The organism is Corynebacterium flavescens, from assembly GCF_008693105.1.
GTDB lineage: Bacteria > Actinomycetota > Actinomycetes > Mycobacteriales > Mycobacteriaceae > Corynebacterium > Corynebacterium flavescens.
Map to the genome: position 1 here is coordinate 1 of NZ_VXKK01000039.1, position 57,671 is coordinate 57,671.

Annotated in this window: 48 protein-coding genes, 1 tRNA gene and 2 pseudogenes (1 of these 51 running past the window's edge); 18 read left to right on the forward strand and 33 right to left on the reverse strand. The window is 60.1% G+C overall.

From position 1 onward, the window contains the following. Positions 1-314 precede the first annotated feature (314 nt). Positions 315-1,322 (reverse strand): HNH endonuclease signature motif containing protein, encoded by a 1,008-nt coding sequence (locus F4V60_RS09705; protein WP_075731283.1) that lies wholly within the window; start codon positions 1,320-1,322, stop codon positions 315-317. A gap of 509 nt (positions 1,323-1,831) precedes the next feature. On the opposite strand from F4V60_RS09705, the gene F4V60_RS12995 reads away from it, so the two are divergent. Together F4V60_RS12995 and F4V60_RS09715 are read left to right on the forward strand one after the other, a co-directional pair. Beyond that, positions 1,832-2,059, forward strand: coding sequence for a GNAT family N-acetyltransferase (locus F4V60_RS12995; RefSeq protein WP_373862512.1), 228 nt, complete (start codon positions 1,832-1,834; stop codon positions 2,057-2,059). A gap of 442 nt (positions 2,060-2,501) precedes the next feature. Then, positions 2,502-3,074 (forward strand): GNAT family N-acetyltransferase, encoded by a 573-nt coding sequence (locus F4V60_RS09715; protein ID WP_075730402.1) that lies wholly within the window; start codon positions 2,502-2,504, stop codon positions 3,072-3,074. Between the two features lie 41 nt (positions 3,075-3,115). Here F4V60_RS09715 and F4V60_RS12620 read toward each other — a convergent pair whose 3' ends face one another. Both F4V60_RS12620 and F4V60_RS12625 read right to left on the reverse strand, forming a co-directional pair. After that, on the reverse strand, positions 3,116-3,835 hold the full coding sequence (locus tag F4V60_RS12620) for an MFS transporter (protein ID WP_198154402.1): 720 nt from the start codon (positions 3,833-3,835) through the stop codon (positions 3,116-3,118). A 123-nt stretch (positions 3,836-3,958) separates the two neighbouring features. Beyond that, positions 3,959-4,471, reverse strand: coding sequence for an MFS transporter (locus F4V60_RS12625; protein WP_198154403.1), 513 nt, complete (start codon positions 4,469-4,471; stop codon positions 3,959-3,961). A 116-nt stretch (positions 4,472-4,587) separates the two neighbouring features. Between F4V60_RS12625 and F4V60_RS09725 the strand changes: the two genes are divergently transcribed. Beyond that, a complete protein-coding gene (locus tag F4V60_RS09725; protein WP_075730403.1) occupies positions 4,588-4,956 on the forward strand; it encodes an ArsR/SmtB family transcription factor in 369 nt (122 codons plus the stop codon). Between the two features lie 3 nt (positions 4,957-4,959). After that, positions 4,960-5,319 carry a hypothetical protein gene (locus tag F4V60_RS09730; RefSeq protein ID WP_141255872.1) on the forward strand — a complete coding sequence of 120 codons (360 nt, stop codon included), beginning with the start codon at positions 4,960-4,962 and terminating at the stop codon, positions 5,317-5,319. On the opposite strand, the gene F4V60_RS09735 is transcribed toward F4V60_RS09730, so the two are convergent. After that, complete coding sequence (locus tag F4V60_RS09735; protein ID WP_075730404.1) at positions 5,257-5,835, reverse strand: helix-turn-helix domain-containing protein; 579 nt, start codon at positions 5,833-5,835, stop codon at positions 5,257-5,259. The two genes, F4V60_RS09730 and F4V60_RS09735, sit on opposite strands and share 63 nt — an antisense overlap. A gap of 94 nt (positions 5,836-5,929) precedes the next feature. Between F4V60_RS09735 and F4V60_RS09740 the strand changes: the two genes are divergently transcribed. Further along, a complete protein-coding gene (locus tag F4V60_RS09740) occupies positions 5,930-6,916 on the forward strand; it encodes an NAD(P)/FAD-dependent oxidoreductase (RefSeq protein WP_075730405.1) in 987 nt (328 codons plus the stop codon). Between the two features lie 24 nt (positions 6,917-6,940). Here F4V60_RS09740 and F4V60_RS09745 read toward each other — a convergent pair whose 3' ends face one another. After that, positions 6,941-7,219 carry a DUF3618 domain-containing protein gene (locus tag F4V60_RS09745; protein ID WP_075730406.1) on the reverse strand — a complete coding sequence of 93 codons (279 nt, stop codon included), beginning with the start codon at positions 7,217-7,219 and terminating at the stop codon, positions 6,941-6,943. Between the two features lie 144 nt (positions 7,220-7,363). Between F4V60_RS09745 and bcp the strand changes: the two genes are divergently transcribed. Together bcp and F4V60_RS09755 are read left to right on the forward strand one after the other, a co-directional pair. Further along, positions 7,364-7,834 carry a thioredoxin-dependent thiol peroxidase gene (gene bcp, locus F4V60_RS09750; protein ID WP_075730407.1) on the forward strand — a complete coding sequence of 157 codons (471 nt, stop codon included), beginning with the start codon at positions 7,364-7,366 and terminating at the stop codon, positions 7,832-7,834. Positions 7,835-7,837: 3 nt separating this feature from the next. Further along, positions 7,838-8,479 (forward strand): TetR/AcrR family transcriptional regulator, encoded by a 642-nt coding sequence (locus F4V60_RS09755; RefSeq protein ID WP_075730408.1) that lies wholly within the window; start codon positions 7,838-7,840, stop codon positions 8,477-8,479. Here the strand turns inward: F4V60_RS09755 and acpS are convergent. Then, positions 8,476-8,886, reverse strand: a complete 411-nt coding sequence (gene acpS, locus F4V60_RS09760) for a holo-ACP synthase AcpS (RefSeq protein WP_075730409.1) — start codon at positions 8,884-8,886, stop codon at positions 8,476-8,478. The genes F4V60_RS09755 and acpS overlap by 4 nt on opposite strands. A 52-nt stretch (positions 8,887-8,938) precedes the next feature. Beyond that, positions 8,939-17,902 carry a type I polyketide synthase gene (locus tag F4V60_RS09765; RefSeq protein WP_232315918.1) on the reverse strand — a complete coding sequence of 2,988 codons (8,964 nt, stop codon included), beginning with the start codon at positions 17,900-17,902 and terminating at the stop codon, positions 8,939-8,941. A 277-nt stretch (positions 17,903-18,179) separates the two neighbouring features. On the opposite strand from F4V60_RS09765, the gene F4V60_RS09770 reads away from it, so the two are divergent. Continuing rightward, positions 18,180-19,025, forward strand: coding sequence for an HNH endonuclease family protein (locus tag F4V60_RS09770; RefSeq protein ID WP_075730410.1), 846 nt, complete (start codon positions 18,180-18,182; stop codon positions 19,023-19,025). Positions 19,026-19,070: 45 nt separating this feature from the next. On the opposite strand, the gene F4V60_RS09775 is transcribed toward F4V60_RS09770, so the two are convergent. From F4V60_RS09775 to pflB, 5 genes are all read right to left on the reverse strand, one after another. Beyond that, on the reverse strand, positions 19,071-20,219 hold the full coding sequence (locus F4V60_RS09775; RefSeq protein WP_075730411.1) for an SPFH domain-containing protein: 1,149 nt from the start codon (positions 20,217-20,219) through the stop codon (positions 19,071-19,073). A gap of 168 nt (positions 20,220-20,387) precedes the next feature. Then, positions 20,388-21,659: an alpha/beta fold hydrolase gene (locus tag F4V60_RS09780; protein ID WP_075730412.1), complete on the reverse strand. Its 1,272-nt coding sequence runs from the start codon at positions 21,657-21,659 to the stop codon at positions 20,388-20,390. A gap of 65 nt (positions 21,660-21,724) precedes the next feature. Continuing rightward, entirely contained in the window at positions 21,725-22,594 is an 870-nt protein-coding gene (gene pflA / locus F4V60_RS09785) for a pyruvate formate-lyase-activating protein (protein WP_075730413.1), read from the reverse strand. A 2-nt stretch (positions 22,595-22,596) separates the two neighbouring features. Continuing rightward, the gene (gene grcA2, locus F4V60_RS09790) at positions 22,597-22,848 is read right to left on the reverse strand and encodes an autonomous glycyl radical cofactor GrcA2 (protein WP_075730414.1); all 252 of its coding nucleotides are present in this window, start codon (positions 22,846-22,848) and stop codon (positions 22,597-22,599) included. A gap of 138 nt (positions 22,849-22,986) precedes the next feature. Next, positions 22,987-25,074: a formate C-acetyltransferase gene (gene pflB / locus F4V60_RS09795; RefSeq protein WP_075730415.1), complete on the reverse strand. Its 2,088-nt coding sequence runs from the start codon at positions 25,072-25,074 to the stop codon at positions 22,987-22,989. Between the two features lie 392 nt (positions 25,075-25,466). Here pflB and F4V60_RS09800 point away from each other — a divergent pair. Continuing rightward, a pseudogene (locus tag F4V60_RS09800) lies at positions 25,467-27,419 on the forward strand (solute carrier family 23 protein). Positions 27,420-27,431: 12 nt separating this feature from the next. On the opposite strand, the gene F4V60_RS09805 reads toward F4V60_RS09800, so the two are convergent. Both F4V60_RS09805 and F4V60_RS09810 read right to left on the reverse strand, forming a co-directional pair. Next, positions 27,432-28,022: a hypothetical protein gene (locus tag F4V60_RS09805; protein ID WP_075730416.1), complete on the reverse strand. Its 591-nt coding sequence runs from the start codon at positions 28,020-28,022 to the stop codon at positions 27,432-27,434. 436 nt (positions 28,023-28,458) lie between these two features. Beyond that, positions 28,459-30,096 carry an L-lactate permease gene (locus tag F4V60_RS09810; protein WP_075730417.1) on the reverse strand — a complete coding sequence of 546 codons (1,638 nt, stop codon included), beginning with the start codon at positions 30,094-30,096 and terminating at the stop codon, positions 28,459-28,461. A 537-nt stretch (positions 30,097-30,633) separates the two neighbouring features. Here F4V60_RS09810 and F4V60_RS09815 point away from each other — a divergent pair. Beyond that, a complete protein-coding gene (locus tag F4V60_RS09815; RefSeq protein ID WP_075730418.1) occupies positions 30,634-32,457 on the forward strand; it encodes an N-6 DNA methylase in 1,824 nt (607 codons plus the stop codon). A gap of 31 nt (positions 32,458-32,488) precedes the next feature. Here the strand turns inward: F4V60_RS09815 and F4V60_RS09820 are convergent, their stop codons facing one another. Continuing rightward, positions 32,489-33,025 carry a DUF6308 family protein gene (locus tag F4V60_RS09820; RefSeq protein ID WP_075730419.1) on the reverse strand — a complete coding sequence of 179 codons (537 nt, stop codon included), beginning with the start codon at positions 33,023-33,025 and terminating at the stop codon, positions 32,489-32,491. 564 nt (positions 33,026-33,589) lie between these two features. Here F4V60_RS09820 and F4V60_RS13000 point away from each other — a divergent pair. Next, positions 33,590-34,042, forward strand: coding sequence for a TIGR02391 family protein (locus tag F4V60_RS13000; protein ID WP_218024724.1), 453 nt, complete (start codon positions 33,590-33,592; stop codon positions 34,040-34,042). A 16-nt stretch (positions 34,043-34,058) separates the two neighbouring features. Here the strand turns inward: F4V60_RS13000 and F4V60_RS12800 are convergent, their stop codons facing one another. The 8 genes and pseudogenes from F4V60_RS12800 to F4V60_RS09860 all read right to left on the reverse strand — a co-directional run bounded on the left by F4V60_RS12800 (position 34,059) and on the right by F4V60_RS09860 (position 42,062). Beyond that, complete coding sequence (locus F4V60_RS12800) at positions 34,059-34,508, reverse strand: nucleotide-binding domain-containing protein (RefSeq protein ID WP_232315919.1); 450 nt, start codon at positions 34,506-34,508, stop codon at positions 34,059-34,061. Then, positions 34,505-35,383: pseudogene (locus F4V60_RS12805) on the reverse strand (SMODS domain-containing nucleotidyltransferase). Before F4V60_RS12805 ends, F4V60_RS12800 begins: the two are co-directional and overlap by 4 nt. Beyond that, positions 35,367-35,960, reverse strand: a complete 594-nt coding sequence (locus tag F4V60_RS09835) for an SLATT domain-containing protein (RefSeq protein ID WP_075730421.1) — start codon at positions 35,958-35,960, stop codon at positions 35,367-35,369. The pseudogene F4V60_RS12805 and the gene F4V60_RS09835 overlap by 17 nt, the downstream one beginning before the upstream one ends. Positions 35,961-36,165: 205 nt before the next feature. Continuing rightward, positions 36,166-37,491 carry an ATP-dependent nuclease gene (locus tag F4V60_RS09840; protein WP_157105737.1) on the reverse strand — a complete coding sequence of 442 codons (1,326 nt, stop codon included), beginning with the start codon at positions 37,489-37,491 and terminating at the stop codon, positions 36,166-36,168. Next, complete coding sequence (locus tag F4V60_RS09845) at positions 37,478-38,650, reverse strand: DUF262 domain-containing protein (RefSeq protein ID WP_075730423.1); 1,173 nt, start codon at positions 38,648-38,650, stop codon at positions 37,478-37,480. The genes F4V60_RS09840 and F4V60_RS09845 overlap by 14 nt, the downstream gene beginning before the upstream one ends. After that, the gene (locus F4V60_RS09850) at positions 38,647-39,711 is read right to left on the reverse strand and encodes a hypothetical protein (RefSeq protein WP_141255875.1); all 1,065 of its coding nucleotides are present in this window, start codon (positions 39,709-39,711) and stop codon (positions 38,647-38,649) included. The genes F4V60_RS09845 and F4V60_RS09850 overlap by 4 nt, the downstream gene beginning before the upstream one ends. After that, positions 39,701-41,356, reverse strand: coding sequence for an HsdM family class I SAM-dependent methyltransferase (locus tag F4V60_RS09855; protein ID WP_075730425.1), 1,656 nt, complete (start codon positions 41,354-41,356; stop codon positions 39,701-39,703). Before F4V60_RS09855 ends, F4V60_RS09850 begins: the two co-directional genes overlap by 11 nt. Before the next feature lie 624 nt (positions 41,357-41,980). Beyond that, positions 41,981-42,062, reverse strand: a tRNA-Leu gene (locus tag F4V60_RS09860). Positions 42,063-42,266: 204 nt separating this feature from the next. Between F4V60_RS09860 and F4V60_RS09865 the strand changes: the two genes are divergently transcribed. Together F4V60_RS09865 and F4V60_RS09870 are read left to right on the forward strand one after the other, a co-directional pair. Continuing rightward, a complete protein-coding gene (locus F4V60_RS09865; RefSeq protein ID WP_075731287.1) occupies positions 42,267-42,695 on the forward strand; it encodes a hypothetical protein in 429 nt (142 codons plus the stop codon). Further along, positions 42,692-43,036, forward strand: coding sequence for a DUF3817 domain-containing protein (locus F4V60_RS09870; protein ID WP_075730426.1), 345 nt, complete (start codon positions 42,692-42,694; stop codon positions 43,034-43,036). The genes F4V60_RS09865 and F4V60_RS09870 overlap by 4 nt, the downstream gene beginning before the upstream one ends. A 49-nt stretch (positions 43,037-43,085) precedes the next feature. Here the strand turns inward: F4V60_RS09870 and rdgB are convergent, their stop codons facing one another. From rdgB to clpS, 8 genes are all read right to left on the reverse strand, one after another. Next, positions 43,086-43,697 carry an RdgB/HAM1 family non-canonical purine NTP pyrophosphatase gene (rdgB, locus tag F4V60_RS09875; protein ID WP_075730427.1) on the reverse strand — a complete coding sequence of 204 codons (612 nt, stop codon included), beginning with the start codon at positions 43,695-43,697 and terminating at the stop codon, positions 43,086-43,088. Next, positions 43,697-44,428: a ribonuclease PH gene (gene rph, locus F4V60_RS09880; protein WP_075730428.1), complete on the reverse strand. Its 732-nt coding sequence runs from the start codon at positions 44,426-44,428 to the stop codon at positions 43,697-43,699. The genes rdgB and rph overlap by 1 nt, the downstream gene beginning before the upstream one ends. Before the next feature lie 21 nt (positions 44,429-44,449). Beyond that, entirely contained in the window at positions 44,450-45,217 is a 768-nt protein-coding gene (locus tag F4V60_RS09885; protein ID WP_075730429.1) for an MBL fold metallo-hydrolase, read from the reverse strand. Positions 45,218-45,342: 125 nt separating this feature from the next. Beyond that, positions 45,343-46,122, reverse strand: a complete 780-nt coding sequence (gene murI / locus F4V60_RS09890; RefSeq protein ID WP_075730430.1) for a glutamate racemase — start codon at positions 46,120-46,122, stop codon at positions 45,343-45,345. Then, positions 46,122-46,787, reverse strand: a complete 666-nt coding sequence (locus F4V60_RS09895; RefSeq protein WP_075730431.1) for a rhomboid family intramembrane serine protease — start codon at positions 46,785-46,787, stop codon at positions 46,122-46,124. Before F4V60_RS09895 ends, murI begins: the two co-directional genes overlap by 1 nt. Positions 46,788-46,799: 12 nt before the next feature. Next, complete coding sequence (locus F4V60_RS09900) at positions 46,800-47,726, reverse strand: P1 family peptidase (RefSeq protein ID WP_075730432.1); 927 nt, start codon at positions 47,724-47,726, stop codon at positions 46,800-46,802. Next, entirely contained in the window at positions 47,726-48,262 is a 537-nt protein-coding gene (locus F4V60_RS09905) for a DUF2017 domain-containing protein (protein WP_075730433.1), read from the reverse strand. The genes F4V60_RS09900 and F4V60_RS09905 overlap by 1 nt, the downstream gene beginning before the upstream one ends. Positions 48,263-48,276: 14 nt before the next feature. Next, entirely contained in the window at positions 48,277-48,603 is a 327-nt protein-coding gene (clpS, locus tag F4V60_RS09910; protein ID WP_232315920.1) for an ATP-dependent Clp protease adapter ClpS, read from the reverse strand. 123 nt (positions 48,604-48,726) lie between these two features. Between clpS and F4V60_RS09915 the strand changes: the two genes are divergently transcribed. Next, complete coding sequence (locus tag F4V60_RS09915; RefSeq protein WP_075731290.1) at positions 48,727-50,064, forward strand: nicotinate phosphoribosyltransferase; 1,338 nt, start codon at positions 48,727-48,729, stop codon at positions 50,062-50,064. A gap of 72 nt (positions 50,065-50,136) precedes the next feature. Here F4V60_RS09915 and F4V60_RS09920 read toward each other — a convergent pair whose 3' ends face one another. Next, positions 50,137-51,600 (reverse strand): APC family permease, encoded by a 1,464-nt coding sequence (locus F4V60_RS09920; RefSeq protein WP_084559194.1) that lies wholly within the window; start codon positions 51,598-51,600, stop codon positions 50,137-50,139. A 420-nt stretch (positions 51,601-52,020) separates the two neighbouring features. Between F4V60_RS09920 and F4V60_RS09925 the strand changes: the two genes are divergently transcribed. From F4V60_RS09925 to F4V60_RS09940, 4 genes are all read left to right on the forward strand, one after another. Then, positions 52,021-53,241 carry a tyramine oxidase subunit B gene (locus tag F4V60_RS09925; RefSeq protein ID WP_084559195.1) on the forward strand — a complete coding sequence of 407 codons (1,221 nt, stop codon included), beginning with the start codon at positions 52,021-52,023 and terminating at the stop codon, positions 53,239-53,241. A 12-nt stretch (positions 53,242-53,253) separates the two neighbouring features. Beyond that, entirely contained in the window at positions 53,254-54,453 is a 1,200-nt protein-coding gene (gene solA / locus F4V60_RS09930) for an N-methyl-L-tryptophan oxidase (protein WP_075730435.1), read from the forward strand. Between the two features lie 98 nt (positions 54,454-54,551). Further along, positions 54,552-56,528 (forward strand): ATP-dependent DNA helicase, encoded by a 1,977-nt coding sequence (locus F4V60_RS09935; protein ID WP_075730436.1) that lies wholly within the window; start codon positions 54,552-54,554, stop codon positions 56,526-56,528. Then, positions 56,525-57,037, forward strand: coding sequence for a GNAT family N-acetyltransferase (locus F4V60_RS09940; RefSeq protein ID WP_075730437.1), 513 nt, complete (start codon positions 56,525-56,527; stop codon positions 57,035-57,037). Before F4V60_RS09935 ends, F4V60_RS09940 begins: the two co-directional genes overlap by 4 nt. Here the strand turns inward: F4V60_RS09940 and F4V60_RS09945 are convergent. Then, positions 57,020-57,671 carry the 3' portion of an aminoacyl-tRNA hydrolase gene (locus tag F4V60_RS09945; protein ID WP_075730438.1) on the reverse strand. It continues 89 nt past the right edge of the window, so only the last 652 of its 741 coding nucleotides appear in the window; the start codon falls outside the window, past its right edge; it ends in the stop codon at positions 57,020-57,022. The genes F4V60_RS09940 and F4V60_RS09945 overlap by 18 nt on opposite strands.

The following is a 57,671-nucleotide window of genomic DNA, read 5'->3' on the forward strand; positions in this document are numbered from 1 at the left end:
GGCTCCACCAAAGCCTGGGATACCGAACCCCAGCCGAGGTGGAAACCGAATTTTGGAAGCAGAACTTGCCACAGGCAATAATGGAAATCAAGGCAAATGCCTAGGAACAAAACCCGGGGCACTTCAAAAGGGCCTTTAAGGGCTCTTCTGGGTTTTAGAGTGCGTGGTGGGAGTGGCGGGCAAAAAGCGGGTCCCTTGGCGGCATTTTCCTCGATAATCTCCACCACACAGTCACAGTCTTGACCATTGTCGGTGCTTGCCCGCCGGGGTTTGTTTTGGGGTGCTGGAATTCGCCGTTAGGTTCCTGTGTGGGCCTAACGGCTGGTGTGCGGGGGCTGCCAGACTATTGTCCCGCCTTGGCGGGTCAGGCGCCCGCGCCGTGGTGGCGCATTCGGATCATCCTCATTAACCCCGTTGTGATAACTACACAAGGTCACCAGGTTGGCAACGTTAGTCTCCCCACCGTGCTTCCACGGCGTGAGATGATGAAACTGTCCTCTTTCTGCCGGGATCCTACAGCCTGGCCACGCACAGGTGGGGTGCTCTGCTGCCAGCATTGTGCGCTGCTTGACCGATGCGAATCGCTCAAAGCGGTACAAGTCCACCGGCCCCAGCGTACGGCTTATCACCGTAATAAGACCCTCGTTGGCACAAGCACGCTCTACAAGCTGCGCACCGGTGATAACAGCCCCACTAGTGGTGCGCACCAGCACATCACCACCCTCGCGGCGTACAAGCTTCCCGTAGTCTTCCAACTGGAGGACTGCCATGGTCGTCACACGAGTACGCCCAGCCGGGGCCCCGTCTGCTTTGCCGAGCATGCGGGCGATAAAACTTGCCCCTGGCCGCTTGTGGTCAATGGTCCGGAAAGCATCTGCCATATCCAGCCCATTGCCGGTCACTGTCAGCGTGGCTAGCCCGTTGGGGTGCTGGCGCAACATCGCGCGCTCGCAATACGTGCGGGGAACACGCATCTCACGCAACCGGCGCCTGGCGACCGCAGTAACCTGCTCGCTTGGCGTGGCGCATAGCTCTACGCGTAGGTTCCACGCCGCTAGGCGCGCTTTAACGCGGCGGGTAAAAGATTCGATCTGGCGCAGGGTGCTCAGAGTGTGCCCGTTGCGCCTGGCCGCATTAACGGCTAAGCGCTGCTTGCCGCTGTAGGGAGTGGGGCCGAAGTAGATGGCGTGCAGGCTTATAAGCTCGGCGGCATCCTGCGCGCTGGCCCCCATCTTTTCAAGGTCTGGGGCAGACAGCCCTGAGCACTCGGCTACGAGGTCAACACCCCGGCTAAGTTGTGCGAAATACTCCTGCAAACCCATGACCGCCACGCTAAGGCACCACCCACCGCCGCGACAATCCCCAACCCGCACCAAGGCGGAGAACTGTGGATAACCCGCCCGCGCCGGACGCAGTTATCCACAGCCGGGCCGCCTAACCAGAACTTGGCAGTGCGGTAGCAAAGCCATCCGGCCTATCCTGAAGGATTGGGCCCATGCGGAATCAAAATCATTGCACCCTAAAACTGGAAGAGCCGGTTTACTGCCGCGCATGTCATCAAAGTGTCGTGCCCTAAAACAACGAAAAGGCCCCAGCAGGTATTGAATCCTACGGGGTCTCTAGCCGTAACTGCACCGGACTCAATCTCCTCAAGCTGCGACATCGCGCATGGTAGCATTCCGCTCAAAACGGACAACCATCAAAGGGCAAGGCGATGACAAACTGGCTAGTTGAGCAAGTGACCTGGGACCATCCTGGCGCTAAACGTCTGCGGGAGCAGCAGCGAGCGGAACTCGACGCCAGGTAGGGCAACGACGACCACGAGCCCGGGATCCACCCCTCGGCGGCAGACGTTTTTGCCTTCTTCGTTGCACGAGATGCATCCGGCGAGGATATGGCCTGCGGCGGACTACGCATGGTCGACGAGAACTCGCTCGGACCGGGAGTAGCGGAAATCAAGCGCATGTACGCCGATCCAAAAGGGCGCGGAAATGGTGCTGCTGCAGCAATCCTAAATGCACTCGAATCTCATGCTGCTGCTCATGGCGCTAAAAGCTAGTTCTAGAAACCGGAACGATCCAACCCGATGGCTCACGCTTCTACGAGAAGCACGGCTACACACCCATACCGCTCTTCGGCGACTACATCGGATCACAGGTTTCTCTCTGCTACGCACGCAGCCTCCGTTAAAACACGGCCCCCAGCAGCACTTCTCACTACTTAGTCGAAAAGAGCCCCACTGGGTTCGAGTGAACTTCTCCCTGAAAGTTGGACTGAGTAACAAGACACCAAATTTTGGGGAGTTTTCTATGCGCACTTTCATCCTCTCGTGCACCTTGCTATTTGCAGCTGGGCAGGGTTGTGAGCTCTGGTGTTAAGGCGAGATAATGCGGATTAAGGCGCTTTATTACTTGGCATGTCGCGACGACGTCGCGGAAGCTGGGCCATCAAATCTACAAGGTCCCCGCTTCATCAATTGTCAGTTTTGATAGCCTGCTTCCATGCAGAAATTCAGAGTGGCGACTGAGGAAGATATAGAGCCTTTATCTGAAACCTTAAGCGAAGCTTTCCGCGACTACCCATGGACTAATTGGACAGTTGCGCCAGATAATCATCAGTCGAGGCTTGCGCAAATACAGGAGCTTTGTCTTAGGGAAATCGCCCTACCCTACGGGATAGTTGTCACCAATGACAATCATTCGGCAGCACTCGCTGCCAATGCGCCTAACGCCGAATCGAAAGTAGCTTCTCAGACGTGGAAGCGCTTGACATCGCTCTTGGGGAGCTCCCAAACAAGTGATTTAGTCGTCGAACTTCCGCAAGCTGCTGTTTCCAATAGCTGGGAGTTGTCAACTGTCGGTGTCAGACCTGAATACCAAGGGCGAGGACTCGGTGCAGGAATTATCGAGTATTTGATAGATTCTCTTGATTCTCAAGTGAACTCTCGCATTCCTGTACACCTCGAGACGTCAGATCCCAGGAATGTCAGACTCTATGAAAAGCTCGAGTTCCAAGTCTATTCGTTGACGCAGATACCCAGTGGTCCCCCAGTCTGGTCTATGCAACGTGAATGAAGATCTTTGAGGATTCCGGAACGACTCCACCATCGCATGTTTCAGTGCTTGAGCAGCGCGACCACAGCGCATAGCCCAATTGCAGCTGCAAAAGCCACACTGGCACCTAAACCAACGCTATGGAAGCCGTGCAGAAACTCATCGCCGGCAACGAGGGAACCCAAGAGAGCCACGCCAAGCAGGCTTCCGATCTGCCGCAGGCAATTTACTACGCCTGAGGCGCTGCCCGCATAGTCAGCAGGTGCGGCATGCACGGCCATTGATGTGGCTGCCGGCATGGCGAAGGCCATTCCGAACCCGCCCAAGAAGGTGCTCAAGGCTATGAGGATGTAGGGCGTCGAGGGTTGGAAGAATGCGAGTCCGGCAAAACCAATGGCACCTGCCACAAGACCCATGACAATGACCCTCACCTCCCCTATCCGTGCTGAGTAACGTCCGCCGAGAGGAGCGGCCACGATAGCGCTGCACGCTTGGGGCGCTAGCGCTAGGCCAGCCTTCCACGCTTCAAATCCAAGATAGTTCTGGAAGAATAAGGACAGCGCAAAAAGCTGGCCGAAGAAGCTGAAGTTAAGAATGAGACCCACCGCGCACGCTACCGCGAACTTAGAGGAACTAAATAGTTTTATGGGAAGCATGGGCATGCGCGCTTTGGTCTCAACAAATAGAAACAGTGCAACGATTGAAACGGCAGCCACAACAAGGATTGCCTGTGCAGCGGGAGAAAGCTCGGAGCTGTGCATATTGATGATCACATAAGCCACTAGCGCTAGCCCCACGACGGAGAGCGACAATCCTAGAAGATCCAGGCGGGCTGTCTTTTTCGGCTCGGCTCAGAGCCAAGACCCGTTGGCCAAGGAAGATGACTATCGCAATAAGTGGGATGCTTATCCAAAATGCGGCACGCACCCGCTCCCTGATACTAGGGCTCCGCCGAGCACAGGTCCGAGCGCTGCGGCCGCACCGCCTGCCCCTCCCCAGAGGCCGATGATGCGGGTCTGTTGTCGGCGCTCACTTATCACCGCGGGGATAAGAGCTAGGGAGCTGGGGACAATACCAGCGGCCCCTATGCCCTGCAGAGCTCTCGAGGCAATAAGCTGTGCCATTGTCCCGCTCAAGGCACAAGCCATCGAGCCGCAAGCGAATACGGCCAATCCGCTGAGAAAGACACGTTTAGCGCCGAAGCGGTCACAAGCAGTGCCGCCGCCCAAGAGCAGGGCCGCAAATACCAGCGTGTAGGCATTAACCACCCATTGCAGTAGATTCACCGACGCCCCCATGTCTCTTCCGATATCGGCAAGTGACACGTTGACTATGGTCGCATCGAGCATAACGACGAAGTATCCAACGATGATGACCGCCACCGACAGCTGGCGGCTTCTGCTTGAGCTCGTGCTCACTCCTTGACTGAGGAACCTAAAGAAACGGAGGACAGGAATTCCCGCTTCCCAGTCAGAAGTATCCACGCACAACTGTTCGCACTGTCCCGAACTATCGCGGCGATAGATTTGGATTCATGCACGACAAGCAGCTACTCGAACCAACTCCGGATATTTCCCGGCTGGCCGCCGTCTTTGCCAATAGCGCACGGTCGGCACTTTGTTCTGCGCTTATGAGCGGCACCTCTTGGACCGTAGGCAAGTTGGCCGCGTATGCGCACATTGCACGCTCCACTGCTAGCGAGCATGTCACAGTTTTGGTGGAGGCAGGCATAGCCCGCGAGTACAGGCAGGGAAGGCACCGCTATGTCACGATCTCCGGCCCCGCAGTAGGAGATCTCATCGAAAGGTTGGGCGCACTCTCTGCGGCCCACTTCGATACCCCGCACAGCCTCAACGCTTCTCGCCACACGCAACGCTTCACTGCCTCGCGGACCTGCTACTAGCACTTGGCGGGCAGGTTAGGGGTAGATCTGGCGCAGTGGCTCGTTGCGCAAGGCTATACCGACGCGGACTTCCGAGTTACGCCTCGAGGCGCCCTGCTCATGGAGCGATGGGGCGTGGCCGCTGCGCAGTCCCTGACGGCGCGCCCCTGCATTGACACCTCCCAACGCCTGCCTCACATGGGAGGAGAGCTCGGGAACGCGCTGTGTTCAGCCTTCTTTGCCAACGGCTGGATTGCACGGGTGGGCGATACCCGTGCGGGCGAACCCACCGCACGGGGCATCAAGGCGTTCTCGGCGGCGTCATTCGACGTCGCCCGCGCCATGAGTATGCATCCGGACTCCCTCGGCGTTGAAGATGCTTAAGACTTGTGCAGGTCCCTCCTGCGTGGCCGAAATGGCATGAGGCTCGCGGGTGTCGAACTCCGCGGCTTCGCCTGGCCCCAGAATGAGGTCGCGATCGCCGAGCTGCAGCAGAATGCTTCCGTTGAGGACGTAGATCCACTCGTAGCCCGTGTGAACGCGTTTTGCGGGACGCCGCTTAGCTCGTGGGTAGTCAATCTTGAACGTGCGAACGGGGGAAGAATCCGGCGCCAAGGGAGTAATGATTAGCCCGCCACGGCGAATGGAGGAGCGGCGAACCCGGGGATCGCGGACTTCGTGGGGAAGGAGATCATCGAGACGGATTCCCAGCTGCCGGATTAGCGGAACGAGCAGCTCGAGGTTGGCCTGCCTTTTGCCGGATTCTAGGCGTGAAAGAGTGCTCGCGGAGATTCCTGCAGCGCCCGCGAGTTCCTCCAAGGTCAAGTTCCGATCTCGGCGCGCTATGCGCAGGCGAGGGCCAATCCCGGCCAACTCTTGGTTGATGTTGCCTTGCCTCATTGCCGCCTCTCTTGCCTTCTTGCCCCAAACCTTTACTTGCCGTTTTAGCAAAGGGTCTTGCTATCCTAGCCAAGAGTACCGAGAATCTTCGTTCATGAGTTCACAACCAAGAACTAAGACAGATCCCTGGGACACCATTGTCGTTGGCGGCGGAGTGGCCGGGCTTTCCGCAGCACTCCTTGTCGCCAGATCACGGCGCAGAGTCCTTGTCATTGATTCGGGGGCACCACGTAATCGCTTCGCCGCTCATATGCATGGCGTGCTCGGCAACGACGGTAAGCCGCCCCTGGATTTTGTCCAGCAGGGCCGAAAGGAACTTGCTTCCTATGGCGTCGAATTCTTAAGCGGGAGTGCAATCGACGTCACAGAGATAGCTTCCCTGGCTGGCACAGTCGGTGAGAGCGATGCGGGCATCGAGGTGAAGCTAGCTTCAGGGCACAGCTTCCGCGCCCGCACGCTTATCGTCGCCAGCGGCGTCAAGGACACGTTGCCCGCGGTGCCCGGTTTGGCCGAGCGCTGGGGCAAGAGCGTATTCCATTGCCCCTTCTGCGACGGCTGGGAGGTTGCGGAGCAACGCATAGGTGTCCTTGCCACCTCCCCTGTTTCACTCCATCAAGTAGAGATGCTGCGGCAGTGGAGCAACCAGGTGAACTTCTTCGCCTTCGGTGCAGGCCCGCTCGATGAGGCTGCGTTGCACAGGCTGCGAGCGCGAGGCATCGCGGTGATTGATTCCGAGGTCAACGCAGTCTTGGGCCAGGAGCCCGCCATCAGTGCGGTGCGCACTGAAGATGGCCAAGAAATCGAGTTCGACGCGATTTTCACCATGGGGACGTTAACCCCACATGATGGATTCTTGGCGGGCCTTGACCTTGAAAGGGAAGATCTTCCCTTCGGCCTAGGCTCTTTCCTCCAAGTCGATGCGACTGGGAAAACGAGCCACCCCCGAATCTGGGCGGTGGGCAACGTGGTCAACCCCATGACCAACGTGCCGCAATCCATCGGCGCCGGCGCCACCACTGGGCCGGCGGTGGCGGGCTTTCTGATCCAAGAGGACTACGCCCGTATCACCGCGCAGCAGTAGAGAGATAGGGCTGTTAGTTGCCTATTAGTTGCGCTCGGCGAGAAGACGCTGCAGCTCCTTGAGATCGCTGGAGCGGCGGCGCGAGCGGGTCACGCCCAGGGCGATGAGCCCGATGACTACGGCGCTGACGCCGGCGATGACGTACTGCACGTTGCGCTGCTGCAGCTTGTTGGCTGCAGCAGTCTTGGCGTCACCGACTAGGTTCTGTGGCTTGCTCCGATCCGCGAGTTCGTCCAAGGTTCCAGCTAGCTGACGGCGGGTGCGTTCAATATCGCGCTGAATATCGTCAATGTTGCGTGCCACGATTGTCTCCTGAGTTCTACTTAGGTTCTCTTCTCGACCACACAGTCTACAGCGTGAATCCCCCGCAGGGTCGGTGAGGGGGAAGCAAGCTGGCCAGTGGCTAAGTTCGCCTGGGCTAAGGCCAGGCAATGTATTGTTGTCCCTATGACTGAAGCTAAGCGTTTAGAAGTTGGAGATACCGCCCCCGCGTTTTCTTTGCCCGATGATGCCGGGCATACCGTCTCTCTATCGGACTACGCCGGCAAGCGCGTCCTCGTCTACTTCTATCCGCGAGCCAATACTCCCGGCTGCACCAAGGAAGCCTGTGACTTTAGGGATTCCCTCGAGCAGCTCAACTCGCTCGATATCGCCGTCGTTGGCATCTCGCCCGATAAGCCGGAGGCAATTGCCAAGTTCCGCGCCGAGCACGAGCTTAATTTCCCGCTCTTGTCGGATCCTGACAAGACTGTCTTGTCCGCCTACGGGGCCTTCGGGGAGAAGAAGAACTACGGCAAGGTAGTCCAGGGCGTCATCCGCTCTACTTTCCTGGTCGAGCCGGATGGCACCATTGGACAGGCCTTGTACAACGTCAAGGCCACCGGACATGTCGCCCGCGTTATGAAAGGCCTCGCCTAGACCGTGAGTGAAACGAGCACCACTTCCACGCCGGAACTGCTGGTCCCCCGCCGGCGGCCAGCCCAAGCGCGCAGCCGCGAGAGGTTCAATAGGATCCTCAAGGCCGCGCGTAGCGTGCTCGTAGACACCGGTTTCGAGTCCTTCACCTTCGATGAGGTCTCCCGCCGCGCCGAGGTCCCCATCGGGACTCTGTACCAATTCTTTGCCAATAAGTACGTGCTGATCTGCGAGCTCGACCGCCAAGACACGGCGGAGAACCTCAGTGAGATTGAGCGCTTCTCGGAGCATGTTCCGGCGCTGCAATGGCCGGACTTCCTCGATGAATTCATTGACCACCTGGCACGCATGTGGCGCGAGGATCCCTCCCGCCGCGCGGTCTGGCACGCCGTGCAATCCACCCCGGCCACGCGCGCCACAGCCGCAGATACCGAGCTACAGCTCCTGCAGCCACTGGCCAGCATCCTAGAGCCTCTCGCCCCGCAGATGGACTACGAGCAGCGGGTGAACCTTGGCGGGTTCCTCGTACACACGGTGGTCTCCATGCTCAACTATGCGGCATCGGAAAACTTGGAGTCTTTCGACTCCACAGTCATGGAGATTAAGCGCATGCTCGTGGCCTACCTCTTTGCGGTGGCCACCGGCTAGCCCCAGCTTAAGATCGTCGTCGCCGTGGCGTAATCCCCGTCATGGCTAATGCTCAGGCTGGTTTCCACCTCGCCCAAAGTCGCGGCAACCTGCTCGCGCACATTGCCTGCAGTGGCGATGTCCACCCTCCCCCAAGCGTCGGGGCGGATCTCCACTTCACTCCAGATGACGCGCTCTTGAGCAATCACCGGCGGGCGCCCGTAGATTGCCTGGGACCAGGCCTTGATGAAGGACTCCTTGGCGGCCCAGCGCCCGGCGAGGTGCTCGGCGCGGCGTGCACCCTTGCCGGCTGCCACACGCAGCTCCGCGGGGCTAAACACCGCCTCGAAGCGGGAGCCGGGTTGCGCTAGCTGCGCGGCAAATTCCGGTATGCACACGATGTCGGTGCCCACAGCGAGTTTCTTCATAGCCGTGATTATGCCAGCCGCACCTCAATCGGTGCGGCTGCGACTTACATACTTAGAGCTCTGCTCCAGGGGTAAGGACGCCGTCCTTCAAGCGCGCAGTGCCATCGAGTAAGATGGCCGCCTCGCGCTCCTTTACCGCATCTCCCGTGCCACCGAGGTTGCGGTCCACGGGACGCTGGTAGAGGGCTGCGCCGCCATGCATGGCATCGTCAAGGCGCCGCAAGCCGGCGTCCTCGCGCTGCTGCGCGGAGTCCTCCCAGGCTTGTGCCGCTTCCTCACCGTGGGCGGCGCGCACCGCCTGCAGGAAGGCACCGGGGTGCACGATGGCCACCAGGGCGGAAACGTGGCCGAAGCCCAGCGAGGTCACCAGACCGGCCTTGGGCGCGGCGGAACGCAGATTAAGCGGGCGCCGCAACCAGGTCAAGTGCGAATGCTTGCGCAGAACTGGGTCGACGCAGTCGAGCGCGCGGTTGGGAGGAATGATTCCCTCGCGCAGCACCTGTGTCAGCCCCATCATCTGGAACATCGCCGCACCGCCCTTGGTGTGCCCGGTCAGACTCTTCTGTGAGATGACATAGAAGGGATTGCCTGCACTGCGCCCGATGGCACCCGCGATGCGCTCGTGCAGATCCGACTCGTTGGGGTCATTGGCGTTGGTCGAGGTGTCGTGCTTGGAAACGATGGAGACCTCGTCGGCGCTCACACCGACCTCACGCAAGGCAAGCGCCAGGCGCGAGTCCTTGCCGCCGCGTGCGGAGGAGAGGGCACCCAAGCCGGGCGCTGGAATGGAGGTATGCGCACCATCGCCGAAGGACTCGGCGAAGGCGACTACACCCAGCACAGGCAGTCCGAGCTTCAGGGCGAGGCTACCGCGGGCCAGCAGAATCGTTCCGCCGCCCTCGGACTCGATGAAGCCCGCGCGGCGCCTATCGTTAGCGCGCGAGAAGAACTTGTGGTCAATGCCCTTGTCCTCCAGCTCCTGCGAGTCCGCAGTGGCGGCCATGTCGCCGAAGCCGGTGATGCCCTCGATGGAGAGATCATCAATACCGCCGGCCACGACGAAATCGGCCTTGCGCAGGCGCAGCTTGTCAAAGCCTTCCTCGACGGAGACGGCCGCCGTGGCGCAGGCGGCGATCGGGTGGATCATCTGCCCGTACCCGCCGACGTAGGACTGCATGACGTGCGCGGCAACGACGTTGGGCAGGGATTCCTGCAGGATGTCGTTGGGGCGTGGCTCGGCCAGAAGCTTGTCGACGTAGAGGGAACGCAGCGACTGCATTCCGCCCATGCCGGTTCCTTGGGTCGAGGAGACGCGGGAGGGGTGAACCTCCGAAAGGAGCTCCGCCGGGCTAAATCCGGCGGCGAGGAAGGCGTCGACCGTGCACACCAGGTTCCACAGCGCCACGCGGTCGAGGTTATCGATCATGTCGGCCGGGATGCCATAGACCGCCGGATCAAAGCCCTTCGGAATCTGGCCACCCACAAAGCGGCTCATGGCCACGCGGCGCGGGACGCGCACCGCGGAACCAGCCGGGCGGGTGACCTGCCACTCCTCACCGTCGAAGTAGGCGCTGGCACCCTCGACATCCTCCACGAAGGACTTGGCAGCGGCCTCGTCCGATACCGCGAAGGTCATATCGCGCTCAAGGTAGATGGTGGTCAGCTCGGGGGCGAGGTTATCAACCATGGGGCGCTTGGGGCCGAAGTCGTCGTGGTAGCGCCGCACGCCTACCCCGGCGATGACCTCATCGTGGAAGCGCTCGTAGATGTCTTCCTCGGAGATCTCCTCGCCGGTCTCGGTCACTGTCCAGCCGCCATCCCAGGCGATAAGCCCAGTGCTCCAGGCCAATTCGATGACGCCGGCAGCGGAGAGATCTCCGCTTAGCTCGACCTCGTAGCGGGTACGCGAGGAACCCACTGGGCCCAGCTCTCCCGCGCCGACGATGACGACCATGTCATCGAGGTTCTGGGTGACCCCGCTAAAGTCCGGGCTGGTCCACTCGATGTGGCGGCGGATGCTCGGCAGCGCGCACACGCTGCGCGGGGCCTCACTAGCAGGAGCGGTTTCACCGCTGCGTGCCGCTGCCTCGCGGGCGAGTTCCGGCAGGTTGATATCTGCCTCGCCCAAGCCGCCGGTGAAGTCGAGGGTAATTGGCGCCTGTGCGGCGCTCTTGCGTACGGAGTGCTGCGCGCCGGAGTCCACCAGCTGCACAGCGATCTCGGCGGGAGAATAGGTGGAAACACCCTTGGCCTCAACGAGCTCGACCATGGGATCGTTGCCGCCCATCAGGCCGGTGCCGCGCACCCACCCGATGTGGGCGTGCACGAGCGAGGTGCGCTCACCCCAGACCGGCTCGGCGTGCCAGCGGGTCACCAGGGCGTCGAGCGCAGCCTTGGACTCGCCATAGGCGCCGTCTCCGCCGAATCGTCCACGGTTGGGCGAGCCAGGCAGGACCACGTGCAGGCGTTGGCCAACGTGGGTATCCGCGCCGATCTGGGATAGGCCGGCGATGAGCTTCTCGACGGACCACAGCAACAGACGCATCTGCGCCTCAGCCTGGGCACCGGCATCAGCCAGCGTTCCCTGCACGCGCGGTGCGGCAAAGGGGAAGAGCAGGGTGGGAACCAAGGCGGGCTTGAGCAGCTTAGACTTTCCGCCCACCGTGGCGGTCTGCTCGTTGCCTACCCACTCGATGAGGGCATCGACGTCGCTGAAAGAACTCAGGTTGGCCGGAACGACCCACAGCGCAGCGTTGCCGCAAGCGTGGGAACGGTAGAGCTCCTTATAAAACTCCAGGCGGGCATGATCCAGGCGCGAGGTGGTGGCCACGACGGTGGCGCCCTCCGAGAGCAGCTGTGCGATAACAGCGGCGGCAATCGAATGCGGGGAACCGCCGGTCACCACGGCAACGTCGCTGCTATAGGGCAGCTGCGCCGGATCCTGGCGGGCATCACTGGCTTGCTCATCGAGGCCAAGGTACTCGGCCATCTGGGCGACTTCCTCGCCAGCGCCGAAGACATCGAGCTCGGAGAGCTCTCCCAGCTTGAGGCGGGTGAGGTCCTCGCGGGCGGATGCCCAGCGATCGTCGAGAAGCACGGCCTTGTTCGCGTCGAAGGCCGGGGCCACCTGGCGCGGCCAATCGGAGCCCAGCTCGCGGGAGACGAGATCGGCGAGCCCATCGGGCTCGGTGGAGAACTCCGTGGTGGGCGCCTTGATGCCAAGGCGCTTAAGCAGGGTGCGGGCGGTCTCGGCCAGGGAATCGGTCAGCTGCGAGGAGAATTCATCAAGCGCGGCGGAATCTACTACCCCGCCAGCACCAGCGCCGGTGGAAGGCATTGCGATGGACACCTGGGAGCGCGCGCCAGCCGCCTGCACAGCGGCATCAATGAGAGCATCGAGTTCCTTGACGTGCGGCGCCGCGGTGCCCAAAGTGGCCAGCTCGCCACCGCGCAGGGACGCGCCCTCGCGCGTGCCCAGCACCAGCTCTGCGGTGACGCGATCGACCCAGCCTTCGCCCAAGCCCCACGTTCCGGTGACGCGCTCGGCGATGTAGGAGGGCTTCTTTCCGGCAGGGCCGGTCAGACGACGCAGCGAATCCGCAACCTGATCCGCGAGCACCGGACCGAAGGCGCGATAGCCCTTGGCCATGCCGGTCACGGTCTGCTGCAGATCACCCAGAGGCGCATCGGCAGCGCCATCGATGGCGCCCAATCCAAACTCCACGCCCAGATCCAGCAGCAGCTGGTTGCGGCGCGAGGACACGCCTTCGACAAGCAGCTCGATGGTATCGGTGGGCCCAATCTGATCGGGGCGCACCTTGGTCCAGATGGCTACGAGCATCTCAACGGCGTCAGCAACGCTGAGCGCCTTGTCAGCAGGGGTCTCGCCGCCTGTGGGAGCAGTCGGAGCCGCCGCGAGGGCAGGGGCAGCAGGCGCGGCAGGGGTGGCCGCAGCATCTGCAGAGGTTGCCCCCGCAGAGGTTGCCTCTGTAACTTCTGCAGCTTCTGTTGCAGAGGCAGCAGGCTCAGGGCGCTCTACGGCATCCTCAGCAAAGACGGTAGGACGGTCACGCTCGACGTTGAGCACCTCGATGGGGTGACCAGCGTACTGCGGCAGACGCAAGGTCTGGCCGAGCATATTCGCCAGGGTCGGTGCGGAACCGACGCCAATCTCGATAAAGCGCTCGACACCCAGCCCAGGCGTGCCCGCACCGGCGGTTTCATCCGGGGAGCACAGGAAGAGGTCCTGGGTTTCGATCCAGCGCACTGGGGAGGCAAACTGCCAGGCCAAAAGCTCGATAAGCAGGGTGCGGCCGAGCTTATTTGAATCCTGCGCGGCGGCCGGGAAGTCCGCCAGAATCTCCTTGATAGCTGCGGAATCGACCACCTGATCAATGGATTCGACGAACTCGCTATCGAGTCCGAAGGGACGCGCCACCAGGTTCGGGATGTAGTGGCCGAGCAGGATTTCCAGGTCGATCTCGGTGGGGATGAGGGAATCGAGGTGCTCGCGGAAGGCGGGCACGCCGTCGAGAAGCCGGGAGGAGTGGAAAGGAACGTCGATACCAGGAATCTGGATGAAGGCGCGCTTGCCCGGCGCGCGGGACTCGGCGTCCTCTCGCAGGGCGGCTAGGCCCGCACGAGTGCCGGCCACGGCGTACTGCACGCCGGCGATGTTGTAGTTGACTATCTCGAGGAACTCGCCGGAGCGACCCGCGATTTCGGAGACGTAGTCAAAGACCTCCTCGGCGCTGATGCCGATCTTATTCGGGCGCAGCGCCGCCAGTCCGTAGTTAGAATTGCCGTGCTCGTCGCGCTCAACCAGGCGGTGCATGGTCAGCCCACGGGCGTAGACAATCTCCAGGACCGCCTCGAGGGAGAGGACCTGTGCATAGGCCGCAAGTGCGTTGTACTCGCCCACCGAGTGACCGGCGAAGTAGGCACCGCTATCGAGGACGCCGGCTTCCTGCATCTCCGCGATCTGCGCGCAGCCCAGCGTGGCCATGGCCATCTGCGTGAACTGCGTCAGGAAGAGTGCACCATCCGGGTGCGAGAACTCCTCGCCGGCCACGGTGACGGAGGCAGGATTCGCGCGCACGACTTCCAGGATGGAAAAACCCAACCGGCTCCTGGTGTGGGAATCTGCTCGCTCCCACACCGAACGTGCGGCAGGCGACGAAGCGAAGGAATCCATGCCCATGCCCTGGGACTGGATGCCCTGGCCCGGGAAGCCATAGGCGGTGATCTTATCCCGCATGATGGCCTGGGCCTGCAGCACGGGGACATCCCCGACCGAGGCGGTCACGGTGCGGACCTCACCCAGCCCGGCGCGATTATCGACGCCGCTGCGCTCAACCACAAAATCCACCTGTGCGCCCGGCAGAACGGGGGCCAACATCGTTGCCTCCCACTCGGCCACGGAGGCACCGTCGAATCCGGCTGCCAGTTGGGCCAGCGCCGAGGTCCACATGCCGTGGACAATGACTCCGTGTGGAAGTCCCGCCAGCGCCGCCGCGGCGGCGGAGACGTGGATGGGGTTGCGGTCCCCGGTCACGGCAGCGAAAGGCTGCATCGACTCCGGTGCGACCACGTTTACTTCGGTGCGGAAGCTGCGCGGCTTGTCGGTCACGCTCTCCTTGGCAGGGGCGGGGGCAAGCTCTTGGGTTCCGCGACGGCCCTGGATGGCAAAACGCTCACGCAGGGTGGCAAGAAGGGTTCCGGCGGTGGAAATCTCCACCTTGACCTCGACGACGCGTCCGACGGTGGTGTCGAGCACGCTCGTGCCGCGAGCACTAATCTCCAGCTGCGCCTCACGCGGAAGATCGGCGTGAAGCTGCGCGGAATGCTCGAGGTGCACTAGGTTGAGCAGGCCTTCGACGACGTCCGCACCCTGCTCCGTTTGGGCATGGGCGATAACGGCGAAGACGGCCGGCCAGGCTTTACCCACGAGGACGTCGGGGGCGAGGCCTGAGAGCTTTCCATAGCCGGCGGTGACGTTTTCATAATCGGCGCAATCAGCGACCGAGAGCTGTGCGTTCCACTGCGCAGTGCCGTCTACCACCTGCGGCAACTGGCCCCCTGCGGCAATCTGTGCCAGCTCGCGCATGGCCTGGCGGGCATCCTGTGCGCTCACGGTGGGGCTCGCACCCGGAATCTGCGGGGCCTCGAGGCGAATGCGCAGGCTCGCGCCGGCAATGGCTCCGCGCAGCGGGGCGCGCAGCACATAGCCGCCTTCCGCGTCACGCTCGAGGGAGGCTCCGGTCTCCGGGCACTGGGCACGCAGATCCTTTCCTGTTCCTGATACCTCTATCCGGGGCATGACCAGGCGCACTGGGTTGACCTGTGCGCGACCGGCCCAATCGATGGAGGCGGCCTCGCACATCTCAATTAATTCTGCACGCGCAGCTGCGGCCGCATCCGGGGTTTCTGCTTCCAGGCGTTCTGCCGTGGCGGCCTCAAAGCGGGCCAGCAGGTGCGCGACTGGCTCGTTGGCGCGAGTAATTCCGGCCACCGCGGTGGTGCCGGGGATGATGCAGACCTCGTCGGCAGCGTAGCGCTCATCGTGCGCCTGCCACAGCGAGTCTTGGCGCCACCAGCGACGAACCTCCGAGTTGATGACCGGAACGAAGTTGGCAGGCTTCCCCTTTTCTTCAAGGAGCTTTAAGAACCAGGTGACATCACCGACGTGGAGCGGGGCATCGCCGTACTCGGCGACCAAGGCCCGCACGGCCTTGTAGGGACGCTCGCCATCGACGGCGATGCGGGCTGCGAACTCCCCGTGATCCTGCGGGCTCAGGCGTGCCTCGGCGCGCTCTACCATGCGCTCAAAGCGCTGAGCCCAGGAGACATCTACCCAGTGACCGCGATAAGAGAGCTCGAGGTAGCGGCCCAGCCACTGCTCATAGGTCATCTCGGCGACGTCGCCGAAGTAAGGCTTGGCGGTCTTGGCAATCGCCGCGATGATCTCCTCGCGCCGGGCCGCCACGGCCTCCGCATCGCCTGCTACCTCGTCAAGGAGGCGGCCTGCGCGCGCGAAGGAATTATCAATCTCGTGGATATCGGCGCCGAGCTGGGAGCGGCCGGAGGCGATTCCCCCGCGGGCGGATCCGGCGCCGGCCCATCCGTGGTTCTCCGTAACGGGCTGGGCGTCGACAAGAGCCTGCTTGACTGACTCCGAGGCGGTGGATTCCAGGGTGGCCATCGCGGCGGTGCCGATCATAATGGCGTCGACAGGCATGGGTGCCAGGCCGTACTTCTGCGCCCACGTACCGGTCAGGTAGGCCGCGCCTACATCCGGAGTGCCGATGCCGCCGCCGACGGCGAGGACAACGTTGTCTTGGGAGCGAATCTTGGCATAGGCCTCGATCAGCAGCTCGTCCAAGTCCTCCCAGGAGTGGTGCCCGCCGGCGTGCCCGCCCTCGATCTGCATGATGATGTCGAAGTCCACAGCAACGGCAATCCGCAGGACCTGATCGATTTGCTTGACTGTGCCAGGTTTGAAAGCAATCCAGGGGAAGTTCTCGGCGCGCAGCTGCTCGAGCAACGCGACGGCCTCGTCGAAGGGCGGAATACCCGCGGAGACGATAATGCCGCTGATATGCGCGCCGTTAGCGCGAGCCTTAGGGATGGCGCGCTGGCCTTCTACCTGGCGGCGCCACTGCGAGGCGGACAGGTACATGGCGTTGAACTGCGCATTGACTCCGGGCTCCAGCAGCTCCTCGAGGCGAGCCAGGTTTTCATCAAGCATCGCGCTCGTGGTCTGGCCACCACCAGCGAGCTCCGCCCAGAATCCGGCGTTGGCCGCCGCAGCGACGATCTCCGGGTCCACGGTGGAGGGAGTCATGCCGGGCAACATCACCGGGGAGTAGCCGGTCAGATCAGTGAACTTGCTATAAACGCGGCCGTTGTGCAGGCGCGGGCGCAACTGGGACCAGTCAGCGGGCAGCTGCGGGCTCCGCCCGGCGTCAAAAAGCGCGGCCTGGCCCTGCGCGGTGGAAACCACCAGGGTGCCCACTCCGCGCCCGGCCACGATCTTGCGCGTCAGCGGCTCCACGCCTGCGGTGGGGCCGCATTCCAGGATCCAACGTGCGCCCTCGTCCACGGCGGTGGTGACGGCCTCCGGCCAGTCAACGACGTCCGTGAGGACCGCGCGAGCGCCTCGCGCGGAAAGCTCCGCGCCGAGGCCTGCGCGCTGTGCCCAGTCCTCGACGAGTGCGACAGCCTCAGCCATAGCCGGGTGATGATAAGCGGCCTGCACATCAAGATCACTAAAGCGCGGCGCGAAGGCCTTGCCCCCGCGCAGCTTGGCCTCAATGGCCTTGGCATCGGCCGCGGCGAGACGCTCTAAGCCGCGACGCACGGCAGCGTTGTCCTCTGGGGTGCCGACGATGACGAAGGAATCGCGACCATTGCACAGGCCAATGGTCGCACCGGCCTCCTCCAGCTGCTGGCGGGTTGCGCCGCTGACGGCCGCCATCGGCGCACCAGCAGCGGTGCGCACCAGGCCGTGGATGCGGGCGGTACGAGTGATGGCGGCGCCGATGAGCTGAGCCAGCGCAATGACCTCGCCCGCACCAGCCTCACCCTGTGCCACGTAGGTAGCCAGCGCACCCTGCGAGTGGCCAAGAGAAGCCACTGCAGCCGCAGGATCGAGTCCCTGCGCGCGCAACGACTCGAGCAAAGCCACCTGGGCGGTGAGGATGCCAGGGGTGGATATCGCTGCATCGGTGAGCTCGAAACTCGGATCTTCAGCGGCCTCGGCCCACCGCAAAGGCTCAAAGCCGTGCGGGAACTGGGCGGCGATGTCAGCAGCCACCGGCTCGAGGATCTGTTGTGCATCCTCAAGGTGCCGAGCCATCTGCGCGCCGACGCCGCCAGCCAGCGTCTCACGCAGGCCGGGCAGCCAGGCATAGCCCTGCCCGGAGAAAGAAAGAGCAAAGGGCTCGCGGTCCAAACGCTCGATGAGTCGCTCGCTCGGGGTTGCGGGCGTGATGAAGTCGGTGTTGCCAGTTCTCACTGTGGTGCTGCTCCTACTAGGTGTCTATATAGAGTGCGGCCAAAAGGTGCCAAAAAGTTTCGGATCTAAAAGTTAGGCCTAAAGCATGCCACAGAATCATGAGGAATCCATCATCTTTTGCTGGCGTGTGCCCCGTGAGAAATGCCCTAAATGCTCTTCTCTGTGGCGAAAATCTTGCTCTGCACGCTGAGAGATGCGCGTTGTGTGATCCTGCCCGCTTTAAGGCCTGCGCCCGAAACCCTTTCTAAGACACCCTACCGCTAGACTGTGTCGAATCATGCGTTCCCGAACCCCTATTCCCGCCCCTTTTATCGCCGCAGGAATCCTCAACATCGCGGTGGCGGCACTCGCTCTTGGCGGATGCCTAGCCATAGGCAGCGATAAAGCCGCAGCGCCGACCCCCGCCACACTAAGCCCCACCACCGCCCTGAGCAGCACAACCGAGCCAAGCCCCGAGTCCCCCAGCTCAGCTTTCGCCCCGAACCCCGAAAACTCCGCCGCCGCAGATAGGCTCTCCCCGGAAGAAGGGCCAAGCCAGGAGAAGCCCGCCGCCGAACAGGCGCTGAGCACCTTGGAGACGATCCCCGTCAAGGGACGCGCGCCTAAGACCGGCTATGAGCGCGAGCAATTTGGTCAAGCGTGGTCAGATGATGTGGGCGTGGAATATGGACACAATGGCTGCGATACCCGCAACGACATCCTGCGCCGTGATATCTCCGACGCCCTTATTAAGGAGGGCACGCACGGATGCGTCGTGCTCTCCGGCACTCTGCATGATCCGTACGCGGGGCAAGACATTGCATTCCAACGCGGCCGCGATACCTCCGGCGCAGTCCAGATCGACCACGTTGTGCCGCTGGCTGATGCATGGCAGAAGGGCGCGCAGCTGCTGACCCCGGAACAAAGGCGGGACTTTGCCAACGATCCGCGTAATCTGCTCGCGGTTGACGGTGGCCTCAACCAACAGAAATCCGCCGGGGATGCGGCAACGTGGCTGCCGCCCAACAAGGGCTTTCGCTGCGAATACGCCCAGCGCATAGTGGAGGTCAAGGCCGCCTACGGCCTATGGACCACGGAGGCCGAGCACGCTGCGCTCGATAGATTACTGCGCGCCTGCCAGTAGACTCGCACGCGCCATCCCCTCCCTAGAAACCCCCAGCAAAGGGCTCTAGTTTTTGTTGTTGCGCTCCTGCTCGAGCTGCTGACGCAGCTGCTGGAAGTACTCGCGCGCACCCTTGGGCTGCTCTATGCTATCTGAAACATAGGGGGCCGCTCCCCCAACCGGATTAGCGCCCTCCCCCAGCGACTGCTGCGCAGAATAGTCCTCCGCCTGGGAGTCCTGGCGCCGCCGACGTGCCTTCTCAGCAAGCTCGCGCTTACGCTTGGCCGCATCGGCCTTGGACACCTGCGGGCCGGAATCTGCGGCGGTGCCCAGCACATGATTGGCCATGAGAACGTCCCTCATGCCGCCAAAGAGCTCACCCATGCCGGCCGGATTCGAGGGCATGTAGAGAACTGAGGTGTTGCCGTTGTGGGAGACATCCACCATGGCGTCCAGGTACTGCGAGACCAGCATGAGGGCCTCGGGGGACTCCTCAACTCCTGCGGCGCGCAGCATCTCATACTGCGCGGCAATACCTTCCACGATTTCCTTGCGCTGATCTGCCACACCACGACCCTGCAGTTTGCGGGCCTCTGCGGCACCTTCCGCCTCCTTGACCACGCGAATCTTCTCCGCCTCAGCCTGCGCGATGGCGGCCTCACGCTCGCGCTGCGCGGCGTTGATGGAGTTCATCGACTCACGCACGCGGGAATCCGGGCGAATGTCTGTGACCAGGGTATTAACAAAGTGCCAACCATAGGCGGCCATGTTGTCACGCAGGGACATGGCCACGTTCTGGGCGATGGTGTCCTTCGAGGAGAAAGAATCATCAAGGTCCATATTCGCCACGGAGGAGCGAACATTATCTTGCACGTAGGCCACAATCTGCTGCTCGTGATTGGAGAGCATATAATAAGCCTCGCGCTCGCGGCCCTCGACCACCTGGTATTGAACCGCAACCGGGATCTGTACGAAGACATTGTCCTTGGTTTTGGTCTCCACCATGACATCAAGTTGCCGAACCTGCAGGGAGATCTTCGCGCGAACGCGGTCTACCCACGGGACCTTGAAGTGCAGACCAGCGTGTGCCACGCTGACGAATTTTCCGAGCCGCTCCACGATGGCCGCCTCACGCGTGCGCACGATGAAAAACGCATCAAAAGCGTTGAGCACGAGCACTATGATGACGACCACAGCGACGATAAGAGTAAGCATCTTTCTTTCCTTCTGTAGGTTTTCTTTCGGTGCTTTAAGGGACTTAAAAAGGGACCCAAAGGATTTAAGGGAACCTAAGGTAGTTTCATATACCTACTCTTCCATAGCCCAGCTCACATTTCGAGGGCCGGGGTGGTCGCGGCAGGTGCGCAGCGCTAGTTGCCTGCGCTAGTGGTCATCAGCAAGCCGAAAGAGCTCGCCCAGAATACCGGCGCCGTCCACGTGGACCCCATTGTGCTGGTAGCGGTTGCTCACCATCGGGCGCAGATCCCTGTAGGCGGCGGCCGTAGCCATCGAGTCCTCGAAGGGAACGAAGATATCATCCAGATAGATGGCCGCGGCGGCGACGGGTTCTGCCGCTCCCAGCGCAGCGACATCATACATAGCGTCCTTCTCTCCCCATTCGTGCTGGGCCAAGGCCTGCGCGGACTCCCGGAACGGCCGCAGCGCCGGGTCCTCCTCGAACTGCCAGGGGAAGATGTGCTCCCCCGTCAGGTAGGTTCCCGCCTCGGCGAACTCGGGGAACTCCGCGCGGATGCGCTGCGCGGCCCAGTTGGTAGCGCCCAGCTTGCCGACGCCGCCATAAATGGACTCATGAATCGCCGCATACAGTGGCCCCGATTGGAAGCTCACCCGGCTGCCTACTTGGCTCAAGAAGTCAGAACGCAGCCGCTTTTCCCCGTCGACCGTACGGAAAGGCTCCTCTAGAAGATAGGCCAAGGAATCAAAGCCGCTGCCTCGCCCCAGCTCTAGGCCGATGGTGCGGAAACGACGAGAGGACAGACGCTCCCCCGTGGGAAGGATCTCCGCCGAGTTGTCGAGGTGGTTAATAATCTCCTCGATCCGGCCCTGCACCCACGGAAACTGCGTGGTGAACAAGTCATGACGGTACTTGAGCTTGGCAAAGGTGGTGCGATAAAGATCATCGACGCCCTTATCAAGAGTGGGGAGGCCGCCGGTCAGGAAGGCCCGCTCCACAGATTGAGGCGCCAGCGAGAGATAAGAGGTGATGCAAAAGCCGCCGAAGGACTGCCCGAATAGGCTCCACTTCTCTAGGCCCAGATGCTCACGCAGCCGCTCCGCGTCCCGCACGATATTGTCTTGGCGCAGCAGCCGGAGCCGCTCCACGCTGCGGTCCGCTTCCGGGGAGAGCCCGTCGATGCGGTGGCTGCGCCCGGTGCCGCGCTGATCCATGAGTATCCAGCGGTAGCGCTCTAGGCCCTTGGCCAAGAGCCCCGACAGACCAAGTGGCCGCGGCGCAGGAAAGCCCGGGCCGCCCTGGTTATAGAGCAGCGCGGGCTTGTCCTCCCCGCCTGGGGGAATGATCTCGCGGGCATAGAGCTCGAAAGTCTCCGCTGAGTCCTCCGGGCTGTCATAGTCCCAGGGCACAGTAATAACGTGCTCTTTGATGGTGTGGCCGAAGCGGCGATATTCACTCATGGGTGCCGAGTCTAGTGCGCGCTCCCGACACCCGCGCGGCAAGCCTAGTATGCCCAAGTAAGGCCCTAGTAGACCTGGAGACCCTTCTCACGAAAGACCTCGCGCACGGCATCCACGTCCTCGGGGCGCGGAGGCTTGCAGTCCTCGAGCTTGTAATCAATACCGAGCTCGTGCCACTTGTCGGCGCCCATGTTGTGGAAGGGAAGGACCTCGACGCGCTCGACATTGTCGCGCCACCTAGCCACGATGTTGGCCACGTTCTGGACGTTCTCTGGGGCGTCGGTAAGTCCGGGAACCACGACGAAGCGGATCCACACCCGCTTGCTTTTAGCAGCCAGCCGGTCGCCGAAGTCGATGGTGGGCTGCAGTGTGCGGCCGGTGACCTTCTTATAGGTCTCCTCGTCCCCAGACTTGACGTCGAGCAAGACCAAATCGATATTGTCTAGGTCCTCGTCGCGCAGGCGGGAGCCGAGGAAGCCCGAGGTGTCGATGGTGGTGTGAATGCCTGCATCGTGGACTTCCTTGAGCAGACGGCGGGCAAACGCAATCTGGAAGAGTGGTTCGCCGCCGGAGAGCGTGAGCCCCCCACCGGTGGCTTGGAAGATGGGCTTGTAGCGCTTAATGCGCTTGAGCACATCCTCGATGCGCTCCAAGGTGCCCACCTTCATCTCCATGGTGTCTGGATTGTGGCAGTACAGGCAGCGCAGTGGGCAACCGGACATGAATATGGTCATGCGGGTGCCTGGGCCATCCACCGAGGTCACAAGCTCCCAGGAGTGGACGAGGGCGATATCGCCTGTGCGGCGCGCCTCCATCAACTCGGGGCGGGTGATCTCGTCTAAGGATGCATTATCCCCCAGGCCCGCGGCCACGCCGCGGATCTTCTCGCCCTGTTCGGGTTGGAGGGTAACAACGCCGGTAATGCCATCAGCCACAGTTAGGATCCTTGGTGGAAGGTACGGGAAATGACGTCGAGCTGCTGTTCCTTGCTCAGCTTGACAAAGTTAACCGCGTAGCCGGACACGCGCACGGTCAGGTTCGGGTACTTTTCTGGGTGCTCGACGGCATCCTCGAGGGTGGACTTGTCCAGCACGTTGATGTTGGCGTGGTAAAGACCGCCGTCCATCTTGTGCTCCTCGCGATTAGCCTTCATGCTAGCGAGACGGTCTGCGAAAGTGTGGGTTGCCATGGTGTTGTTCTCCTTATAAAAATTGCATTGCGAAGCAGATGCGATGAAACAGGGTGGGGGTGTGTGGAGAGGCCGGGTAAGGCCGACATCGCTAAGCGATGCCGCCCCAACACGGCCACCCCACGCGGGTGACTGTGGCTAGTTCTCCATGAGGAAGCCGGCGTCGAGGACTCCGACCAGGTTGGTGATGCGCTCCTCCGGGGTGCGCCCCAGGCCAGCCGGGGTAATGGTGTTGGTCAAGGAGATGCCGTCGAGGGCGTCCTTGTAGTCCAGCTTGCCCACGGAAAGCATCGAGGCGACCATTCCGTGGTTATCGGCGCCGTTCTCCGGGTTAGCACCCGGCGCGAAAGGCGTTCCGGCCTTGTGCCCGGATGGGAAGGAACCGGTGGCCTTGCCGTAGACCACGTTGGAGGTAATGGTCAGCACAGACTGGGTCGGGATGGCATCGCGGTACATCGGGATGGCCTTAATCTTCTCCATCACGGTGTGCACGATGGTGGCCGCGATATCGTCCGCACGGTCATCATCATTGCCGTAGACCGGGAAATCGCCCTCGGTCTTGTAGTCAACGATGAGTCCGGTCTCGTCGCGCACCGGGGTGACCTTGCCATACTTGATGGCGGCCAAGGAGTCCGCAACGATGGACAGGCCGGCGATGCCACAGCCCATGGAGCGCACGATGTTGGAATCGTGCAAGGCCATCTCGATGGCCTCGTAGGCGTACTTGTCGTGGCTGTAGTGGATGATGTTCAAGGCCTCAACGTAGGTGCCGACCACCCAGTCGAGCATGTCCTCGTACTTGTTCCACACGTCGTCGAAGTCCAGCGGGCCGTCGCCCTCAACTGCCTGGTAGCCTTCCACAATCTGCTTGCCAGAGACCTCGTCGCGGCCACCATTGATGGCATAGAGCAGGGCCTTTGCAGCATTGACGCGGGCGCCGAAGAACTGCATCTGCTTGCCTACCTCCATGGGGGACACGCAGCAGGCAATCGCCGCATCGTCGCCCCACTGCTCACGAATCTGGCGGTCAGACTCGTACTGAATGGAGGAAGTCTCGATGGAGATGTGGGCGCAGAACTCCTTGTAGCCTTCCGGCAATGCCGGGTCCCAGAACACGGTGATATTCGGCTCGGGTGAAGGGCCAAGGTTGACCAAGGTTTGCAGGACACGGAAGGAAGTTTTGGTGACCATGTGGCGGCCATCGTTGCCGAAGCCGGCATCGGACCAGGTGGCCCAGTAAGGGTCGCCGGAGAAGATCTGGTCATAATCCTCGGTACGCAGGAAGCGCACGATGCGCAGCTTGAGTACCAGTTGATCGATGATCTCTTGGGCGTCGGTCTCGGTGATGAGTCCCGCCTTGATGTCGCGCTCAAAGTAGACATCAAGGAAAGCGGAGAGACGGCCAATCGACATGGCCGCGCCGTCCTGGGACTTGATGGAACCCAGGTAGCCAAAGTAGGTCCACTGGACCGCTTCTTGCGCAGTGGTGGCGGGGCCGGAGATGTCGAAGCCATAGGACTGCGCCATCTTCTTGAGCTTCTTCAGGGCCTTGATCTGCTCGGAATGCTCCTCGCGGAAGCGTGCCCAGTGCTCGCTGAACTCCTGGTCACCGACGGCGTGCTTGGCGGCTTCCTTCTCGGCGATGAGGTAGTCCACGCCGTAGAGGGCCACGCGGCGGTAGTCGCCGATGATGCGGCCACGGCCATAGGCGTCAGGCAGGCCGGTAATGATGTGGGAGGAACGGGCAGCGCGAATGCGCGGGGTGTAGATATCGAAGACCGCGTCATTGTGGGTCTTGCGGTAGCGGGTAAAGACGGTCTTTACCTCTTCATCCGGCTCCATCCCGGCCTCCCGAATGGCCTGCTCGACCATGCGCCAACCGCCGAAGGGCATCATAGCGCGCTTGAGGGGGGTGTCCGTCTGCAGGCCGACAATGACATCGTCATCGTCGGAGATGTATCCGGCGGGGAATACGTCGATATCAGAGGGGGTATGAGTATCGATGTCGAAGATGCGCTTTTGGCGCTCGACCGACAGGTACTTCTTCTCCAGGGTCTCCCAGGTGCGCAGGGTCTTTTCGGTGGGGCCTGCTAGGAAGCTGGAGTCTCCGTCATAGGGGGTGTAGTTGCGCTGGATGAAATCCCGCACGTTGATTTCCTCGGCCCACGGGCCGGGGACGAAACCTTGCCAAGCGGAGTATTGCAGCGGCTGAGTAACGGTGGTCACTTAAGTGAATCCCTTCATATTGTGCGCGTTTCCTCGGTGCGGGGATAGGCGCGCGATTGTTCAAAGTCCTATCAATGGGGCCTTGGTCGCTCTACCCAATTCTCAAACACCGCCAAATGGTGCTTAGCTCCTCGCGACGAGCCCCTCTTTCATTACCCACTTTAGGTACCTGCTCTCTACGCACATAGTGCAAACGATGTGCATTAGGGCACACTTGGATACTTCTTGTATGCAAGGCCGGTCATCGAGTTCATAGAAAACGAACATACGGTTATACGGGGGTAGTCCTTACCCCTCATACCCCTCGGGCTGAGGGGACAGTTTTCTTAAGTTTGCCAGGGATCTACTCTTAAATCCGCACAGCACGCTAGTTCCGCTATAGAGGAGAAGAAGTGGCCGACAATACCGCCGCCCCGGCGCAGGCTCCCACCCCATCACAACCCCGGCACCCAGTAGATGTCGTTCCCCCTGCGCCGAAGCTCGCGGCGCTCGGCTTGCAGCACGTTTTGGCCTTCTACGCAGGCGCCGTCATCGTGCCGCTGCTCATCGCCGGTTCCTTGAACCTCGACGCCGAAACCACTATCCACCTCATCAACGCCGACTTGTTGACCTGCGGCATCGCCACGCTCATTCAGTCCGTCGGCATCGGCCGGCACATCGGCGTGCGTCTGCCGATTATCTAAGGCGTGACCACCACCGCGGTCTCCCCCATCATCGCCATCGGCATGGGTGCCACCAACGGCGAGGGTGGCGTCGAATCGCTGCCCACCATCTATGGCGCGATTATCGTCTCCGGCCTTTTCACATTCTTCGCCGCGCCTGTCTTTGGCAAGGTGCTGCGCTTCTTCCCGCCCGTGGTCACCGGCACCGTTCTGCTCGTCATGGGCACGTCGCTGCTCGCGGTTTCCGCCAACGACTTCATCAACTACGCCGAGGCCACCCCGGCCACCCGCGATCTCCTCTACGGCTTCGGCACCCTGGCCGTCATCATCCTGGTCCAGCGTTTCTTCCGCGGCTTCCTCGGCACACTAGCGGTCCTCATCGGCCTCGTCCTCGGCACCGCCATTGCGCTTCTGCTTGGCGACGCCAGCTTTGCCGAGGTCGGCAACGCCCCCGCCCTCGGCATCACGACGCCCTTCTACTTTGGCCTGCCGCGCTTCGACCTCGTCGCCATCTTCTCCCTCATCATCGTCATGATCATCACCATGGTGGAGACCACCGGCGATGTCTTCGCCACCGGCGAGATCGTCAAGAAGCGCATTCGGCGCGGTGACGTCGTCCGCGCCATCCGCGCCGATGGCGTCTCCACGCTCATCGGCGGCGTGATGAACTCCTTCCCCTATACCTGCTTCGCGCAAAACGTCGGCCTCGTCCGCCTGACCGGGGTGAAGTCGCGGTGGGTTGCCGTCGCGGCCGCCGGCTTCATGATCGTGCTGGGACTGCTTCCCAAGGCCGGCGCCATCGTCGCCGCCATTCCCGCTCCCGTCCTCGGCGGCGCTTCGCTCGCGCTCTTTGCCAACGTAGCCTGGGTGGGCCTGCAGACCATTGCCAAGTCCGATCTTTCTGACGGACGCAACGCCGCCATCGTCACCTCCGCGCTCGGGCTAGCCATGCTGGTGACCTTCAAACCGGATATTGCAGCCGCTTTCCCGGCCTGGGCGCAGACCTTCGTATCTTCCGGCATGTCCCTCGGCGCCATCACCGCGATCGCACTTAATCTGCTCTTCTTCCACGTGGGCAAGCAATCCGGCGGCGATGTCTCGCGCGCCACCGGCTCCGGTATCTCCCTCGATGAGCTCAACCAGATGCCCCAGCCCGAGTTCGTCGCCGCCCTGCGCCCACTGTTCAATAACGAAACGTGGCCCCTGGAGACCGCGTGGGAATCCCGCCCCTTTGCCGATATCAACGAGCTGCGTGCGGCCATTCAGGTCGCCGTCCTCACCGCGGACGATGCCAAGCGCCAGGACCTCATCCACGACTACCCCGCTATGGATGAGCTCCTGCTCATTCCTTCCGAGAAGGCCTCGGAGATCTCCGCTGACCGTGGCTCGCTGGGGCTCACTGAGCTCGACACCGAGCAAAGCGAGGCCATCACGGAGCTCTCCGCCTCCTATCGCAAGCGCTTTGACATGCCCTTCGTGGCCTACCTGGCCACCAACGATACGGTGGAGCGCGTCATCGAATCTGGCCTGCGCCGCTTGGCCAACTCCGAAGAACAGGAAAGGCGCGTGGTGCTCTCGGAGATCGTCGAGATTGCCAACGACCGCTTCGATATCCTGCTTGCTGATGCCAACCCAGTCCGCTCCGCCTGGGACCGCAAGTTCACTGAGGTCGATGGCTCTTAAGACAAGAGCCCTTTAAGCGAAGGAGAACTCCAGCTGGGCCGTCGGCTCAATCGCGGTGATGATATCCGTGTAGAACTGACGCGCCTGGTCCTGGAGCAGCTCACGATTATCGGCGATGTTCTTCTCCTGCTCACCACCCTGCAGGATCTCCGTTATGCGTTGCGCCGGATCGATCTCATCTGTCACCCAGCTGAGCAACCCGTTGTCATCTATGACCTTCTCAAAGTGTTCGTCCGCGTGCCCGATGAAGATGAAGGCCGGCACAGCTATCTTGTAGGCGTTCTCACCAGTCTCCTCGATGCGGACATCCTTGCCCTCGATACCGAGTTTGGCCTTGTAGTCGTATTGAATGAACTGCGTGCGCGCGGAGCCCGGCACCTGCATGCCCCACAAGGCTCTATTCTCCGACTGCCGGTTGAGCCCCTGAATCCCCAGGCTCACCAATACCACCTGTTCTTCTCGCTCCACCGACTTGATGACCTGCGTATTCGTGGACTCGCTCTGCGTGGTCATTCCGAACTGCGGCTTCAGGAAGACTATTGCCGCAATCGCAACCGCCCCCACAATGATTGCCGTAAGGACGGCGGTCAGCACAGTCTTCATCTTCTACCTGTTTTCTCCTCGAATGGTTTCCTTCTTGAAGTATCATTCAGCACTTCCTTAGACTTTTATTCATTTGCGCTAAGTTGTTTCCCCTTTTCACCCCCGCGCCATAAGTCCGCGACAACGCTCCCCGCCCTTAGCCTTGGGCGGCACCACGGCACCATCCTGGGGAGACATTTCGCGGGGCTGCTTGGCGATGCCCCGACTCAGGCCCTCACCATTTCCGCCCCGGGGAGCTGGGCTGGGGCCCGCCTGCGCACATTGTCTCCCCAGTTCTTCCCGGAAGTAGGCGCAGCCTGGGCGGCGCGCGGGTGGCGGGGATTGGTTTCGCGGGGGCATCGCAAAGCACGGCTATTTGGGCATAAAGAAACCTCGGGTGCCACGCCTAGTTAATGGCGCGGCACCCGAGGTAAAAGGTGGAACTAGCGGGAAGTGCTTAAGGCAGCATCCACGCCAGGATGTTGGACTGGAGGCCAACGATGAGACACATCGCGGCCAGCAGGCCAAGGCTCCACCAGATGACCTTGCGGAAGATCTCGGACTCCTTGTTGACCAGGCCGACAGCCGTAGCCGCGATGGTCAGGTTCTGCGGGGAAATCATCTTACCCACAACGCCACCGGAGGTGTTGGCAGCAACCAAGAGGGTCGGGTCAATACCCACGCGTTCCGCTGCAGCCTGCTGCAGGGTGGCGAAGAGGGCGTTAGCCGAGGTATCGGAGCCGGTAACCGCAGTGCCCAGCCAGCCAAGAATCGGCGAAAGGAAAGCGAATGCGGCGCCGGTACCAGCAATCCAGTGACCGATGGTGATGGTCTGACCAGACTGGTTCATGACGTACGCCAGCGCCAACACGGAAGCAACCGTGAGGATGGAGAAACGCATCTTAACGAGGTTCTTGCCGTAAATGCTCGCGGAATCAGAGAAGCCGACGCGGTAAACAATGGCGATGATGACGCCACAGATGAGCAGCAGCGTGCCCGGGGAGGAAAGCCAGCTCAGGTTGTAGATGGTGCTGGTGACGACTTCGCCGTCCGAGTTGACGATGTTGCCGTGCAGACCCGGCCACTGAATCTTAACGTCGCTTGCGGAAAGGAACTCCACTGCCGGTGGGAAGAGCTTAGCCACGGAGAAGATAACGATGACGAGCAGGTACGGGAAGAGAGCCATCCAGGTACGTGCTGCGGTCAGGGTACCGGTAGCGCGAGCAGGGGTCTCATTCTCGCCGGCCTCAGCGCGCAGACGCTCACGAGCCTCGTCGCCGCCCTTGGGCTGCCAGAAGCGGAGCATGATGACGGCTGCGGCCAGACCACAGAGGGAAGCGATGATATCCGTCAGCTCGACGGAGATCCAGGTCGCAGAAACCCACTGGGTGATGGCGAAGACGATACCGATAACGAGGGCGATGGGCCAGGTCTCACGCAGGCCGCGCTTGCCGTCAGCAAGGAATACCAAGAAGAGCGGAACGATGAAGGCCAAAAGCGGAGTCTGGTGACCAACGTAGGCACCAATCTCGTGGTAGTTAATCCCAGTGAGGTTACCTGCGGTGATGATCGGAATAGCGATGGCGCCGAAGGCGACTGGGGCCGTGTTGGCCAGCAACACGGTCGTTGCCGCGCGCATGGGGGAGAAACCCACGGCCAGCAGCATCACGCCGGTAATCGCGACAGGAGCGCCGAAGCCGGCGAGGGCCTCGAGCAAACCGCCGAAACAGAAGGCGATGATGATGGCCTGGATACGGGGGTCATCGGAAACGCGGTCAATAACAAGGCGCAGATCTTCAAAGCGCCCGGACTTAACCGTGAGATCATAGAGCCAAATGGCGTTGATGACGATCCACATGATGGGGAAGAGACCGAAGGCAAATCCCTGCGTGGCGGAGAGGACGGTGAGCTGCACCGGCATGCCGTAGGCGAAGATCGCCACGACGGCTGCAACTGCGAGGGCGGTCAGTCCGGCCCAGTGGGCCTTCCATTTAAATACGCCCAGCAAGAGGAAGACCGTTGCCAGCGGCAGCATCGCTATCAATGCAGAGGTGGCCAGGCTGTCCGCTACAGGGGCCAAATCAGGTGTGTACATGGGTGTGACTTTCAGAGTTATTAGATTAAGAGACCGGTAAGGCCGGTTGGCGCTTCCCGCACTACTTTCAACTGCCCGGCTGCCCAAGACAAACAGGCATGACCGAACGGCTTGCCCACACCGGCGGCGTGGGACCTGTCTCAAGGCCCCGCTTTTCGACGGCGTGAGGTGCAAGTTCGTTGGACAAGTATGACTTTATCAGTGCAGTGAGTCAAACCACACGGTTTTGCGGGTGTGATCCAGTTGTATACATCCTCCTTTGAGGATGACTGGACAAGTTCCAGCCGCATTTACCCCCATAAGAGTGGGATCCAACTCCAACGCTGGCCCCTCCCCCTTTTTGGCGCCTGATCTGCACCCTTACCCTAGAGCCCACGACCACCGTGCCTCAACTTAACGCCAATACGGCGGTGTTAAGTTATCTACATTGCGCCATGAGGCTGGATTGTTTTATGGTGGTTCTAGCGCCGCATCGGCAGCGCTTCTACATTCTCTCCCTACATTCCCCGCCCCTATCACTTACAGGAGATCCCCAACGTGCCTTCCCCTATCCGCAAGATAAGCACCACCGAAATTGCAGAGCTCGCCGGCGTCAGTACTGCGGCGGTGAGCCAGTGGCGCAGACGCCACCGCGGCTCTTTTCCCCAGCCGCTTTCCAGCATCGGGCGCTCTATACTCTTTGACCGCGCAGAGGTCCTCGCTTGGCTAGAAAACCACGGACGTCCCGTAACGCTCGAGAAAACCCCGCGGGAAGCCCTAGTGGGGCTGGTAGAACCCGGGGACTACTCTTCGACTCTGCTCTATCTCGCCGCCTATGCCACGGTCGAGGCGCTCGATGAGTTGCCGGCTCTGGTACGCGAGCGCGTCGAAAGGCTTCTCGCCCAACCAGGATTCTCCCAAGCTTTCGAGGCCCTCACCCAAGACTTTGATGTTGCCGCTCTACTGCAAGAATCCGAATCGCCCATCTCCCTACAGATGGACAGGAGCGGCATCTCCTCTCCAGAATCAATGAACCGACTCATCGCGGAACTCGCACCAAGCACTCCATCCCGAGTGCTGGACCTCGCCTGCGGAAACGGGGGCACCCTCCAGGCCGTCAATGCGCGTTTCCCGGATGCCGAGCTCTTTGGCAACGACCTCAGCGACGAGGCTCTGGCGCAGGCTCAGTCCCGGGCCATTTCCGGAAAGTGGGAAGCCCATACCCACTGGGAAAACCATGATGCCTTCGAGCCTTATGCTCTTCCCGCCGATAGCTTCGACTTCGTCTGCTCCGCTCCCCCGTTTAGTGTTCCCGTGGCCAAAGACCGCCTCGAGATGCACTCTGAACGCTGGCCCTATGGCGTACCCGGCCGCAACGATGACACCAAGTGGCTGCAGGTGGCCCACCGCTGCCTCAAGCCCGGGGGCGTGGGAGTAATCAACGTATTCAAATCCGCCCTCGATCCGCGCAACCACGGCTCAGCACTTGCGCCAATGCTCGCGGATGGATCAATCCTCGCCGTCATCGGGCTACCCGTCTACTTTTTGCCCACCACCGCTATGCCCTCAGCACTGGTGGTCTTCACCAAGAATCCTCGCCCGGTCAGCGAATCCATCCTTTTTGTCGAGGTTCCAAACGCAGAGGCAGGAAAGAACCGCCACGTCGAGGACCTCAATACTGAAGAAGTCTTACAGGTCTACGCCGAGCACATGGCCGGGCACACCATCTCCCCCAGTGCCACCGCAGTGCAGGTTCCTCGCCTCGAGGTCGTCGCCGCACGCAAGCCCTTGCTCGCCTCCTACTGGGTGGCAGCACACAACGAACCCGATGCCGCAGAGCTTAAGAGCGAACTCACGAGCGCGCAGTCCGCAATTCAGCCTGTCTCCCCCGTCGAAGAAGCGCTCGCCCAGCTGCACTTTAGCGCCGAAGAACGCCCGGCAACTCTCCCCTTGTCTAAGTTCCCCGGTGTCAAGCAGATTCCTCGCGCCACCTCCGAGGTATGCCTCCGCGGTGATATTGCGGTGTCCCCGGACTGGGCTCGCGTCTGTGTTAAGGACGGCGAGCACCCCGGTTCACGCGGGGATTCCCTCATTCGCTGCGACTCGGAGGTCCTCGATCCTTGGTTCTTAGCCAGCATCATCGACGCCGTCCTCCGCACGCCCTTCGCACCACATGTCTCCAACTTCGTCCGCTTCGACCTCCAGCTTGTCGATGTCCCCACCTTCAACATCACCCAGCAACGCCAACTGGGTACCCTCTACCGAGAACTTCGCCAGAAGCAGCATGCGGCCGAGCAGCAAGCCAAGCGCTGGGCCGAGCTCAACAAAACCGTGGCCACGGCCATTGCCTCCGGGGCGGTGACGCAGGACGTAGAAGAGTAGTCCCCCGCCGCACAACTAGCTGGCGGCGCTACTACTTCTTTATGGCGTGCGTCCACAAAGCCACATCAAGGAGACGCAATGCAGGTTCCCGGTCAAGACAGTCGTGATCTACTCTGTCGCAAGAAAGACTGGACCTGAACTCCGCCAGTGCCTCCTTGACTGCGTTATCACTCATAATTGAGCGATAGACTCCCCAGTCCCATCGGTGGTCCCGAGTCTTATTGATCCCCAGATAAGTACTCACCACATTATCTCTGACTGGGAAGATCCTCGGTCTTTTACGCGCCACCAACTTGCTGGCAGAAACCCACCGATTCGAGTTCGGAACATTAGGCCGTCCGAGATTGCTCTTGATGAAAGAGTACAAAGCTGACATTTTCTTGAAGTCAGCATCGGTGGCCTCGGCGACAGAAACATCAGGAAGCTTCCGAAAAAGTCCTTCGACTTTGGAAGCTTTCTCAGCATCAAAGATGAGCCTCTTTGCAGCTACAGCTTCAAATCTAATGCTGAGTGTGGAGGCCGCGAACAAATCCTCTGCAGTAATCGCATTTGGCTCGTCATCCGGCAATTGAGTGAACAAAACCCTGAGTAGTTCGACGTCGAGGAATAGTACATTCGGGCTAATTCCATCGTGTCAGGCGCGGAAAGCGCAACGAGGCTCCGCTCTATGGCTTGGGAATGCGTCTTTGCAGGAAACGACATCACTTCACAGTATTGCAGGAGGGGGCGCCCAGCAGGCTTTTGCCTTGTTAAGGGAGAGGATGCAAGAACTCAATGAGAGTACTCCCTTTCAACAGAGGAAACTGTTGTACCGCAACGTGGACAAAACTGTATCGTCGTTCACTATGTCACTGACGAGTAAAGGCCGTAGCCTTAAGCGATATGCTTATCCTACGAAAACCTTCGAAACCTGCCCCTTTCGGATCTGAGTGTAAACATCCTCAGATCGTTGGGTGCCGAGCCAAACTTCAACAATCTGATCCAAAGCTTTAGACAGCGCGGTGGATATGGTGAGCCGTCGCCGCCCGATCTTGAGGTCTTGTTAGCGCGATTATCGGACGCGTGGGCATGGCTTGAGTCTCATGCCCTCATCGGTCGCTCCTCGAAGAACCCCCGAGACGGCTGGTGCAGAGTGACCAGCGCAGGGAAGGGCCTGCTTGAGGACCCCAAAGCACTTTCGAAGGTCTGGGCGGACGATCGACTTGCGGGTGAGCTTCACCCTGCATTGTATTCTGCCCGATCGAGTTTCGCGCTCGGGGATTATGAAACGGCCTCGTTTTCAGCGATGAAAGCCATCGAGGTTGAGGTTCGCAGGGTTGCGAGTCCTCCAAATGACCTAATCGGCGTACCGCTAATGCGAAAGGCGTTCAGCCCTAAGGAAAGCATCTTGTGTGATCCTGGTGCTGACGCCGGAGAACAGCAGGCGATCGCTGACTTGTTCGCGGGTGCTATCGGCACGTATAAGAACCCGGCGAGTCACCGCACAGTTCGCTTTGACGATCCGATAGAAGCTTCCGAAGTACTCCAACTGGCAGACTTGCTTCTTCGAGTCGTGCAGCGAGCATCCGACAGAATAAACCCGTAGACCAACGCTCACATACTCACAGGTCGCCGTACCGACTAGAGGGATTCGCGCTGATCGGTACCTGGAGACGGTCTCTAGCAACAACGATCCGGTTCTGCAGTACGTAGCACTCGACGAGGTGATCTCCCTGAAACTCTGTCTGCTCGTGTCTGACGTCCGCTCGGTTCGAGTCGATTATCTGGCCACGGATCTTGTTTCGGCGCTCGGCATCTTCGCCACGGTTGAGTACCTTCCACCGCACCTCGTACGGGACAGGCACACCGCACTCGGCGATCGAAAAATCCAGATCCTTGTTAGCAAGAAGCAAACTCCTGGTTTGAAGCATCTCTCGCAGGGAGACAGGACGCCAGCCGTTTTGAGTGACTGTGCACTCGATCGAAAGCGCGTACTGGATGTCGACAGGGTACTTCTGCTCGATGAACTCTTCAGTGTCGTCGAACGAGTACGAGGACTTGCTAGATTTCAAGGGTACTGCAGTGCCGAAGACCTCTCGCCACTTCTTGTTTGCAGAAGGCTTACCTTCATCGGTGATCGCTTCGTGGCAAAGTTTGAAGGCTTTCTTGGCCTTCGCTTGGAAACTCTTTTCACCTTCACTCGTTGGTGACTGCCTAGCGCTAAATAATAGTCCTTGTCGGGTTCGTCTTTGAGGAACTCGAAGAAGTCTCGGGCCATCAGACCGAATGATCCTGTACCTGCAGAGTCGTGCTCATCCGCTGTTGAGAAGAAGCGATGCACCAATGTATCGATGAGTAGTCCGCCCATAACTACGCCGTTCGCGTTCTTCCACGACCGTGCCATCCTCGCGAAATGGCGCGAGTTCTTCGAGGTGCGGTCGCTGCATTCCTTGGTTGCACTTATCTCCTCGCGCGGTTTGGTGGTCTTCCACGTTTCGCCCACGGTGGAGGGATAGTCGAAGCTGCCGTCGGCGTTCTCGAACGCGGGCTGGACCTCAAACTTGAACTTATTGCTGGTGAATTGTACTCGCACAACGCATTGGTCAACTCGGATATCGGTGTTTGTGTACCGTGCTTTCAGCACATCACGGACTCGGTTGAGGATTCGCCTTGGGCCTGTATCACTTTCGTAGCTTCAGCGAAGACTGGCCGGGAGGATGTAGATAAGGTCAAGATCCGACACCCCTTTGATGGCGGTATGCCGACCGTAGGAGCCAATCATGAGGCGGTGCTCGGTCGATCCGTCTTTGGAGCGAAAGTCCTTGTTGAGCACTTTGGTGATCTCGTCTCGACGAGCAGCAACGGACTCGCTAGTGTCGCCCACTTTAAGATTCTTGAGCAGTGTGTCAAATATCTCTGATGTCTCCACGTCATGCCTCGCTCTCATTGAGGCGAAGCGCCGCTGGGAGAAAAAGGTCAATCTCGTGAGGCATAAACGTCATCTCTTCGTTCTCCTTGAGACTCTTCTGTGCCTTAGAAAATGCGATTCTGCCAGTCCGCGGTGCCGCCGCGTAAGCAGCGCGACTGGCTTCCTGTAACTCCTCGCGTAGAACACGCGCATCCGAATCGGATATAACACCGGACATCAGGTCAGAGATTAGCGACAGGTAGGACTCGCGGACATTCCAAAGCTGAGAGGCAACATCCCGGTGCGCCTCGGCCTCATCCGCGAACTTGAACGTCTTTGTGCCTAGACTCACTGCCGTAACGAGAAGCGCAATGAAGGATGTCGTGAAGCTCGCCAGTTGCGGGTCGATCAGAACTCCAAGCACGGAGGCGAGGAAGGTGCCAGAGCTGATCGCGGTGAGTGCGATCAGCGTTCCTTGCTGCCATCGATGCTTACCGAAGCTGATGTCCGCTTGCTTTTCCTGGGTCTTTTGGCTGTAGACAACCCGCCCAAACGCTTCTCGCACTTGAGCGATCAGGTAAGGGTCAGGAGTCTGGGTCACCCCCTCGTTCGTCATGTTGCTCCTACTCGTCGTTCGCTAAGAGTGCTTCCAGAAAGGACCCTTTGGTTCTATCACAAACCAAAAGAGCGATGGTTGACGACGATCGCTGCACACGCCCAAAGGATGCATCAGACCACCCACAAAGGCTCCGGCGTGTATGGACAAAGAAAGAGCATAGCCAAAAACTGCCAGAATGTATGGCTATGCGGTCCAATTGGTACTAGAGTTTTAGGGCCTTAGTGAACGCTTCGAGAAACTCTTCGGCCAACTCTTGATTTTGTTCAACCCAAATCTCCGTGATTGCGGTAAGAAAACGTGGCCTTCCGAACCTCTCTGCAAGCTCATTAACCCAGTCATGAGGATCGATACCCTCGCGCGCTTGAATCTCGCGGGCTATCTCTTCCGCACTATTGCCAAGTCGGATCGATAATGCATGCGAATCGGCACCGCTCTTCAGAAGTGAATCCGGGTCACTCTCAGAGGGCAAGAACAGTACTGGCCATTGCGTGGGCTTTGAGGCCGCAACCTTGGATCGCTGATCGCCATCAAATAAATAAATGTGCCCGACTGCTGGTTTCGGTGGAAGCGGCAGATGACTTTGAAGTCTCACCATGTACCCTTGCCCTCGGCTCCAAACAATAGATATCTCTTGGGCTGCCCGCCTCCCCAGTTTTCCTACAAGAGCATGCGCGAGGTAGTAGGCAGATTCATCTTCTACAAATATCTCGTACCGAACAGGAGGAGGTGTAAGCAAAGTTTCTGCGACAGTCGAGTCTTGCGAAACGTGGATCGCCGAAAGACCTCCATCGGCGTCAACCGAAAGCACCGCAAGAGATGAAGCATTGCTCGCAGACTCGATCACATCAGGAGAGTGAGTTGAGACTACAAGACTCCAACTCCTCTTAAGGCAGATACTTTGGAGCCGAGCGAGAAGAGCAGTTGACGCCGTCGGGGGCAGATACGCGTCTGGCTCATCAATCAGGAATGTCAGTTCAGTTGCATCGCGGTACTGTTCAATAATCCAAAATAGGAAGTGGACCGAGAACTCTCCCAAGCCCATATCTTGAGCCGAGTAATCAATTCCGCGGTAGCTTGCCTCAAAGTACGGAACAAGCGACTGTTCGTCATCCCTGATCCATCTGAAGCGTTTCTCCAACTCAGGTTCAGTGGATTCAAGCTCTAAGGCGAACCAATCGATATCTGTATACTCGCGTCCCACAATCCTTTCAATGTCGCTCCTGCGCTCCGAATCCGGACCAAACCGCTCGTACTCGTTCTTCATGTCCTTCAAGTCGTCACGAGACCGGAGCACATCGAGGGCCTTTTCGCACAAGGAATGAAGATTGATCAGCACGGCCTTCTCATCGAGATACCGCGAAAGCGAGCGGAGCAGACGAGATTTTCCGGTGCCGTTGCGCCCAGCGATGACAAGGCAAGGCTCAGAGAGATCGATCTCAATTCCATCGACATTCACTACTTCAGTGGCTCGACCTGCTCGACTCTTTCGGAGTGCATCCCAGGCGGCATCTTCCTTAGCTTGTCTCATAGGAAGATTCCGGCACCAGAGGATTACCCCAATCGGACGCTGACAGAAACTCGACAATTAAAGTCTGCGTCGAATCAGGATCCGCCAAAATGCGATCAAGGAGCGCATCGGCTCCTCTGTAAGAAGCGGTTTCGAATACTATTCCTGAATATAGGTGGAGTGTAAGGTCGCGAATCAGCACAGAAGAAACATCTGTTACTCGATATGAGGCTCTGTCGTCGTAAAGTCGGAGAACCTGAACCAAGGCTCTATCATCGCTTGACCGAGTCTGACGATCACCTGTCCGTGCCGAAACTCTGTCGGCTTCAAATCTGGCGAGCAGGTGATCAGGGATGTTTCCGTTCAGCCCCCTAGACCAATAGCAATAGGTGAGCCAGCTTTGAAGAGTACCCTTGTTTAGCTTTACTCGAGCGTCAGATTGTTCAATCTGACGCAACAACAGCTGGCCCGCCTCGCGGACAGCAGTCACTGTGCGTGGCGAGAAAGAACGTGACCGGTAGAACTCTTCAACCACCTTGTTGTTGATGTGCTGCCGAATGTTGTCTACTTCAAGAGCCACACAGGTACGAGCGACTATGTCATCGTATGCAAGTCTTGCATTGCTGAAACCGATCCTAGTTCTGTCAAGAAGGCCCGTACCAGTGAGTGCCTTCACAAGGGCCTTGACCTGATCCCGAGCCTCACCGTGAAGAGCATTGCGTTTTTCGGGCGGTGTCAAATTATATGACTGATTGAGCCGGAAGAATAGTTCGTTTGGTTCCTGTGGCTCGTACTCCGTGAGGGTGATTATCTGCAGTTCAAATCGGTTCACAGCTTTCCTTACCCGGGGCGGGAGCTGAGAATACTTCAGTCCATGAAGGCTTTCAATTCGTTCGTCATAGGGCTCGATCGTGCCGTCAATCTTCACTTCATCCGAGAAGAACTTGCGAATCGCCACGAGTCTTTGCTGTCCGTCGAGAACTACTTCTTCACCGTCGTCATCGATGACGATGTGAATCGCTGGAACGTACCAATCCCGCAGAATTGTATCGAGCAGTCGCTGCCGCCGTTTCGAATCCCAAACCTCTCCACGCTGGAAATCCGGCTGCAGATCGATCTCACCCTCCTTGATACGGTTAACGAGCGACTCTAGCTGTAGATCCGACTTTCGAAGTTTCATTCAGTCGCCTCGTTTAGGTTTGTTTTACTGAGTGCTCGCTTGCGCCGAAGCCGAGCCTCCGCATGCATGTTGACGGGGGTCGCATCGATCACGCGCCTGACCATCTCAGCGATGAATCGGTCAGGACGCAGGTCTGCGGGCACTCTCTCCCAAGGAAGTTTGACAGGAGGAAGACCTGCAATTGCCAGCGCTACCTCGACGTCAGACTGTTCTACAAGTTCCTCAGTGTCGTCGTAAATGTCATGGCTGCCGTGGACACCGGCTTCGACGAGGGGGTCTTCGCCGTCTCCTTGGTCATCATCTGACTCCTCGACAGAGAGGTGATCACCGTATTCAATGACGATCAAAGATACGGCGTGATAGGCATCGTCTTCCCTCCCGAGCTTCTGAAGCAAGTCGATTAGCCACTCGGCCTTATCAGGCGACTCGTCGAAGATGGTGGACCGCAGCCCGTAGACGAAGCCGAGCGCGGCGAGAGGGTGGCGGAGCCGGAGGTTTTTCGCATCGCCGTAAGATTCCTCGACGCGGTTGGCTGCATTCTTTCCGAAACTAGAGTCCATCCGTTTAGTACTGATAAGAAGTTCTGGTCCCGCCGCCCAATTCGACATGACGACGTCAACTTGTTTGAGATAGTTCTTGCCAAGGATGTTTGCCGAGGATGCGGCCGCTCCGGTGGGTGGCGTTTTTGCCCGAAGTCTCTTCCAGAGCGCATCGCGTTCTTTGGCTGTTACCTTGTTAAGCAAGCTCACGACCGGGCCAGGCAAGATTCTTGGTGCCGAGGGACGCGGCCAGGCTGCGTCAGCATCGAACCCAGAGCGCCGGAGCTCGTACGAAAGCCAAACATCCAATGCGAGTGCGGGTACGCCCGTCGTCGTAGGGGCTTTCAGATAGAGAGGAACTCCAAGCAGCTTGATAAGGGTTTCATAGTCAGGCTCATAAGAAAGAGCTCCACTCTCGTCTCTTACCCAGGGGTTGCTGTGCTCCCCACCGGGGGCGGCATCAGCGACGATGCGATCAAAGATCGCCCACGCTTTCGCTTTTGTCGATGGTTCAGTGGCCACTTCGTCCCCTTGCTTGGCGTCGGCCGGCCAAGGTGGCATGGGCGTCTCGCACATGGTCGAGTTCTGATTCTGTAATGATGCCAGACCCGACGAGCACGGCACTGTCGACGAGCTTCACTGCCGCGGGGAGATCACCTCGTTGGAGAAACTTCGCAACGTCTGGTTTGATCAAGCGCAGCTGGTCTGCACATGTCTGGACATGTGCAGGTGAGGGCATTGCCCAAACATCGGCCTCGCGCGGCTCAAGTTTGAGAATCCCTCCCCCATACGAGCGCCCCACCATTTCGGCGTTGAGGAGAGTCACCGAGTTGAGGCTAGCGCTCGGGAGAAGCTCGCGCCCTAACTCCCTGTGTTGACCGTCGAGATAGACGCCATGGACCGAGTTGAGGTGGTGCGCGCCCGCCATATTCGTCGTCAGCCGAGGCGTGTCTGCGTTCATGCAGGTCAGCAGCAAGTCAGCAGGTTTCAGCAACGGCACTCGATACCACGGTTTCCGCACTCGGCACTTGTATGCTTCGTCAACACCTGCGAGGTGTCCGGCGTCAATGTATGCCTGCGACGCTGGAGACGGCTTATCTGATGGGCGGAAAAGCCACGTTGACTTGCCTTGCTGCCCCAGCTTGGTCATTGCACCGGTGGAGAGTTCAAGGCCCCTGAGATGAGAGCTTCCGGGAGGCGATAGGCGCACGAGATCTTTTCGAGGCAGACCAAGCTCCTTAACTCGTGCCGGGGAAAGGGCGAAATATCGATTGTTGCCCGTGACCATTCCGAGAGTGGTGTCGCCCCAAGTATCGAGGCTTGTAAAATGACCTTCCGCACAGAGCGCACGAAGATGTTCCTCTGCATCCGAATCTACTAAGAGTCCTGTCCACTTCGCCGAGGGGTCAGTGGGCTTCCAAGTGAGCGGACCGCTAAGCGATGCGAGTGCCTCGGCGTCCTGCGCTTGATAGATCGTTGCGTGATCGGTTGGCCCCTCATTGAAGCCGTCGGCGAGGAGCAGAACGACATCGGCTTCCGCTTCGGGGAAGACCCGCTCTGTGAAGAGCACAAGTTCAACGCTACGGAATCGGTCAAAAAGAAACTGTCTGACGGCCGCTGCGTAGTTTACGCTGAGAAGCTCTGCAGGGAGCACGAGGCCCATCCGTCCCCCATCTTTTAAGAAGAGGGCGGAGTGGACCGTGAACGCGGCCCAGCTTGACGCCAACGCAGTCAGAGAAACACCGGCTTTCAGAGCCGCTGCGCGAGACCTGGTTCGAGAATCACCGCTGAAGTCTTGATAGCGGATGTAGGGCGGGTTTCCGACCACGGCAGAGTATCGAGCCTGTGGCTCGATGAGGAAGAAGTCGCTGACTGTTATGTTCGGGCTTCCCCCGGCTTCCTCAACTCGACGGCGTGCGACTAAAGCACTGTGCTCGTGAATCTCAACTCCATCTACAACGGGAGCTTTAGAGCCATGCGCTTGGAACCGACGGACTGCCTGGACAAGGAACGCTGCATCACCAGCAGAGGGTTCAAGCACCGTGTCCGTTGAACTACGAATCGCCCAGTCGGTGATATAGCGCGTTATCGCATCGGGTGTGAAGAACGCGCCACGAGCTTTACGCAATTCTGCCGTGTCGACAGGAGCGGCAGCGGATTCAAACATCTCTCCACTCTACCGCACACCCCCAACAGACACACGATTCCACGTCCAGCATGGCGCGCTCTGGCCAAACACGGAGCCACCAGTTGATGAGATGAGAAAAGCCTGCCTACATGTTCGAGATGGTCCGCTATCTCATCACGCTGGTATTCCGAATGCTTCCTCCAGGAAGTCCATATTGGCCCAGTTCACCGTTTTCTTCCGATGGAACCAGCTTGGAGAGACGTCGAGTATCCCATCCCCGTGCATCGAGGAGTGGAACTGCCTGCGGATGTTGCTCGTCTTGTGCGGCATGCCCAGAGGAACAGCGCATCCGGGTATATGAAGTAAATCTTCTTAACACGTGCCTGTCCAGTCTGAAGCCCGAACCCAGCCAAGACAATTCAGAGGACGGCACCAGAAGCTTTGGGGTGATCTTGTCGGTGGGTGGGCTAGCCCTTCCGGCTCACGATCGTACCCGAGACCCACACCCTCACACACGATCTTTGCTAGTGCACGCCGCAAAACATCATTGTTGAGCATTAGGGGAGCTGAACTCATGAACTCACCGCCGCCAACAATAAGAAGAGTGATGTTGTACCCCAACCCGTATTCCTACAAGGCAGGATTATGACATCACCCATTGGGTGCGCCCGGAGAGACTTGAACTCTCACGTCATAAGACACTAGAACCTAAATCTAGCGCGTCTGCCAATTCCGCCACGGGCGCAAGATGCTGCGGTTTATGCACGGTACACGTGGGCACTGTGGCTACTCGCGAGCAACAAGGCGTTAGTTTACATGGTGAGTGGCCCAGTCAAGAAACTGGGCTGTGGGGCGGCGTGCTGAGCGTCACTAGTCCCAGGTGGGTGTGCCGCGTTTCTACGCTTCCGGCGAGGTAGTAGGTAGGCTGTCATGCGTGAGCAACAAGGACATGAAGAAAAAGAAAAAGGTGAAAGTCCGGTGGTGGCACATCGTCCTCATTGGGATATTCGTCGTTCTGTTTTTGTTTCTCGCCTTATGGCAGTGGTCGCGCTTTAACTCGGGGTCGGGGACGTTCCAGAACTTGGGCTATGCCTTGCAGTGGCCGCTCTTCGCGGTATTCGTGGTCTACGCGTACCGCACCGCCATGAACTATGAAAACGAGCGCATCGACGCAGAGAACGAGGCCGCCGAACAGGGCATCGACGGTTACCAGCATGATGTGGTCACCGAGAAGAAGAACCAGGCCGGCGCCACCAAGATCGATGAAGACTTCTTGCCCCAGCGCCCCCGCATCGACGTCGATACTTTCAACGCCCTTAATCAACCACGCCGCAGGCGCGGCGACGAAGACGACTTTAAAGAGAAAGATAGTCAATGAGCACTCAAGTCCATCCTGACCGCCAAGACCGCATTCGCGGGCCCCTGAAGTTCTTTACCGTGGCGGCCACCGTCACCGGTGTATTCCTCATCATCCTCGTGTGCAGGATGATCCTGCAGTACATCGTTGGTGTCGAGATGCCAGAGTGGGCCACCTATATCGCGATGGCCCACGGTTTTGCCTACATGGTGTACTTGCTGTCCATTTTGGTGCTGGGACCGCGGGCGCTGTGGTCAGTGGGAACGCTGTTCACCACGGCGCTTTCCGGCGTGGTGCCCTTCTTCTCCTTCTATATGGAGATAAAGCGCCGCAAGGAAATCATCGCCCAGTTCCAGCTTTAGTGGGCCTCTGGGACTCTGGTCCTGCGGCCCTTCGGGGCCCTTGGAGCCCCTAGGCTTGCGTCGCAGCCAGTCCCTTGATGACCTCGGTTAACTGCGCGAGGGCGCGGCCACGGTGCGAGACGGCGTTCTTCTGAGCCGGCTCCATCTCCGCAGCACTGTGGTCCTGTCCTGCAGGCATAAAGAGCGGATCGTAGCCAAAGCCGTTGGCACCTTGTGGGGCGCGCAGCAGCGTGCCCGGCCAACGACCCTCGGCGATGTGCTCCTCACCATCGGGGGTGACCAGGGCGCACACCGAAACGAAGGCGGCGGCACGGCGTTCATCGGGGACATCATGCATCTGCGCGAGCAGCAGCTCGTTATTAGCCGCATCGTCGCCGTGGCGGCCAGACCAGCGCGCAGAAAGCACGCCGGGCATGCCGTTGAGTTCGGTGACGGCGAGGCCGGAGTCATCGGCGATGGTAGCAATCCCAGTGGCGGCCACGCCGGCACGCGCCTTGATCAGCGCATTATCGGCAAAGGTACGCCCGTCCTCGATGGGTTCGGGGTAGGAGGCGACATCGCCAAGCGCGAGGAGCTCAACGCCATTGATGCCGGCCTCCCCCAGAATCTTCTCGAGTTCAGCGAGCTTCTTAGGGTTATTGGAGGCCACGAGCAGCTGCATTAGGACCACCCCAGCGCGGCCTTCTGCGCCGCGATGAGTTCGGTGCAGCCCTGCTGTGCCACGTCGAGCATCTCGCCGAGCTGTTGGCGGCCGAAGAGGCCGTGCTCGCCGGTGCCCTGAATCTCCACGAAGTCCCCGGATTCCTGCATGACGACGTTGAGGTCAACCTCCGCGCGCGAGTCTTCCTCATAGGGCAGGTCGAGGCAGATGTGGCCGTCGATGACGCCGACGGAGACTGCGGCGATGGGGTCGAGCAGAGGCTCGCCGGGGACAACGCCCTCGGCCTTGAGGTACTCGATGGCATCCGCAAGGGCGACATAGGCCCCGGTGATGGCGGCGGTGCGGGTGCCGCCGTCTGCCTGCAGGACATCGCAATCGAGCTGGATGGTGTTCTCCCCCAGCTCGGAAAGGTCCACTGCGGCACGCAGGGAACGGCCCACGAGGCGCGAAATCTCGTGGGTGCGCCCCTTGACCTTGCCCTTCATGGACTCGCGCGGCATGCGCTCGTGGGTGGCGGAGGGCAGCATGGCGTACTCGGCGGTCAGCCAGCCTTCCCCGGAATCGCGCTTGAAACGCGGGACACCAAACTCGACAGAGGCGGTGCACATGACTCGAGTGTTGCCGAACTCGACGAGTACGGACCCTGCGGGATTGGTGGTGAAGTTACGGGTGATGCGGACGCTGCGCAGTTGGTCGAGTGCGCGGCCGTCGGCGCGGGAAAAATCAGTCATGCATTCAAGGGTACAGCTTCGCTATAGCTCGAATTCCATCCCCGCTGCCCCCAGGACGATCTCCCCCTCAAACTCCGCGCGCGCGGCCTCGAGGGCGGCCTGGGGATCTCCCCACGGCTGGATATGGACTAGGACAAGCTTAGCGACGCCCGCCTCACGCGCCAGCCTTCCTGCATCAGCACCAGACATGTGCATGTTGGGGGCCTTGCCCTCGGAGGATGCGCCCCAGGCTGCCTCGCAGAGGAAGATATCCGCCCCGCGGGCGGCGTCAATCAGGGACTCGGTATAGGCCGAATCCCCGGAGTAGGCGATGGTCTTGCCCGTCTTGGAGTGCTCCATACGCAGCGCATAAGTCTCGATGGGGTGCAGCACCGGGAAGGGCGTCATGTAGACCTCATCGATGAGCTCGCGCTGGCCGGCGACCCAAGGGCTAAAGGCAAAGGTATCCGACATGTCATCGACGCCGTCCACCTCATCGGAAGAAAGACGGCCCAAGTGAACAGGGGTGTCCTTGGGGCCGATGCAGAAGTTGCGCGATACCGCCGGTGCCGTGGGGTGGAAACGCCGCCAGACCATGAGCGAGGGGAAATCCAAGCAGTGATCGGCGTGCAAATGGCTAAAGGTGATGTGTGCATCGCACGGATCTTGGTGGAGCTCGAGTTGCGCGAGGGTACCGGATCCCAGGTCCATCACTATCGATGGCGAGTCCGGAAAAGACACCAAATATCCAGATGCCGAGTTGGCCGCAGTCGGGACGCTACCCGAGCACCCAAGGATGGTCAGCTTCATGGAGACAATCGTTGCATGAAATGAATAAGAATGCTGTATTTGGAGAGAAAAATATCGCCCCGCGGCACATTTCTCATCGAATCACTTCCCGCATTTGACTGTGCTGTGCCTAACGCGGGAGCGCCTTAACCAATCTGAGGACCGAGGAAACGCTTGGCCAAGCGGGCAAAAGTCTCCGGATCCCCGGTCGATTCAAATGTGCGCACAGCCTTATGGCCTTCTGGCGCCAAAAGGTCTCGTTGCGTGAGAATGCGAATGACATCCTTGGTGGTCTCTTCCGCGGAGGAGACTAGGGCGACGTTATCGCCCACAGCCAGCTGGATGACGCCCGTCAACAGGGGGTAGTGAGTACAGCCCAGCACCAACGTGTCCACGCCCTCATCTTGCAGGGGTGCTAGATAGCCTTCCGCCACCCCGAGGATCTGGCGGCCGGTTGTAATTCCGCGTTCGACAAAGGAAACAAACTCGGGGCAGGCCACGGCGAAGGCCTCCACCTGCGGGTTGACGGCGAAGAGATCCTGGTAAGCGCCCGATTTGATGGTGCCCTCGGTTCCGATCACGCCGATCTTGCCGTTGCGGGTGGTTGCGATGGCACGGCGCACTGCGGGGCGAATCACCTCGACCACAGGAACGTCGTAGCGCTCCCTGGCGTCATGCAGGAAGGCTGCGGTGGCGGTATTGCAGGCGATGACGAGCATCTTGCATCCACGGCCAACCAGTTCATCGGCGATCTCTATTGACAGCTCGCGAACCTCGGCGATGGGACGCGGCCCATAGGGAGAGTGCAAGGTATCGCCCTTGTAGATGATTGATTCATGCGGCAGCTGTTCAATTATCGCGCGCGCGACGGTCAGCCCGCCGACGCCGGAATCAAAGATGCCAATGGGAGAAGATGCATCAGGCACTATTGCTTCGCCGTTCCTTTCACAGGGTCATCAGAGGTAATGGTCATCCCCGCCAGAATGCCGCCGAGGGCGCCAAAGAGGTGACCTTGCCAACTTACTCCCTCATAGACGGGCAATACGCCCCAGACGAGTCCGGAGTAGGCAAATCCCAGGGCAGCGCCCAAGGCGATCTGCAGCAAAGAGCGGTTGAATACGCCGCGCACCACCAGGTACGCCAGCCAGCCATAGACCAAACTCGAGGCGCCGATGTGGGACGTGCCCGGCCCACCAAAGAGCCAGGTTCCTACTCCCGCGACGAGCACGGTGGCGATGGTGACCTGCCACCAAGCCTTGCGCCCAGAGAGCCCGATGAGGAAACAGAAGATGGCGCCGGGCACCGAATTGGACGCGAGGTGCTCGAAGTTGGCGTGGAGCAAAGGGGCGGTAAAGATACCCCAGATGCCGTTGAAGTCCAGCGGCCTGATCCCGTAGTTGCTCAAGGCCCCGCCGAAGACGAAGGCGTTGATGAAGTGGACTACCCACTCAACGATGAGAAAACCCGCCGCGAGGCTGAGGCCGGTGGCCACTCGCCCACGCTTGGTGTAGTTCTTCGAATCCCCGCGATTGACCGTGGAAGGTGCAGCCGCGTGATGGTTAAAGGTGCCGCCTGGAGTCCCTGAAGTCATAGAGTCCTTACTCTAGCGGAGTAAAGAGCTATAGTCCGTGAGACCATATCCCGGCCGGGCCGATACCACGGCGTCAACGATGGCGGCTTCCACCGCATCTGCCGCTGCGGCACATAGTCCGGCCAATGTCAGAGGATCAACCTGGCCGGGAGCCGGGGCGGTGGACAGGGCAAAAAGCGTATCCCCATCCAAGGGCGAGTGAGCGGGGCGAATGGCCCTGGCAATCCCGTCGTGGCCGGTGAGCGCGAGGCGCTTGGCCTGCGCCTTGGTTATCGGGGCATCGGTAATAATCGCGCCAATGGTGGTATTCAGCTTGGCGTCTTTGGGATCGGGGACCTGCGCGTAGCGCTGCGGATCCACCGCGGGCAGCGCCGGCGCACCAAAGAGTCGACCGCTTGCTGGGTCAACAACCCCCCCGACCGGATTGGCCACCACCGCCGCAGCCACGGTGTACTCCCCCGCGGCCTGGGTGCTGATTCCGAAGCCGCCGCGCAGTTTGCCCGCCGTGGCACCGCACCCTGCACCGACGTTGCCCGTGGAGGAATCATCCCCCGCCAGCGCGGCGCGCAGGGCAGCAGCCCCGTCGGCGGCACTCGGGCGTGAGGGCCCCACCGCCAAGTCAAAGATCACGGCCGCAGGGACGATGGGCACGCGCGGGCCCGGGCGGCCCTCACCGAATACGGCGAAGCCGATTCCCTCTTTCTCCAGCTCCTCCATGACTCCGTGAGCAGCCGCCAGGCCAAAGGCCGAGCCACCGGCGAGCACGATCGCGTGCACTCGCTCGACGGTGTTATGGGGGGCAAGCAGGTCAGTCTCCCTGGTTCCCGGCCCGCCGCCGCGCACGTCCACGCTGGCCAGCGCGCCCTGTGGGCCGCAGTAGATTACGGTGACCCCGGTATCGCCACGACTGGTGTGGCCGATGGAGAAGTTGGACGCCACTAGTCCATCAACACCTGGAGGAGGGAGTCTTGGCAATAGGCCAGCCACTCGACCAGAGAATCCCGGTCTGCGCTGGCTGCCTCCCCAACTACCTCACCGGCTGCAACGAAAAGCCGCAAGTCATTGAGCCCGGCCAGGAAGTGATGAGCCTCCTGCTCACTAATCGTCACAGCTACGCCCCCGGTGGGCCCCAAAGCAGCGTTGATGACTTGTAGGTTCTTGAGCTTGGCGCGAGCAATATCGTTCTCGTGGATGGAGCGCAGAAGCGAGGCATCGCCCTCAAATTCCTCGTCTCCGGGCTTCTCAAAGTCAGGAAAAAGGCGCGCCAAGGAAGGATCCTCCGGGGCTTCCGAATGCCCAGTGGGCATATCCAGCATTTGAGCCAGCTCATCCTTGGGGCCGGATTGGGCTCGGGCGATGATCGCCTCCGAGACCGTGGCAGTGAGGTCTCCGAGTACTTCACGCTCCATGGGCTCTAAAACGGTGCTGAACTTGGGCGCCCGCATGAGCGACTTCTTTTTCTTCCACGCTTGCATAGTGTTTTTTAAGCCTAGCCTGCCTGCTGCATGGTTGCCCACAGGCCCGCGATTTGCAGCTTCTTCACGTCGGCCTCGACTTTATCGCGCTCCCCAGTTGAGACCACTGCTTTGCCCTCGGTGTGGACCTGCATCATCAACTCGTTGGCGCGCTTCTTGTCATATCCCAGGACGGTCTGGAACACATAGGAAACATAGCTCATAAGGTTGACGGGATCATCCCACACAATGCACAGCCATGGCAGGTTCTCGCTGGTGGCTACCTCGACTTTAATGTCTTCATCTAGCTCGGGCGTCGCCATAGGAGAGCCCATGCGGGGGGCGGAGAATTGCGCATTCATGGTCTATAGCCTATCCAATTTTCCATCCTTGCAAGCATCCTTTGCCATGAGTTAGAGCCTATTGTCTGCAAGGAAAGCGGTGACTTGCTGCGATGCTGCGACAATCTGAGTAGCATTCTCGATGTGACTCATACTCCAGATTCAGCACGCGCCACCGAGCGTTCCACCGCTCTACTCACGGACAAGTACGAACTCACCATGTTGGAAGCGGCGCTGCGGGACGGAACCGCTGCGCGCCGCGTGACCTGTGAGGTCTTCGCCCGCCGTCTGCCCAACGAGCGCCGCTACGGCGTAGTCGCGGGCACCGACCGAGCGCTGCACGCTGTGCGGGACTTCCGCTTCAATGAGGAACAGATAGCGGAGCTGGATTTCTTAGAAGAAGGCACCAAGCAGTACCTGCGTGACTATCGCTTCTCCGGGCAGATTGATGGCTACCGCGAAGGCGAGCTCTACTTCCCCAACTCCCCGCTGCTCACGGTGCACGGAACCTTCGGCGAGTGCGTGATCCTGGAGACGGTCCTGCTTTCCATCATGAACTCCGATTCCGCAGTGGCCTCGGCAGCCTCACGCATGGTGACCGCCGCAGACGGCCGGCCGATTATTGAGATGGGCTCGCGGCGCACGCACGAGTACGCCGCCGTCACTGCCGCCCGCGCAGCCTACCTCGCAGGATTCTCCGCCACCTCGAACATGGAAGCAGGCTTTCGCTATGGCATCCCCGTTTCGGGGACCGCCGCGCACGCGTGGACCCTCTCCCACATCAATGAGGATGGCACCCCGAATGAGGAGGCTGCTTTCCGCTCCCAGATCGAATCCCTAGGAGTAGACACCGTGCTCTTGGTCGATACCTATGACATCACCAAGGGCGTCGAGACCGCAGTAAGGGTGGCCGGGCCTCAGCTCGGCGGCGTTCGCATCGACTCGGGCGACTTGGGCGCCGTCACCCGGCGCGTGCGCAAGCAGCTCGATGATCTGGGCAATCACAATACGCAGATCGTTGTCTCTTCCGATCTGGATGAGTTCGCCATCGCAGGTTTGCGTGGCGATCCAGTGGACGTCTACGGCGTGGGCACCTCAGTTGTCACTGGCTCTGGCGCACCGACCGCGGGCATGGTCTACAAGATCGTCGAGGTCGAGGGGCATCCCGTGGCCAAGCGTTCTTCCTCTAAGCGCTCACAGGCCGGCGCGAAGCAATCTTTGCGTACCTACCGCTCTACCGGCGTGGCCGTAGAGGAAGTGGTATTTCCCTACGGCGAAGCCGCACCGGATACCGGTTCCCTCAGCGCCCGCGAGATAACTATTCCGCTCATGCGCGATGGTGAGATTGTCCCTGGCCTTGCTTCCTTAGAGGAATCACGTACCTACCTGGCCGAGGCGCGTAAAACCCTACCTTGGGAGGGACTCGCCCTCACCCGCGACGAGCCTGCGGTACCTACCCGGATGGTCGGCTTTAAAGCATAACGCCCTGCTGGCAGAATAACGGCGCGCTCCATTACCGGCGCGCGCCACTAAAAGCCTTAGTTAAGCCGAGAATTAAACTGACTCTTTCACCTCGGCGGGAGTGAGCAAGGCCGACTTGGAAGGATCCGGGGTCAAGGCAGCGCACAGCCAGCCCACGGCCACGCTCAACGGAGCCGAGAGTCCTAAGACCCAAGCTACGACCACGTCGCCGCCGACGAGGCTAACGAGGTTTGTCGTGATAAAAAAGCAGGCAATGCCGAGCCCAACCAGGCTAGCCCACGGCGCAATGACGCGCTTGAAAAGGTTGTCCTTGCCCGCTGGGTGGGTGCGGAAATAGATGATAATTGCCACGTCAACCATCATCATCAAGATGACAATCGCGAACGTTGCCAGCCCGCTGAACCAAGTAAACGCCTCTAGGACTGGGTCTAGGCCTGCGATAGCGCATACCAATGTCAATACTGCGATGGTGGCAGACTGTACCAAAGAAGAGATGTGCGGAGACCTATACTTGGCGTGCACGCGAGCAATCCCTGCTGGTAGACAGCCCTTCTTAGCCACGGCGTGCTGATAACGTGTCAGCACATTATGGAAGGATAGCGCTGCGGCGAACAAGCTGGTGAGCAACAAGACCTGCACGGCCAACCCCGCCCAGGGGCCGACGTAGCGCACGGCAGTCATAATGACCATTTCCTCCGGGTTCTCTGCCGCTGCAGCTACGATGCCATCCGCGCCCCAGGCTTCCACGATTGCCCATCCGGAGAGCGTATAAAAGATGCCGATGACCATGATCGCGATATAGGTAGCGCGCGGGATGGTGCGTTCGGGGTCCTTGGCCTCGTTGCGAAATACCGTGGTGGACTCGAAGCCGATAAAGCCCGCGAAGGCCAGCATGAGGCCTACCCCGGGAGTTCCCGACATAAATGCCTCAGGGGTGAAAGACGTGGCGCTTAAGCCATCGGAGCCGCCCTTGGTAATAATGCCCGCAACCATGATGAGGGTGATGAGGATTTCTGCCACTAAAGCCACGCCGAGTGCCTTAGAGGATAGTTCGATATCGCGATATCCCAGTAGGCCGACGATAAGGACTACAGCCAGCGTAGGAATCCACCACGCAATGGTGATGCCCATGCCAGCAAGCACCAGAGATAGCTGCGCGCCGAGGAAAGCATAAACGGCGAACTGCACCGCGGTGTAGGTAAGGATTGCTAGAAAGGCTGTTCCGATTCCCCACTTGCGATTGGTAGCAGACTCTACATAGGAAAAGAACGCGCCGGGCTCGGAAATCCTTCGTGCCATGGTGGTCAGACCGACGGAGAAGATGAGCAGGATTGCCGCGCATACCGCATACATAGCCGGGTAACCGGCTCCGTTTCCGCTGAGGATGCCGATCGGCAGTGCACCTCCAATCACAGTCAGAGGGGCTGCAGCGGCAATCACCATAAAGACAATGGAAGCTACTCCAAGGGACCCTGATTTCAGGTCAGAAGTTGGGGCTGTAGCAGTAGGCGGAGGAGTAAGTAATGTGAGGGACATATGCCACATCCTTTCTGGGTGAGAATTCACCTGAAACCCAAGTGCATTGGTGCACCCTAGTTGTGATGTTCTCGCTCGCCGACCATGGCGAATGAGGCAAGACTGCGGCAACAGTTCGACCGTAATTGGCGCGCGATATCGCGGTGAGCGATGCACGTAATGCTAACCCCGTTTTTCTATAGATCAATAGTTAAGCTAGGGTTTACCCCCATTTTTTGTCATACTATAGAAATTAACTAACTGGTCAGGATAGGTTTTAATTCCACCCAGGAGAGATAAAATGAATTACCCCCATTTTCTATAGTTCAATAGGAACGGCTAATTTTTAGATCACAGCGACCTCCCTCGCACGGCATCTTTAACCCAAACGAGGACTCGATGAACCACAATCTCACTACCACCCATGGAACGAGGCTGAAAATGTCACATCCAACCGTCGATACCCAAATCGATACCCAAATCGATAACCGCATCGATCCCCACGTCGATCCTCACATCGGAACTCAAATCGACACCCGCATCGATACCCTTTTCCTCAGCGAACCCGAGATGATTGCCGCGGGAGTAAAGGACATGAACGCCTGCGTCGATACCATGGAGGAGGTTTTTTCTTGCCTCGGCGTCGACGACTACCGCATGGCCGGACAAAATAACAATTCCCATGGCGCGATGGTCAGCTTTCCGGAGAGTTCTCCCCACCCGAATATGCCGCTCGATGGCACCGACCGCCGCTTTATGGCCATGCCAGCCTACCTAGGCGGCAGCTTTAATCGCGCCGGAGTCAAGTGGTACGGCTCCAACGTAGCCAATCGCGAGCACGACCTGCCACGTTCCATCCACACTTTCATCCTCAACGACGCCACCACCGGTGCCCCATTAGCGATCATGAGCGCAAACCTGCTTTCTGCCTACCGCACCGGAGCCGTCAGCGGAGTCGCCGCCCGCTTTTTGGCCAAAGAGGATGCACAGGTCGCCGGAATCATCGGCCCCGGGGTTATGGGAAAGACTGCGCTAGCAGGTTTCGCCGCAGCTCGCCCCAGCCTAAATACCTTGAAGATCAAGGGCCGTGGAAAAAAGTCCCTCGACGACTTCATATCCTGGACAAAGGCCACGCTTAGTCAGTTCACCACCATCACGGTGGTCGATACCATCGAGGAAGCAGTACAAGGCAGCGATGTCGTTAGCGTGTGCACCACGTCTTCCGCCGGTGTCGAGAACTACCCCATGATCGCCCCGGAATGGATTTCACCTGGCACTCTGCTGACTTTCCCTGGCTGTGCCAATCTCGACAACGAGTATCTCAAGTCTGGCAAAGTGCGCATGGTCCTAGACAACCGCGGCCTCTACGAAGCATGGCTGGAAGAATACGCCCCCGCAGCCTTTGAACAGGTGGGTATTATCGGCAACAAGTTCCTTGAGATGGAGCGCGACGGCGAGATCTCCCCCGGATCGGTCGCCGATATCTCGCAAATCATCTCCGGCGACGTCCCGGGACGAACTAGTGAGGAAGAAGTCTTCGTATTCTCCGTTGGCGGCATGCCCGTCGAAGACGTTGCCTGGGCTTCCCACATCTATGACAAGGCCCGCGAGCTGGGCATTGGCACCACCGTAAACCTCTGGGAAACCCCCGAGCTCGTTTAAGGAGTACCAAACATGACAGTCAATAAGTCAGGCAATCACAATCCCATCGACTATGTAGCAGAAGTTGACTTCGCCGTGGTGGGCGTTGGCACCATGGGCTCGATGGCGCTGTGGCAGCTTAGCGAGCTGGCGCCGGAAGGTACCTCGATTCTAGGCATCGAGCAATTCGGTCGGCTCCACACCCGCGGTAGCTATAGCGGCGAGTCCCGCCTGTTTAGGGTGGCGCTCAAAGAGGGCGGGGACTTCATAGAATTCGCCCAACGCGCTCGGGAACTCTGGCTAGACCTCAACGAGAAGTCCGGCCGAGACGTATTCTTGCCGATCGGCGCGCTTAGCATCGGCCCCAGCGACTACCAAACCATGATGTCTACTCAAAAGGTCATCGAGGAATTCGACCTCGACCATAGCTACCTCGATTCCGAAGAGCTGCGCGAGCGCTTTCCGCAATTCGAAGTGGCGAAGCAGGACATTGGAATCTACGATCCTCAAGGCGGCGGCATCCGTCCAGAGGTCGCGGTCGCCTCCGCAACCGAGCTGGCGCTGGACAACGGCGCAAAACTATGGACCCATACCAAAGTTCTCGGCATCGACCGGCTGGCAGATGGTGGGGCGGTCTTGCGCACCAGTCGCGGCTCAGTTCTGGCTCACAATCTAATCCTCACCCTTGGCTCATGGGCCGGCGAACTTATCCCCGAGGCCAAGGATGTGGTGCGCGTAAAGCCGATTCCTTTAACGTGGTTCATGCCACGCACACCGGAGCTATTTAGCCCCGAGAACCTTCCCATTTTCCTCTACGACAAGCCTCAGCCCGATGGCTCCAGCTTTCACATCTACGGCGCCCCGAGCATCGACGGATACACGGTTAAGTTCTCCACCAACGCGTTCTTCGTCGACACCGTGGACCACCCGGATCAGGTTCCGTCCACCGTGCGCGAACCAGCCCTCAATGCCTTCTCCCAGCGCGTCGCAGAGGTAATCCCAGATTTCTTCCCCGATGTGGCGCGCCTGAGCATGCACCACGATGGATTCACCGAAGATGGCCACGCAATCATCGATGTCCTGCCAGAACAGTCCCTGACCATGGCTGTGGGCATGTCAGGCACCGGCATGAAGTTCGCGCCTTACTTCGGCCGGTTGGCTGCCACATTGGCTCTAAGCAAGGACCCTTCCCGTCGCCCCGAGTTTTTCAGCGTGGCAACGCACCGACCATAGAACGCACCGACTATAGGATTAGAAAGGAATAAGCAGCGTCAGGCAGGTCATCACCCCACCTCGCCCTCGACTCGAGGCGAAAAGCTAGACTGATTCGGGTGAGTGACCAGCCCCAAAACCTATCCACCACCGAGCTTCTCGACGCCGCCGTCGCCTCCCTCGGCGGCACCCGGCGCGAAGGCCAGGTGGCCATGGCAGATGCCGTGACCGCCGCGCTCCATAAAGAGCGCCATTTAGCGGTACAGGCAGGAACTGGCACCGGAAAGTCGCTGGCATACCTAGTCCCCGCCATTGCCCATGCCCAGGAGACCGGCCACACGGTCATCGTCTCCACGGCGACACTGGCCCTGCAGCGTCAATTGGTTGAGCGCGACCTACCTCGCCTAGTTGAGTCGCTGGAGTCGGTGCTGGAGACCGCGCCTACCTTCGCCATTATGAAAGGCCGCTCAAACTATCTCTGCCTGAACAAGGTGGCACAGGGTGAACAATTAGCCCATGACGATGCCCTCATCGACGAGTCCGAGGTCTCGCGCATGGGCCGCCACATCCAGCGCGTCCACGCTTGGGCGCAGGAGACGGAAAGCGGCGACCGCGAGGACCTCGATCCGGGCGTGCCAGACTTGGCTTGGCGCCAGGTGTCGGTGACTTCCGCAGAGTGCCTTGGGGCCATTCGCTGCCCGCATGGCGAGGATTGCTTCGCCGAGGCCGCACGCCGCAAGGCCGCCGATGTCAATATCGTAGTAACCAACCACGCCCTTTTGGCCATTGACGCCATCTCCGATATCAATATCCTGCCCGAACATGACGTCGTCATCGTCGACGAGGCCCACGAGCTCGACGGAAGAATTACCTCGGTCTCCACCGCGGAAATCACCGGGCGTGCGCTCAAGATGGCCTCCAATCGCGCCAAGTCCTTGGGAGCGGAAGGAAAAGATCAGCGTCTGTCCCAACTAGCAGACGAGTTTGCCATGCTCTTGGGCGAATTCGAACCGGGGCGCTGGGTAGATCTGCCCGATAACGCCAAGCAGCAGCTCACCGCCGTGGGAGATACCCTGCGCGAATGCAAAGACGCCATCGCACGGGCGCCTGAGGGCGAGCAGGCCAACGAACCTGAGACCTTCGCCGAGCGCCAAAACCTGGCCAATCACCTGGCCACCATGTCCGAGGCAGTCGTGCGCATCCTCGATGTCTTCGCCACCGACAATCCCTCGGCCCACGAGGATGTGGTGTGGATGGAACGAGACGAGCGCTCCATGACGGATACCTTAGCCGTCGCCCCACTCTCCATCGCCGGGATGCTGCATGACAAGCTCTTCGGCGAGCAAACCGTGGTTCTCACCTCCGCCACCCTGGCACTAGGTGGGCGCTTCGACGCTATGGCCGCTCAGTGGGGCATGCCTAAGGGCACCTGGGATTCCCTCGACGCAGGAACCCCCTTCGATCCCGCCAAGAAGGGAATTCTCTATGTGGCCAAGCACCTGCCCAACCCCGGACGCGATGGGATAGCGCCCGCCACGTTACAGGAAATCAAAGAGCTCATCATGGCCGCGGGGGGACGCACGCTGGGGCTGTTTTCCTCCCGTCGCGCGGCCCAACAAGCTGCCGAGGAACTACGCGGGCAGATCCCCTTCGAGATCTTTGTCCAGGGTGAGGACTCCATCGGCGCATTGGTGGATCGCTTCAGCAAGAACGAGAACTCCTGCCTCTTTGGCACCCTCACCCTGTGGCAGGGGGTCGACGTGCCAGGACCCGCCTGTTCCCTGGTTCTTATTGACCGCATCCCCTTCCCTCGCCCGGATAACCCGCTCATGCAGGCACGCACCGAGGCCGCGCAGGCAGCAGGCCGCAACGGCTTCATGGAGGTTTCCGCCACCCACGCCGCGCTCTTGCTGGCCCAGGGTGCGGGACGCCTATTGCGCTCGGTGGAGGATCGCGGGATCGTTGCAGTCCTCGACAACCGGCTCATCACCAAACGCTATGGTGGATTCCTCAGGGCCTCCATGCCACCCATGTGGCAGACCACCGATCCTCAGGTGGTAAAAAGCGCCCTAAAAAGATTGGTGGAAACCCGATGAACGTTCCCGTTCTAGCTGGCCTGCGCCCCCTCACGCTTGACGACGTCGACTTGCTCCACACCGCCTGCACCGACCCCCTCACCCAGCGCTTCACCACCATCCCGCGTCCTTATACCCGGGAAATGGCCATCGATTTCATCGGCCTCGACCACCTCGCCTGGGCCATGGTCGACGACAACGATAAGTTCTGCGGAGTCATCGAATTTCGTCCACACGGCAGCTTGGCCGGGGACATAGGCTACCACTGCGCGCCTTGGGCCCGCGGCGGCGGGATGACAACTCAAGCGTTGCGCACCGTCACTGCATGGGCGCACGCCGAAGGCTACGTGCGGGTGGAGCTGCGCGCGGCGGTAGACAATCTCGCCTCGAGGAGAGTGGCCGAAAAGGCCGGCTTTGAACTCGAGGGAATTGCGCGGGCGGCTCAATACCTCAACGACAAATTCGACGATCTAGCGGTTTACTCCCACGTTGAGTTGCCGCCGCATAGCGAGCTAAATCAAACCCTCTAGCGGGCGACGAAGGGCGCAGACCGTGGCGGAATCCGGGGCTATCTCGGTAAATCCGGCATCGCGCACCACCACGGCCCCCGGCTGCGCGCAGGCGCGAAGAAACTGCTCCGTCGGCACCTCGCGCACCGAAAGCATGAAACCGCGCTGGGCCCAAGCCCGCGCCTCCTCTACATCCATGTGTCCGGCCAATAGCATCGAGCCATGACCCACCTGGGCCGCAGCCTTGCCAGCGGACATCGGGAGTGAGGCATCGATGTAGATGACGGGGACATCGCCAAGCGCGGGGCCCGGCTCATCGTGGGCGAGCTCCGTGTGGCCTATCTGCAGCTTGGACAATTGGGGGTCCACTTCGGACAGAGCCGAGGGCGCGAATGCTCGCGCGGTGTCTGCAACGCTCACCCCTGGCAGGGCCTGCACATCGCGCCAGGCCTTGTTACGGGCCCGCCGCGCGATCTTGCGAATGCGGTGGCCATACCAGTGCGCAAGCGCCTGCGAGAAAGCGCCCTCCTCGCCGGCGCGATCATCGAGACACACCGAGACCACGGCGCGCGCCGCCGCCTCGAGCGCCACCGTGCGCGAAGGCGGCTCCTGCTTGGGTAGGTTCAAGACGATCTGCATCGCCTGCACCGTCTCT

Excerpts from the sequence above, each read along its gene's own strand:
- F4V60_RS09835 (WP_075730421.1), bottom strand. The coding sequence starts at position 35,960 with ATGACGAACGAGGGGGTGACCCAGACTCCTGACCCTTACCTGATCGCT.
- F4V60_RS09740 (WP_075730405.1), top strand. The coding sequence starts at position 5,930 with ATGAGTTCACAACCAAGAACTAAGACAGATCCCTGGGACACCATTGTC.
- clpS (WP_232315920.1), bottom strand. The coding sequence starts at position 48,603 with ATGAATGCGCAATTCTCCGCCCCCCGCATGGGCTCTCCTATGGCGACG.
- F4V60_RS09920 (WP_084559194.1), bottom strand. The coding sequence starts at position 51,600 with ATGTCCCTCACATTACTTACTCCTCCGCCTACTGCTACAGCCCCAACT.
- F4V60_RS09775 (WP_075730411.1), bottom strand. The coding sequence starts at position 20,219 with ATGCTTACTCTTATCGTCGCTGTGGTCGTCATCATAGTGCTCGTGCTC.
- F4V60_RS09925 (WP_084559195.1), top strand. The coding sequence starts at position 52,021 with ATGTCACATCCAACCGTCGATACCCAAATCGATACCCAAATCGATAAC.
- F4V60_RS09715 (WP_075730402.1), top strand. The coding sequence starts at position 2,502 with ATGCAGAAATTCAGAGTGGCGACTGAGGAAGATATAGAGCCTTTATCT.
- F4V60_RS09855 (WP_075730425.1), bottom strand. The coding sequence starts at position 41,356 with ATGTTTGAATCCGCTGCCGCTCCTGTCGACACGGCAGAATTGCGTAAA.
- F4V60_RS09885 (WP_075730429.1), bottom strand. The coding sequence starts at position 45,217 with ATGAAGCTGACCATCCTTGGGTGCTCGGGTAGCGTCCCGACTGCGGCC.
- F4V60_RS09805 (WP_075730416.1), bottom strand. The coding sequence starts at position 28,022 with ATGAAGACTGTGCTGACCGCCGTCCTTACGGCAATCATTGTGGGGGCG.
- F4V60_RS09905 (WP_075730433.1), bottom strand. The coding sequence starts at position 48,262 with ATGCAAGCGTGGAAGAAAAAGAAGTCGCTCATGCGGGCGCCCAAGTTC.
- rdgB (WP_075730427.1), bottom strand. The coding sequence starts at position 43,697 with ATGCAGCTGCTCGTGGCCTCCAATAACCCTAAGAAGCTCGCTGAACTC.
- F4V60_RS09895 (WP_075730431.1), bottom strand. The coding sequence starts at position 46,787 with ATGACTTCAGGGACTCCAGGCGGCACCTTTAACCATCACGCGGCTGCA.
- F4V60_RS09865 (WP_075731287.1), top strand. The coding sequence starts at position 42,267 with ATGAAGAAAAAGAAAAAGGTGAAAGTCCGGTGGTGGCACATCGTCCTC.
- F4V60_RS09940 (WP_075730437.1), top strand. The coding sequence starts at position 56,525 with ATGAACGTTCCCGTTCTAGCTGGCCTGCGCCCCCTCACGCTTGACGAC.
- F4V60_RS09810 (WP_075730417.1), bottom strand. The coding sequence starts at position 30,096 with ATGTACACACCTGATTTGGCCCCTGTAGCGGACAGCCTGGCCACCTCT.
- bcp (WP_075730407.1), top strand. The coding sequence starts at position 7,364 with ATGACTGAAGCTAAGCGTTTAGAAGTTGGAGATACCGCCCCCGCGTTT.
- F4V60_RS09770 (WP_075730410.1), top strand. The coding sequence starts at position 18,180 with ATGCGTTCCCGAACCCCTATTCCCGCCCCTTTTATCGCCGCAGGAATC.
- F4V60_RS09735 (WP_075730404.1), bottom strand. The coding sequence starts at position 5,835 with ATGAGGCAAGGCAACATCAACCAAGAGTTGGCCGGGATTGGCCCTCGC.
- F4V60_RS09845 (WP_075730423.1), bottom strand. The coding sequence starts at position 38,650 with ATGAAACTTCGAAAGTCGGATCTACAGCTAGAGTCGCTCGTTAACCGT.
- F4V60_RS09870 (WP_075730426.1), top strand. The coding sequence starts at position 42,692 with ATGAGCACTCAAGTCCATCCTGACCGCCAAGACCGCATTCGCGGGCCC.
- F4V60_RS09780 (WP_075730412.1), bottom strand. The coding sequence starts at position 21,659 with ATGAGTGAATATCGCCGCTTCGGCCACACCATCAAAGAGCACGTTATT.
- grcA2 (WP_075730414.1), bottom strand. The coding sequence starts at position 22,848 with ATGGCAACCCACACTTTCGCAGACCGTCTCGCTAGCATGAAGGCTAAT.
- solA (WP_075730435.1), top strand. The coding sequence starts at position 53,254 with ATGACAGTCAATAAGTCAGGCAATCACAATCCCATCGACTATGTAGCA.
- rph (WP_075730428.1), bottom strand. The coding sequence starts at position 44,428 with ATGACTGATTTTTCCCGCGCCGACGGCCGCGCACTCGACCAACTGCGC.
- F4V60_RS09840 (WP_157105737.1), bottom strand. The coding sequence starts at position 37,491 with ATGAGACAAGCTAAGGAAGATGCCGCCTGGGATGCACTCCGAAAGAGT.
- acpS (WP_075730409.1), bottom strand. The coding sequence starts at position 8,886 with ATGAAGAAACTCGCTGTGGGCACCGACATCGTGTGCATACCGGAATTT.
- F4V60_RS09705 (WP_075731283.1), bottom strand. The coding sequence starts at position 1,322 with ATGGGTTTGCAGGAGTATTTCGCACAACTTAGCCGGGGTGTTGACCTC.
- F4V60_RS09725 (WP_075730403.1), top strand. The coding sequence starts at position 4,588 with ATGCACGACAAGCAGCTACTCGAACCAACTCCGGATATTTCCCGGCTG.